Source organism: Bacillus cereus group sp. MG9 (genome assembly GCF_040459995.1).
GTDB lineage: Bacteria > Bacillota > Bacilli > Bacillales > Bacillaceae_G > Bacillus_A > Bacillus_A mycoides.
The window spans coordinates 1,294,821-1,352,491 of sequence record NZ_JARVHC010000001.1; the positions used below are offsets into that span (position 1 = coordinate 1,294,821).

Here is a 57,671-nt window from a genome sequence, read left to right on the forward strand (position 1 = left end):
AAAGCGGCTATCTCTTTACATAGACGAAGGAGATAGCCGTTTTCCTATTATTACGTATGTTACGAGTTATTACGAGTTGGTTTCAATTGCTTCTAATAATAGATCAACAATGTGAATTCCTCTCATTTTATGAGAAAGACCTTCACGTTCAATACCTAGTTTCATTTGTAATAGACATCCAGGGTTTGCAGTAACAATTGTCGCTGCATCTGTTTCATGTACACGGTCCATTTTGTAATCTAGAAATTCCATTGATAACTCCGAATGGACAATATTATAAATACCAGCAGAACCACAGCAACGGTCCGCATCTTTCATTTCGCGGTATGTTGCGCCTTGAATGGCCTCTAGTAACATACGAGGTTCCGAAGATGTTCGCATAACATTACGTAAATGACAAGAGTCTTGATACGTAATGATTTGCGGCGTGAGTCGTAAGTCATTACGTTTATGGAAATCTAGTTCTACTAGTATAGCAGTAATATCTTTAATTTTAGAAACAAATTGCTTTGCGCGTTCAGCCCATTTGGGATCATCTTTTAACAGATAATCATAGTCTACGAGGTAAGCTCCGCAACCACCTGCATTCGTAATAATATAGTCGATGTTTAAATCTTCGAATGCTTCTATATTTCGTTTTGCTAATTCTTTTGCTCCACTCTTTTCACCAGCATGCCCATGTAATGCCCCGCAGCAACTTTGTGTTTTCGGAATAACGATATCACAACCAGCTAACTGAAGAAGTTTCATCGTTGCGTTATTTGTTTCTAAAAACATCGTATCCATTAAACAGCCTGTGAAGAATGCAACTTGTTTCTTCTTTGCCACCTCAGCAGGTAAAAATTCAGGACGATCTTTCATCGCTTTCATTTTAGGGACTTTTGGCAAAACGAGGTCCATCGTTGCAAGTGTTTCAGGGAATAACTTCATAATACCTGTTTTATGTGTTAGCGTTTGTAAACCAGAACGCTGGTAAAATCCGATTAGTCCTGTTAATGTTCGCATTCGGTTTTGATGCGGGAATAGTCCTTCAAAAAAAACTTTACGAACAGCTCTCACGGGCATGGAGAACTTTTTATTTTGATTAATAATATCACGAGCTTCTTCTAATAAATGTCCATAATTCACACCAGATGGACAAACAGGTTCACAAGCGCGGCAGCCAAGGCAAACATTTAATGTATCTTCAACATCTTCATCCGGCTCAATTAAACCATCAACGACGGCTTTCATTAAGGCGATACGTCCGCGTGGGGAATGTGATTCTTTATACCCAGATTGAATGTAAGTAGGGCAAGTTGGTAAACAAAAGCCGCATCGCATACAGTTTAGTAGTTCATCTTCACTTAATCGTTCTTTAAATTCCTTTTGAATGTTTTCTTTATTTAATGTGGTCATCGCTCAACCACCACTCTTTTACGAGAGTCTTTCGCGAACATCTTTCCAGGATTCATAATGTTGTTTGGGTCGAAGGCTTGTTTAATCCCTTGCATAGCAGCGATACCTTCTTTACCTAATTTCATTTCTAAATACGGAGCTTTCATCGCGCCAACACCATGTTCGCCGGTAATCGTACCACCAAGCTCAATCGCTTTCGCAAATATTTCAGCAAAAGCCTGTTCAGCACGGTGCATTTCGTCTTCATTACGGGCATCTGTCATACAAGTCGGATGCAAATTACCATCACCAGCATGACCAAAAGTACAAATAGGAATATTATATTTCTTTGCAATTGCATTAATTGCTTCAACCATTGGAGCGATTTGTGAACGTGGTACAGTTGCATCTTCTAATATTGTTGTCGGTTTTAGTCTTGCAAGTGCTGATAGTGCACTCCGGCGTGCTGTACGAAGCGCATCTGCTTCGGCTTCATCTTTTGCAACGCGAACATCGACCGCATTCATAGCACGGCAAACGTTAGCCATTTTTTCGATATCTCGATTGACAACCTCGGGCGGGCCATCTTGTTCAATTAATAAAATTGCTTTAACGTCAGTTGGTAAACCGATTTGTGCAAACTCTTCTACAACTTCAATTGTTGGTTGGTCTAAAAACTCAAGTGTCGCCGGAATAATTTTATTTGCAATAATAGCAGAAACAGCTCGAGCAGCTTCGTTAATATCTTCATATAGCGCAAGCATCGTTTTCTTCGTTTCAGGCATAGGGACAAGTTTTAATATAGCTTCCGTAACAACACCAAGTGTTCCTTCAGAACCAATAAATAAACGAGTTAAATCATAACCAGCTACATCTTTTGCTAATTTACCACCAGTGCGAATGATATCGCCGTTCGGTAAGACAAGTTCAAGCCCCATTACATAATCACGTGTTACGCCATATTTTAAACCACGTAATCCGCCGGAGTTTTCATTAATGTTACCGCCGATTGTAGAAATTTTCATAGAGCTTGGATCTGGTGGATAAAATAAACCTTTTTCTTCTACTGCTTTAATAATATCAAGTGTAATAACACCAGCTTGTACAGTAATTGTTAAATTCTCTTCGTCAATTTCTAAAATATTGTTCATATGGCGGAAAATAAGGACGATACCACCTTCAAGTGGACACGTTCCAGCGCAAAGATTTGTTCCAGACCCGCGAACGTATACTGGGATTTTATGAGTGTTACACACTTTTAACACGTCTGCTATTTCATTTGTATTACGAGGAGCGATGACTGCATCAGGCATCGCTTGGAAGTTTGGAGTGGCATCATAACTATAAGTTAAACGCCCCATATTGGATGTATCTACATTATCTTCGCCAACAATAGATACGAATGAATCAATAATTTGCTTTTCTAACATTGGAAATCCCCCTCAAACTGTTAACGTATTTCGTCATAATAAAAAACGTTGTAACAGTGCTTTCATTATAATGATAAAAAAGTTGGAGGATTCTTTCTATGTACAATCATCTAAAGATTAATCAATTTTACCGTTATTTTTTGTATGATTATCTAATAAGAGGAGTGCGAAGTATAAAACATTTAAATCTTTGAATTGTTTCGGGTCAAGTCCTGTATGTTCTTCAATCTTTTTTAGCCTGTAATGCAATGTGTTAATGTGTATATGTAATTGCTCAGCTGTCTGCTTATAAGATTGGTTATAATCGATAAATAAACGTAAAGTGTGCATAAGCTCAGGAGATGATACTAAGTTTTCAATGGTACGCTCTAGAAACTGTTCTCGAGTTTCAGTAGAAATATCTTGTAAGCACATTTCTAAACGTAAATCTTCATTAAATACAATTTTTTTCGTTTCAAGTGATACTGAAAGGGCGCGTAATGCTTGTTCGTACGATAAGTTCATATTGCTTGGCGTAACTGTTTGTCCAATCCCGATATATAAAGTAATAGAAAATAAAGTTTCACAGTCTTGTTTTAACCGTTTTAAAAATTGAAAGGTTTGCTCTTTGGATTGGATTGTTGTAAACAAAATAAACCGATCATTTCCCCAGCGAACAAATAAATTTTCTTTTGCTAAAATGTTGCGCATATGTTGCCAAATTTTACGCTGGAGCATCGTATTATCTTGGGCGATTGATAATAAAATAAGTTGTTTCTTCTTATATAAATCAATGCCAAGCGTTTTTGCACGATCGAGAAAACTTGGAGACCAGTCTGTATTTTGAAGCCAATCAAAGACAAATGCTTCATAAGAACGGTGCTCAAGTTCTAGTTGTTCTAAAAAGTAGTTTTCATGAATTAATAATTCGGTCATCTTACGTAATATTTCTCCGTATTGTGAAATATTTTCAGGTTCTCCTGTAATTCCAATCACGCCGATTACTTCGTCATGGAATAGTAAAGGAAGGTTCATCCCAGCTTTTACACCTTGCAGTCGTCGTTCATCGTCTTTTGTAATAATGACAGTTTTCTTTTGTTTCGCACAGCGGAGTGCACCTTCATGAAATTGACCGATTCTTTCCGCATCTGTACTTGCGATAATAACGCCTTGTATATTAATAATAATAATGTTTTCAGTAATTAATCTGCGTACTTCACGTACAATTTTATTCGCTAAATCAGGAAAAAGCATAATTTACACACCTCAAATTCTATTTGTTGTACATTATATATGTAAGTTTATTAATAAAGGAAGATTTCACATTTTCCACACATTTATTTGTTATTTTACAATTATAACGAAATCATCCGAAGATGGAGGGAATCTTTTGAGAAAGTATGTTTTTCTTCTCTGTTTTTTATTTCTATTAGTAGGGTGTCAAGGAAGTTCGTATACACCGATTGCTAAAGATAAAAGTGTTATTATAACAACGAATATAAAGGAAGGTAGTATTAGTTTTATTGATAAAAAAACAAAGAAGCTATTAACAACATGGGAATTAAATGAGCCGATTGCGGGGGGTACGCTACTTCCAAATGGCGAGGAAATACTTGTTTATGGTAAGCAATTAGAATATATGTATGTATATTCACTAGCAGAAGGAAGACAAGTGGACAAATATAAGATTGGAAAAGGAATTGCTAATGTTATCGCATCAGATGATGGAACACAATTATTTGCTGCCGATCAAAATGAACAAAAGGTAAGGTTCTTTACGATAAAAGGAAAAGAGACAGGGAGTGTTTCAGCAGGAAAAGGGCCGATAACGATGGTAGAGCATCATAACCAGTTATCTGTACTCAACTTTTATGATACGAAATTAACGACCATTGATACAAAGAAAAAAGAAGTGATACAGTCCTTTATGATTCCACCAGCATCAACAGGAGCAACGGTTAGCGCTGATGGGAAAGAAATATGGATTGGTGGACATGGTGATGGAAGTCAAGTGAATGAGAAAGTATTAGTGTATTCTTTACAGAGCGGAGAGATGATGCGTTCTTTACATGCTCCGTTTATGCCTGTGAATATAACAAAGGATGATAAGTATGTATATGCGCTAAGTCACGGTTCAAATACGCTTAGAAAGTTTGATGCAAGTACGTATCAAGAGGTAGGATTTGCAGAAGTAGGATCTAATCCATTTGCATTTTTGAAAAGCGGTGCAGAAGGATATGTAGCTAGTTATGATAGCGATGAAGTATGCGTAATGGATATGAAGAATATGAAAATAAAACAAACAATTAAAGTCGGAAAAGGACCGTTTCAACTCATAGAGAGAGAAGGGGAAGGACAATGAGTAAATATAACGTGCTAGTCGTAGATGACGAAAGTGATATGAGGCAACTTGTCGGAATGTACTTAGATAACTTCGGATACGAGTGGGGAGAAGCTGAAAATGGAAAAGAGGCACTTCGAAAATTAGAGACGGATCATTATGATTTCGTTGTACTAGATATTATGATGCCTGAGATGGATGGGCTTTCAGTTTGTAAAGAGATTCGAAAAACGTCGGATGTACCTATTATATTTTTAACAGCAAAAGGTGAAGAGTGGAATAGGGTGAACGGCTTACGTATGGGAGCAGATGATTATATTGTAAAGCCATTTAGTCCTGGGGAACTAATTGCTCGTATGGAAGCTGTTTTAAGACGATATACAAAGCAAGAACAGCAAGAAGAGATTCAATTTGGACCGATTCTTATTAATGAAAAAAGTAGGAGGGTCGAGACGAATGGTGAGACGATTCCTCTTACGGTAAAAGAGTTCGATTTACTATATTTTCTTTGCCAACATAATGGACAAGTATTTAGCCGGGAACAATTGCTTGAAAAGGTGTGGGGATATGATTATGCAGGAAGTACAAGAACGGTAGATACGCATGTGAAAACGATGCGTCTAAAGCTAGGAGAAAGTGGAAACTACATTCAAACCGTTTGGGGTGTAGGTTATAAATTTGAGGTGTAACGTATGTTTACGATGGTACAAAAGCTTTGGCTTACAGTAGTATGTGCAGTATGTGTAACAGTTTCCTTTCTTTATTTTGTATCTTTATACTCATATGAAAAGTTATACGTTGATAATTTAAAAGATTCATTAGTAATGGAAGGGAAACGTCTTGCCACGCAATATGATAAACGTGAAGGAGTATCCACTTTTGAAGAGAAAGTAAGGGCATATGATCAAATATCTAGTTCAGATGTCCTTTTCGTATACAATCCGCGTGATTTAAGTGCATGTTTGCCTTTTGATGTTCACCATCATTCTCTTATAAGTGAAGGGGATAGACAGGCGCTATTAGATGGGAAAACTGTGACAAAGATAGGGTATGAAGAACATTTTGATCGTAATATTATGGGTGTTGTCATCCCTGTTTTAGATAATAAAAAATTAGTTGGTATTGTATACTCTTATATTCCTTTAAAAAGTATAAAAGACTTAATATTTGATATGGGTCTTATTTTAGCGCCGTTAGCACTTGCAATGATTTTAATTACAATATGGATTGGTAGAAAAATTATTATCGCCATCACGAGACCGCTTTCGCAAATGGAACGAGTTGCAAATCATTTGGCTACTGGAGATTTCTCAGAGCGGATTACAATTTCTTCAGAAGATGAAATTGGACGATTGGGAAAAGCCTTTAATAAAATGGCAAGCTCCTTAGAAACAGAAGATGTAAAGCGTAAGGAATTTTTAGCTAATGTTTCGCATGAACTTAGAACACCGCTTAGTTATATTAAAGGATATAGTGAAGCTATTTTAGACGGTGTAGCGAAGGGGCCGCAGCAGGAAAAAGTAACGCAACTTATTCATAAAGAAGCAGGTCGCATGCAGCGCCTCGTTCATGATTTATTAGATCTAGCGCAGCTAGAAGGTGAACACTTTCCCTTAAAGAAACAACCTATCGTTTTTTCACAGCTTATTGAAGATGTACTAAATACGTACGAGTTACAGTTTGTAGAAAAAAACCTTCGTATTTCAACGAATTTAAATCCTGAAATTATCGTAATGATTGATGAGGATCGTATGCAACAAGTACTTCATAATGTATTAGATAATGCGATACGTTATACAAATCAAAACGGGGATATCATAATAACATTAAAGCAAATCGATGATTATTGTGAATTGCACATAAAAGATACAGGAATAGGTATTGATAGAGAGCATTTAGAAAATCTGGGGGAACGCTTTTACCGAGTAGATAAAGCGAGAAGTCGTCAACATGGTGGAACAGGTTTAGGTCTTGCAATTGTAAGGCAAATTGTTCATATACATGACGGTGAGTGGAGAATAGAAAGTGAAAAAGGTAAGGGCACGACAGTTAGTATTAAATTAAAAGCACAAGATGAGGAGAGCATATTCTAACTTTTGGAATATGCTCTTCATATTGAAGGTAAATAGTTACGCGTAAATGTATTAATTAATATCAAACAAATATCAAAAATTTGACTATTTTATGAACAAAACATTTGTACTTCTTACTAATTCGTTCTAAAATAGTTATGGATGCTAAGTTCTTATAAAACGTTACAATTGTTGTTTGGAAGATACTGAGGTGATTTAACTGGAGTACAAATCTATTAAACCGAAAAAAATTTACGAAGAAGTATCTGAAGCTATTTTAACAATGATTAAAAATGGTACGTTAAAACCTGGTGACAAACTATTTCCTGTTCATCAATTAGCTGAGCAGTTTCAAGTTGGCAGATCTGCTGTTCGTGAAGCGCTAAGTGCGCTAAGAGCAATGGGCTTAATTGAAATGAAACAAGGAGAAGGTACATATGTAAGGAATTTCGATCCTTCTTCATTAACAAAATCACTAAATAACAAGTTATTAATGAAGAAAGAGGATATTTTGAATTTATTAGAAGTACGGAAGGTGCTCGAAGTGGGGGCAGTTCGAGCGGCAGCGGCAAAACGTACGGAAGCTAATTTGCAAAATATGAAGCAGTGGTTAGATGAAATGGCAAAGAGCATTGGAGATGAGAAGGCTGGCGAAAAAGCAGACTTTCATTTTCATATGGGAATTGCAGAATCTTCGCATAATAACATCTTGCTTGAGCTCATGAATCATGTTTCAGAGATGATTGCTGAAACGATTGGTGAATCAAGACGCATTATTTTATATGGTGAACAAACAACATCAGAACGACTTTTAGAAGAGCATCAATCTATATATGATGCGGTGTTAAAGCAAGATGTGGAATTAGCGCAGCAAGCGATGCTAGATCATTTAACAAATGTAGAACATATTGTCACAGGTAAAAGCGATATAAATTCGTAATTTAATCTTTTAAAAATCTAATTTTCTGATAAAATAGAGAGAGATTAAGTAAGCGTTTTCTTTAGAAGAGGGAGAGGATAGGCCATGGTTGAGCCTACTTCTTCTAATCTTAGTCATCTGATGACCATATGATTTTTGGCGGAGTTGTAATGAGGGGGAATTATAGTTATGAAAGTTACTTTATTTGTTACTTGTTTAGTCGATATGTTTGAAACAAACGTCGGTAAAGCAACAGTTGAAGTATTGGAGCGTTTAGGTTGTGAAATTGAATTTCCAGAAGCACAAGTTTGTTGTGGTCAGCCTGCTTATAATAGCGGCCATGTAGAAGCAGCAAAAGAAGCGATGAAACATATGATTGAAACTTTCGAAGATGCAGAATATATCGTTACGCCATCTGGATCTTGTGCGACAATGTTTCATGAGTATCCGCATGTTTTTAAAGATGATCCGAAGTGGGCTAAACGTGCACAAAAGGTTGCTGATAAAACATATGAATTTACACAATTTATTGTAGATGTTTTAAAAGTTACAGATGTTGGTGCAAGTTTACCAGGGATAGCTACTATTCATAAATCTTGTCATATGACACGCCTGCTTGGAGTAAAAGAGGCACCAGGAATTTTATTATCAAGCGTAAAAGGATTAATTGTGAGAGAACTGCCGAACGTGCAAAATTGTTGTGGGTTTGGGGGAACGTTTTCAGTTAAGATGACTCCAATTTCTGAGCAAATGGTAGATGAAAAAGTAGATAGTGTAATGGAAACAGGTGCAGATTATTTAATCGGTGCAGATTGTGGGTGTTTGTTAAACATTGGCGGACGTATTGAGCGTTTAGGAAAAGAAGTAAAAGTAATGCATATTGCTGAGGTCTTGAATAGTCGCTCATGAAGGGGGAACATAAGCTATGTCTATGAAAATCAGTGAGAAAAAATTTAATGATCGCGTTGGCGATGGAATTCAAGATTCGTTTATGCGCGGAGCGGTATCTTCTGCACAAACGCGTTTATATACAAATCGATTAAAAGCAGCTGACGAGTTGGGAAACTGGGAAGAGTGGCGTGAACTAGGTGAACAAATTCGTCAACATACGTTAGAAAATCTTGATTATTATTTAATGCAGTTAAGTGAAAATGTATCAAAAAGAGGCGGTCACGTTTACTTTGCGAAAACGAAAGAGGATGCAGCAAAGTATATTCAAGACGTTGCAAAAAAGAAACAAGCGAAGAAAGTTGTAAAATCAAAATCAATGGTAACTGAAGAAATTAGTATGAATCATGCCCTTGAAGAGATTGGTTGTGAAGTGTTAGAGAGTGACTTAGGAGAGTATATCTTGCAAGTAGATAACGATCCACCATCACATATTATTGCGCCTGCACTTCATAAAAACAGAACGCAAATTCGTGATGTATTTAAAGAAAAACTTGGATATGAAAATTCTGATGATCCATACGAAATGACAAAGTTTGTTCGTAAACAACTTCGTGAGAAATTTATGGATGCAGAAATTGGTGTGACAGGTTGTAACTTCGCTGTTGCAAATACTGGCTCTCTTTGTTTAGTGACGAATGAAGGTAATGCCGATCTTGTCATGTCGATTCCGAAAACACAAATTGCAGTAATGGGTATGGAACGTATGGTTCCGACAATGGAAGAATTAGATGTTTTAGTTGGTTTACTATGTCGTAGTGCGGTCGGTCAAAAATTAACAAGTTATGTAACAGTAGCAGGACCAATTCAAGAGGAAGAGGTAGATGGACCAGAAGAGTTTCATTTAGTCGTTGTTGATAATGGCCGCTCTCAAATTCTTGGATCGGAATTCCGTTCAATATTGCAATGTATTCGTTGTGCCGCTTGTGTTAACGTATGTCCCGTATATCGTCACGTTGGTGGACATTCGTATGGATCTATTTATTCAGGACCAATCGGTGCGGTATTAACACCACTTTTAGGTGGGTATGACGATTACAAAGAGCTTCCTTATGCATCTAGTTTATGCGGAGCATGTACAGAAGCTTGTCCAGTAAAAATTCCATTACATGATTTATTATTAAAACATCGTCAAGTCATCGTTGAGCAAGAAGGTCGTGCCCCACTTGCAGAAAAATTAGCAATGAAAATGTTTAGTATGGGTGCTTCTTCAGCAGCTTTATATAAAATGGGATCGAAAATGGCACCGGCAGCAATGAGTCCATTTACATCTGGTAACCGTGTATCAAAAGGTGTTGGACCACTTAAAAACTGGACGGATATTCGTGAATTCCCAGCTCCAAGTAAAGAACGATTCCGTGATTGGTATAAAGATCATAAGAAAGGCGGGGACAAATAATGACAGGATTAATTCAAAACCGTGAGTCCTTTCTAGATAATATCGCAAAAGAACTTGGGCGCGCGCGTAAAACAGAAGGCGTAGAACGTCCAGCATGGAAAAGTAATGTGAATGTAGAAACGTTAAAAGATTATTCACAAGAAGAATTGTTAGAAGTATTTAAAAAGCAATGTACAAACATTCATACAACTGTTGTGGAAACGACAAACGACCGCTTACGTGAAGATATTCAAAAAGTAATTGTTGAAAACGGCGGAGGACCTATTATATTATCAGCAGATGAACGTTTTGATTCCTATGGATTGACTTCTTTATTTAAAGAAGAGCTTCCAAAGCAAAATGTTGAGGTAAATGTATGGGATCCTGAGAAAAAAGAAGAGAATATGCGTATAGCGGAAAAAGCGAATATCGGTATTGCATTTAGTGATTATACTTTAGCTGAATCTGGTACGATTGTTGTACAAAGTCATAAAGGACAAGGGCGTTCTTTACACTTTTTACCGACTGTATACTTTGCTATTATTCCACGTGAAACACTTGTACCGCGTATTACACAAGCAGTTCAACATATGAACTCTCGTGTGGAAAAAGGTGAAGCAGTCGCATCTTGTATTAACTTTATTACAGGACCAAGTAACTCTGCGGATATTGAAATGAATCTTGTTGTCGGAGTACACGGGCCGTTAAAAGCAGTATATTTCATCGTATAAAATAGGGGAAAGCAGGCCGGAAAACGGCCTGCTTTTTTAATAGAATAAAGATAATATGAAGTAGAAGTTCTCTCCTTTTTTTGTTATGTTCTTTTGGAAAGGAGAGGAAGGGATGTTCACTTATTTATATGCATTGTTAATAGGTATGGTGTTTGGTTCTTTTTTTATGGTGATTGCGATGAGAGTTCCAGTAGGGGAATCTATTATTACACCGCGTTCGTACTGTCATTACTGCGAGTATACGTTACAGCCGAAAGAACTTATTCCAATCATTTCATTTTGTATACAAAAAGGGCGTTGTACGAATTGTAAGAGCAAAATCTCAAGTTTGTACATAGTATTTGAATTTGTTACAGGCAGTTTATTTTTTCTTACTGTATATGTAATTGGAATGGAAAGAGAGCTCATCATCATTTTATCGCTTTTTTCGTTACTTCTAATTATTTCAGTTACAGATTTAGTATATATGCTAATACCTAATCGTATTTTAATTTGGTTTGCGCTTTTGCTTATTTTAGAATGTATTTTTGTACCGTTAGTTACTTGGATAGATAGTTTAGCTGGTAGTGGAACTATATTCATTTTGTTATATTGCATGCAAAAGATTTATCCAGATGGTCTTGGCGGAGGTGATGTAAAATTACTTTCGTTACTCGGATGTATAGTCGGAGTGAAAGGGGTTTTTATAACTTTATTTTTAGCATCTTGCTTTAGTCTTTGTTTTTTCGGGATAGGTATAGCGCTAAAACGTATAAACATAAGAACTCCAATTCCGTTCGGACCTTTTATTAGCCTTGGAGCAATATGTTATGTGTTGGTCACATATGCAAAATAGAGAGGAGATAGAAAATGAATGTATATATGGATGATCAAAGAAGTTGCCCATACGGATATGTTTTGGCAACTACAGTAGAATCTGCCTTGCAAATTGTTAGGGATAATGAGGTGAATATTATTTCCCTCGATTATAATATGGGATGGCGACAAAAAAGTGGGTTAGATTTCGTAGAAGCTTTCTGCAACGAAGGTTTATATGTTAATGAAATTCACCTTCATACAAATGATGTCATCGGTATGCATCAGATGAAAAAGAGCATAGAGAGAGGGAAGGAAAACGGGGAAATTAATCCTTATATTGCCTTGAAATATGTAGGGAGCTAAAAACTCCAAATAATAATTATCAAGACCTAATTTTAAAAAATATTATTAAATCAACCCCCTAACATATTAAACATATATAATATGTTAGGGGGCATAAAGAAAAGACACTAAAATGAGCGCTTATTTCTTTTAGCAACCCCAGCTTCCGCTATGGCCATCGTATCTACAACTACCACAATAACGGAAACCTAAAACCATAACCATAAACAGAAAGGGCTATTTAGTCCTCTTTTTCGACTAAAAGCTTTAATTGCTCAGCTAGTTCAACAAGCTTCTCTCCATATTCATATAGCAGATTACTTTCTACAATATTATAATAATTTGCTAAAAATGTTATGTTGTTTAAAAGTTGATTGATACTCCAATATACATTTCCTATCATTAAACTATAAAAAGGCATTTGCTGACTAAATGTTTCAAAATCCATATTTTCAATTATCCTCTGCGGATGAACCCAATTTGAAGGTTCATCATAACACTGGTAATAGGTTATCTCTTGAAATTCAGTACTCAAATCTTTCAAGCTTTTTCCGCTTGCTATCTCATACCACTGCTTAAATTCTGGATTCTTTCCTTTTAAGTGTTCTGATTTAATTTGTTTTATTGCTGTTTTCTTAAGTTGGGACAGTAGTTCAATTTCTTCAGAAGTAGCAATATTTTTTATTTCTTCATTGTTACTTTGGAAAAATCTATTCAACTTATTAGTAGTTTCAAAGTTGTTTTTCTTATTAAAAAACTTAACATATATCTTTTTATCTTCATCTTCAGCATTCGTAAAAGTGTCAAATGCTACTTGTAATTCAAATAATGTCCTTTGTAAAGGTAAAACTCCATCAGTAATATCATTCTCCAATAGATGAAAAATAGTATTTATTCTTAAATTGATATTTCCAACAAGATAAAACATTAATTCATCTACTTCATCTATTTTTTTGTTCCGTGAACAGATCCTTCTCATTCCTTTTAATCTTCTCTGAGTTGCTTCAAAAATTTTTTTATAAGTTGGAAAATTTTTGTTCATATTGATAATGTCTCCCTATTCTTAAGTAAACTTGCTTTTTCTTCTATTATACCTTTATTTATAAAGCAAAAAAGAGAGCCATTTTAGTTCCGGCTCTCTTTTTTGTACAGAGATAATAAAATCGTTTAAAAAAACCAGTCATGCTATTCAACAATCGGGCCATTTAATGGAGCATGAATCTAAAGTAAAATTGAATACTTATGGTAACGCTAGTATGATGTAGTTTACACTAAACTATAAGATGAATCTATTTACTAATAAATAAGGAAATATTGATTCATTTAATAACACATAATAAAATTAAGAATAATGAGAAATAAAATACTACAATTTAATAGGAGAGAGAAATGAAAAGAACAATTACCATTTCAGGTCTTGAACATATAGACCCAATTTCTAAGCAGGATGAACACGATAGCGATACAATCAATATTGAAGATGAAATAATTATTCCTTGGAACAACTCGACCCTTTTTGATGATTTGCCAAAAAACATGGAGTGTACATGATATATGACCATACTAACACTGTTATTTATGTAGGAAAAAGTTGGGGTAAAAAAGGATTTCATGGTCGTTTTCAAGGACATATGGCTGATCGCAGTGGTTACTTCCCTTATTGGCAATATACAGCTAAAAATATAAGACTTTATTATATAAATAATAGGCTAGAAATGTTAACACTTGAACGTTTGAAAATCCAACAACATGAACCACCATTTAATAAAGATGATGTGGGTTCAGACCCGTCAGATGAGCAAAGAAAGAGGATAAAGAAAAAACTTGAAGAACAGCTCGTCGATGGTATAAAAACGGACTATAGAAGGACTATAGCGAGTGACCGGCTTAATGAGGTGGCTGAACTACTTAAAAATCTTCCAGAAAAACCAGTAGGATACCGTCATGGATTAAAAGAACTCATTGGTGATTAACTAACAATATAATTACAAGAATATAAAAAGCAAAACCTAAGAATAGATAGTGTCATTGAGTATGCGATCGATTATAAGAGAATAAGATTGTCTAAAAAGAATTAATTGAATTAGCTTCTTCTTTAAGCCAATGATCATTTGTGAACTAAAAGGCTATGATAGATAAAAAGCTTAATCCAGCAATCATAATTATTATCTTGTTCTTCCGTAATCAGGCGTTATTTTTTGAATATACCTTAGATTTTCAAACCTTTTTATTGTTATATTTTTGAGTACAGTGAAGTAACTTATATCGAAAATTAAACAACTATATTTTAACCCCGTCCTAAATTTAGAACGGGGTTATGCTTGTTTTAGGTTTTAAAATTAAATCACTTTATTGTCTTTATACATTTACTTCCCGTTAATTAATTCTATTAGTACATCCTGTACAGAGATAATAAAGTTGTTTAATTTACAATAAAGTCATTTAAAAATCCTTCTTCTACTAACGAGGCAGGTTAGTGGAAGAAATAGCAAGTGGGTTTAACTAGGAGAAGTGTCTTCTGTTTTTTAAATTAAGGATATCGATAAATTAAGATTTACTTACTTAACATTATACTTATTTTCGGACCGAGGCATCTAATCGGTGAGTATATACAAACCAAGTAATGCTTGCTGTTAATAATGTTGACGAAATTAAAGCTGTAAGAACACTATATGTTTGCCAAATAAGTATCGTTGACCAATCGAAGGCAAAAAACATTATACACTGGGCAATCGTAGCGATTAGGAAAATAATTGTTACGATTGTTCTCTTTTTTGTCATTGGCTGCTGCTCATTCGTTTTCCTTTTTCTTAATCCTAAGAAAAATAACAGAACGGCTAATAGGCAAAGAATAATTGTGGTAGACGACAAAATGATGTCCAAAAGCTGTGTGCCACTTATCTCATATGACTGAGTTAGATTGCCGTTTAATATATTTTTAACTTGTAGTACCAGGTTTATATTGGTATTTGCGCCGTTGCTCAGTAAGCAGATGGCTGTTCTTTCATTTGGCAGTATGGCTACTTTGGTACTAAAATTTGGATTACCCCCAGTGTGTTCTATAAACGTTTGTTCGGCGTTTACCGACCAACCTGCCGCATAATACATATCATTGACAGCCGAAACAGACATATCACCTCTATGTGATTTTTCGATGGCCCTGTGAAATATTTCGGGTATGTCCTGCACGATACCCATCTGTATGCCCATCCAACGCGCCATATCTTTTGTATTAGAAATGATATAGCCGGCAGGTTTATTCCCAGCATAATCCGGAGCGTTAAATGGAGTTGTTATAAAAAAGGAAGAACGGTAGCCCTGTGCTAACTGTCCAGTGGCTTGAGCATCCTCTTTATAAACATACGTCTGGTGAAGACCTAAGGGTAGAAATACCTGTTCCTTCATAAAGTCTTCATAGCTTTGTCGTGATACAATCTCAATAACCAAACCCAATACGTCATAATTAACGGTTCCATAGTTATATTGTTCACCGGGAGAGAACGCCAATTCTGCATCTACCAGCGTTTCCACAGTCTTTTGCAACATATCAGGCGTATTACCTTGTGGAATATTTTGAAGATGTCTAATATTTGTTAGGCCGCTGGTATGGTGAAGAAAGTTATTTAGTGTAAGGTTTTGCATATCAACAGGTTTACCTTGATACTTTAACGTAAACCAAGGTAAATATTTTTGGATAGGGTCAGTCATTGATAGCAGCCCTTGCTCTTCCAATAGCAAAATCCCCATACCAGTAAAAGCTTTACTCACCGAGGCCAACTCATAGAGTGTATTTTCACTTGCAGACAGGCCCTTTTCAAGATCTGCATACCCAGAAGAAAAGTAGAACACTTCACCATCAGCAAGTATTGAGATTGACATTCCAGGCACACCTGACGTACGACAGGCATCATCTAGCAATGCTTGTATTGCCACAGATTTCGAATCTGACAACGCATAACCTTGTATTGCGAATCCTGAGAATAATATAAATATCGTTAATACAAAAACAATAGTCTTTTTCATACACTCTCCTTTTTGAAGAATTATAAGGGTATAAATAACTTATTTTTATAACTATAAACTAAATTCTAATTTATCTTTCTATTCACCTATATAATATCAAATAATTGTGAAGAGTTACACTTAAACTAACGGGGGCGTTAGTTCAATAAGAAGTAAACAACTTTATTATTCATTTTTTAAGCATTACATAAGCAGATGGATATAATTTGAAACAACTTTAAAGAGCCTTGCTGCATATAGAATGTAGTAAGGCTCTTATCTTTTTTAATCAAAATTCAATAACTTTATTATCACTATACACATCCAAATCTTCTTCAATAACTAAGTCTTTAATAAAAGTACGTATCCGTGTACGATAATTGTTATATTTGGTCTGTTCTTTGTTCGTAGCGCTATATCGTTTATTTACCGAATTGTATGCATGAATAGTGTGCCAGAATGGGGTTCTCCTATATTAATTAGTTATATTTTATCTTTTTTCGACAGTATTCGACACATGCGATATTAGATATCTTTTATAATCAATAGAATAGACTACTTAATGAAAGGAGTTAAATATGGATATTCAAAAATTCGAAGCACTATTTGGACAAAAAATGAGATCTAATAAAGAGAAAAGACTATTAGCAATCGAAGAATATCTAGCTTTTAACCATGACATTGACATAGCATTTGAAAATGATACTGAAAAATGTTCAGCATTCATTTTACAGATGATTAGAGAAGAACCAGACATTAGTGATGTCGTCTTAGGCGATATCGCAGACATAATAATGGAAAGATATTCAGCAGGTCAGCCCTACGCAGTGTCAGAATTAGAAACCGGATTAAATTTAGATCAAATCAAAAAATTATTAGAAGAACTTTTATTAAATAAAGACTGTTCATATGAAAATCTTATTTTCTCTGATTGCCATGAAGTAACTCTTGATAGTATTAATGAAACCGTTGAATTCAAATGTAGATATACAGAATTTTATGTTGATCCGAAAACAGGTGAACTAGGACGTGAGATTCAAAGTGGTACGATTCGTGTAATATTTGACCTGAAAAACAAGCTATATATAACATCAATGGTCGGATATAACAAAATAATTAATAAATTAATTGATTTAATTAAACATAATTATCATCCTCAGATAAACATTAAACCATATTATTTACAGCAAAACATAAGATATATTAAAAATGCTGCAACTAGCGATTTTGCTTCATTAACATTACTGGTAATTAACTTGATCTTTAAGAAATTTAATGACATGGGATATATGGTACAAAGTGTGGATTCATTATCATTTAACAATGAAAACGCACCAAGAATTAAAAATGCTAAATTAACCGGTACTGACCTGTTTAAAGACCCAGACGTTGTAGAAAGAATATATAGTGCAGACAAAATAACCAAGTTCACTGTAAATATTATGAAAATGATTGGTGGCAATGCTGTACTCCTTACGGATTTAACTATTGATTTTAGAGGAATGATAAAGTTCATTTTTGATAATCAGAATGAAAGAACCTTTACTGTCTCTCAAGCATGTGTCGATCTTTTTAATGGTATCAACGAATTAATGGATGACGAACATACTATAGAGATAGGTCAAACGTTATTAAAAGAGAATATGCAACGTTTAGCATTTGATACTAGACCACAATTTAATGCATTTATGTATACATTAAAGAATGAGTTAACGGATTTACTTCCAGATAAAGCCGAGAAGGTCAAGAGCTTTTTTCAAAGTACCTATAATGTCTCCGATTAATAATACAAAGGGGAGAAAAATATGTTTTTATCGAGTTCATGTATTATTGTAAAAGCTAATAGTGTGACACCTATTGATGAATTTTTGAGGAATAGTCATTTTACTCAACCCAAAAAAGGGCTAGATGATTATGCTTTTTATTCAATTAACTTTTATAATCCAGAAAAGACAATTGGTGAAATTCATTGGTCCGAATCCTTTCATTACGGTAAAATGAACTTGATAAATTTCATGAGAAAAAATAACACATTTATAATTTTTACCTCATCTGTTCAAAATTATAAAGTCTTGAGTTATATATTAGAGCAATTATTCGGCAGTAATTTAAAAACCGAGATAGTTAAAATTCCATTAAAGTATCAACTCGATGAGCATGAAATTAAGGAAATTGTTAGTATAGAATCTCAGAATACCTTTGGTATAAGTGTCATTTTGAATATTGATGAAAAATATAGTTTGTTAAAAATCTATTCGAATGGATTAATTACTTATAGCATGACTAATGATCGCATTATTATTGAAAAAATTATTGATATTGCATTAAAAATAATTAAGCTACTCAAAGTTGGTGATGAGTTTTAAACATGTGTAAAGTTTGTGAAATACTAAAAAGTCTTGATAGTTATTCAGTAGAATACCTTGGATGGATAACTGCAATTGTTGGAGGAATAATAGCGTTAACAACAATAATTTTCACACATTATAACGAACGCTCAATAGAAAAATCTAATGATATTGTAGAAGAAATTCAATCGATTCTTCAGGATAATAAAGATAATAAACAGGACTTACCATATAGTGAGTTAAGCAATAAGTTTAATAAAATAATACAAGTTCTATCGAATAACCGCGTGTATAATATTACTTTAATCTTTTTTGAAGTTATACTGTATGTTCTAGTAGCACTTTGGTTTTTTGGGTCTTTAGGATATGCTCTAAATGCGAAAACTTGGACCGAAAGAATACTAATTATGGTCGCTTCTTTTATACTCATAGCAGTATTTTTGTTTATACCAAAAATTATTAAGATGTTCAATAAAAATAAGTCATTAATAATAACTAAGAATAATAAATGTAGCTATAATGAATTACTAAACTTTTTTCGATTCAACAATATACTTACAAAAAATGACACTATAAAAAATTTAATTCGTCCTACACTGAGGATATCCATTAACACAAGGGATCAAATTATTCTAGAATATAATCAAAAAGTGTCTATAACAGACTATTCTATAATCTTTAAACTATTAAAGGATAACGAAGTAATATATATTTGTTTACATATTAATAGCGATAAACAATCAATTCAATTCTCCACAGATTCAAATAACGGAATGATATTTAGAGGTTTATTTGATATGATGCGTACTTCAAAAAAAACAAAAAGTAACATCTTCATATCTGACATAATATCCGAAAATAAGGTATTCAAAATAAATAATATACCTAATGATGATGGAGATGTAATTCTTGAGATTGGCAATCAAGAAACGATAACAAATAACTATGTTAACAACCTATTTCAACAAAAAAAGTCTCTAATTAGAACTGTTAATGGTTCACCAAATGGCGAAAAAGACTACGAAATTACCATATTGGAATAAAGCATCCAATGATGAACTGCCTATTCAATTGTCAAACACAAATCTAGCAATTGGATAGGCAGTTTTTTATTAAATATCACTTTAAAGAGAAATTAGAAATAGTGTTTTTGGACGGTTAACAGACAAAGTTGAGTTCCTCATCCATTACATTATTAAATGGAACATTTGGCTGCTTTGTATATTTGGATTAGTCAACATGTGGCAAGTGATTCTCTCACTCGATTATGTAGTCAATTTTATGCAAATACAGCTACACCCATGAGTCCAGAAGGACTTAATCAACGTTTTAACGGATGCGCTGTTTTATATCTGTTTGTATACATCCGCGTACGCAACTTTTAATTGCTCACGCAATTTCTTATTTTCTACTTCCAATTTCTTGATGCGACGTTTTAAAGAATCTATGATGGCATCTTTGCTGTTTTCAGTCAACTCACGTTTGATTTGCTTCAAAGTAGGCGCTTGTGCTTGTTGTTTCCGTAAGGATTCAATTCTTCCGCGTAGCTCCTGATTGTTGTATAACGTTGCTTTTGCTATGCCAGCTTCGCTTGCTACACTATTAAAATTGATAGGATCAGAGGCTCGTATGAGTCTTTGAATAGCTTCATCGACTTTCTTAGCGGTAATGGCCTTTCTTGATGCATGTAGTGCTTTTAACTGTTCTTTTCGGTTATAATTGGCCATTTCTCACACCTGCCTTTCTCTTCATGCGGTCCTGTCTGCCAAAGATAATATTACCCTCACGGATATTGTTTAAAATACCATGGTAACGTTGTAAATTTTCCTTTTGTTTTTTTACCACATCATCCCGACCATATTGTTTTGCCACTTCAATGGATTTGTTTGTGGTTTTTACATGAAGTTCATATTTTTGAACATCGTATTCTGAAAATCCAATTGCCAAGTCCTTGCATGGGCTGCCTCCGTTGCAAGTGAGGCAAGGAGGGGCTTCCATATGTGGGCAATTTCCTTTCAAACGCGCATGGCATGTCCCGTAGGGATTATCCATCGCATTCAACTTATGATCCTGCCAGAGAGCTTGAAGGATGTCTGCTGGGATATCTTCGCCTGCTTTTATCTCCTGCATCTCGCCATTCAAGTCAAAGCTAAATACTCCTTGACTGATGACAGATTCAAATGCTTTTCGCTTCGTGTTGTCCAATAGTTTAGCATACCGTAAAGTCATTTCAGGAGAGGCGTGGGCTAACAATTCCTGTACCGTCAAAATATCCGCACCACCGTTCAGCATTTTTACTGCGTAGGTATGACGGAATTGGTGATTCGTAAAATAAAAGAGATTTCCTTGCTCATCCACAATGTTTTTTTGTTTTGCCAAGATATTTAGTTTATTTCGAATCCAGGACTGAATAAATGGCATTCCCTTACGGGAACCACGATAGCGAACGAAAATAAATCCGTCAGGATTATTGTCTTGATTGCTGTTCTCTTTGGAGTGTTGAATAAGAACCGCTAAGATATTTGCCAATTCGTCGTCAATTGGAATTCGATGCCCGTTTACATAAGTTTTCTCAATATCCGTAACAATGGAATATTTGCCATTTAACTGTTTTAAACAATCAGAGGTAAGCTCTAATACATCCGAAATTCGTAATCCTGTTTTAAAAGCCACCCATACGACAGGAATGACTTCTTTATGTAAATCGTTGATGTATGTGAAAAGTTGTTCCAACACAAAGTCAGGAATGTAATCAATCTGGTCAACTGACTTCTTTTTTAGCTTCGGTTTATCTTCTGGAAAGAGTAGCAATCGCACATCTGTTTCTGGGGCGATATCATATTCATATCGCTGGATATCTGTAAGAATCTTTCCTATAACTACCAAGCCATAGTTTATATATTTTTCAGGATGCGCATTTTTTTGCTTTAAATTGTTCTTAGCGTATTCATGTATCCATAGAATGTATTGCTCTATATGTGAACGATTCAATCTCTTTAAATCTGTCCATGAAGGTTCTAACGAAAATATAAACGATACGAACCTCGAAAAGTATAGTAGATAATTTTGAGCTGTGCCCCAAGAAAATTTATTTTTGCTCAGAATACGTTGTTTGAAGTATTTTTTTATTTGCTCACGCATTTTACCTTGTTCAACTTTGGTGAAATCAATGTAATAATCAGGCTTACTTTTGTTATAAGCAACTCCATATTTATCATGTAATACTCGTACATCCCATCGTTCTTTCTCCCACTCTTCACGGGTATCTGTCAGTACAAAGAAAGATAAATAAATCTTTCGCAAAAAGGTTGCTAGGGGTGATTTAGTAGTGTATTCACGATATGATGATTTACGTGATATTCGCTGTATTGAAGCTCCTTGCTCCTGTAACCAAAACCACCATTCCCGTTCCGTCTTTTCAATGTTCAAATCTAATAGGGAGTGAAGGGAAGAGTATTTCTCGTTGAGAAATCTTGTTAGCTTGCGCATCATTCTTGCTTCTCCGCCAAAAGCACTGCTTAACACCCATGCATCGTTGAACAGCTTCTGATACCATACATATTTTACTTCCAGGTTGACAGTCGGGCTGTTGATTTTAAAACCCACATTCTGACTCCCGCTATTATTAAAAGGCACTGTTATCTTAAACTGTGGAATGACTTCAAAAAAGTTGGCATTCCAAGTGTCATTGACCAAGAAGTAGGGGTCCTTGATATACCGAACTGTAACGGAACCATTATCTTGTACCGTCTTCATAGGGTATCTTGATAACTCATGCTGCAATTTTTCATGAAATCCTAATTGTTCTATGTTGATCTGCTGTTTTTGTTTCATTCTGTCCCGCCATTCTGTTGTTGTATTTGAAATGCACCCTGTGCCTTTTCCCAATCCTTACGGATTTCTTCGTCCGAAGGATGAAGGTACAGGTTCATCGTTGTTTGGATTTGTGAATGCCCCAGGCGTTCCTGTACTTGTTTGATGTCTTTTGTTTCCTGATAGTACATCGTTGCGTGTGTGTGGCGGAACAGATGAGGGTGAACATTAATTCTTGTTTTCTGTCGTAATCGTTTAAACATGGCTTCCACATCGCTGTACGTCATGGGTTTGCCTTTGTTCTCACCACGTAACTTTACAAATACAAAGTTTGTATCGATATTCAGTTCATCAATGACCTCATACAGATAGTCATCGTATAAATCCATGAGGGCTTGTGATACAAAAATCTCTCGTTCGCCTGTTTTTAGTTTCGCTCCGTTTTCCAATTCTCCACGGTCCGTCAAGCGAATACGATGCCCTTTTCCATAATCAAATTGGAAGTCCTCTAGAAATAGGGAAAGTGCTTCTCCAATCCGCAATCCCGTTTCAAATAAAAGCTGAATTAGGAATGTATCCCTTATATTTGTGGTAGCTACTAAGGTTTGCTGTACCTGTTCCTTTGTAAGTATTTGTATCCTCTTGCGTGGTTCTTTGACCTTTAACACATTCCTTATAGATGATTTGTCTTTATTGACATGGTGAAGAAAGCTCTTGTAACGTGTTCGCCCACCTGTAAAAACCTGACGCATTAACTTTTCACCCATATCCTGTGATAACTCTTCATTACGATACAAATAGTCATAGAAGTTTGTGACAGCGGTGACCGTCAGGTTCACTGTTCTCTCTGTTTTCTTTGTTTTCACGGGAACAAGTGATGTTATCCTCTTACTCCCATAAGGATTTTGCAACCATCCCACAAAATCTGCCAAGTCTTCTAATCGTATTTCTCTATAATCCTTCTCTGTCTCTTGTAAATAAGAGAAATACTGTTTTAATGCATAACAGTACGTTTTCTGTGTATTGCTGCTTTTTCCTGTGAAATCTAAATATTTGAGGTACTTCACCACTGGGATTACAGGAATTCCTTTTTCATCTATTAAAATGTATCTTTTGCCCTCTTCTAGTATAATCTCTTGTACACGTATAGTTTTTCACTCCTAAACCTTTTTTCATTTACGATCTGTCTCGCGACCTTGCTATGCCTTCCACTATGAGCTACGTCTTCTACTCTCAAAAACAAACATAGGTTTCTTGAACATTATATACATATTAAACTATATCTATAATATCTAGTTATACATAACAATATGTATAAAAAAAGAGGATCTATGCTCTCATACTGAACATAGTATCCTCTTATAATTATAGTCTGTTTAAGTAAAACTTTGGAGTTTTTAATGTTTCATATGTGCTTGTAAAGGAATAATTTCCTCCGTTTGAGCTCCAACTAATTGAGTTTTCTCTTGTTCAACAACAGGTGCTTTCTTTGTTAAGTAATGATATACCATACCGACAAATACGGATCCGCCAATAATGTTACCGATTGTAACTGGAATTAAGTTATGAATAGCGCCCGCAAAAGAAATTGTCTCAGGATGTGGTGATACTAAAGATAAAGCAAACAGTGATAAGTTTGCAATGCTATGCTCATAACCAGATAAAAAGAAAGTGAAAACGAGCATCATCATCATTAATATTTTTGCTGTGTCACCTTTCACTTGAGAAGGTAAGAAGCAGGCAAGACATACGAGCCAGTTACATAAAATCGCTTTAAAGAATAATTGCATTGTAGGTGTATTCATCTTTCCTTCAACAACTTTATTCATTAAATGACTGTGATCAATTGCTTCGAAAATTCCAGTTGCGTAAAATAGTAAGGCAAAGAATAAAGCGCCAGCTAAGTTACCTGCATAACAAGCAACCCAGTTGCGAAGTGTATCAGAAATCGTTGTTTCTTTTCTTAAAGTTGCCACTGTGAAGTACATTGTATTGCCAGTAAATAATTCAGCGCCGCCATATATAATAAGTACGAGAGCAATTCCGAAAAACATGGAGGAAGCTAAATATGTTGCTGGTGAATCTGCAATATGAAAAAAGTTACCTAATTTAAAACATAGTACAATAATAAAACCGATATAAATGCCCGCAAGTGCAGCACGAATGAAATATTGCATTGGATTTATATCTAGCATTTGTTTTTTGCTCTTAGCCAGTTTTACAACGTAATCTAATCCTTGTTCTAGCATGAGTAATACGCTCCTTTAATACATCGTCTATAAATACTCCTTATATGAATAAGGTACATGGATTTGTTCATAGTTTCAATAAGTTTGTGCAATATTTCACAAAAAGGACATACATCTAGAAAGGAAGCGCTTACAAAAGGTAGTATAATGGAATTTTTTCTGAAAATAGAGAGGGGAATTGAAACGAGAAAAAAGAAAGAGCGCTGTAATTACAGCGCTTTTTCGTCTAAATTCTTTTCTACTTTTACTTCTACTTCTTTCGAGAAGAACCAACCGCAAACTGCGATTCCAACTAATACAATCCAGAATGTAAGCTTCCACGGAGTGGATTCTGGGAATGAATGCGGAAGGACATTTAAAGCAGGGTGTGCTAGCGTATAAACTGTTAATTTCACACCAACCCAACCTACAATTAAAAATGCTGCAGTTTCAAGTCCTGGTTTACGTTTTAATATTTGTACGAAAGCAGTTGCTGCAAATCGCATTATAACTAATCCGATAAGTCCACCTGTAAAGATAACGATAAATTGACCTGTATCAAGACTACCAATCGTACCTAATCCTGTTTTCGGTAAAGTCACTGCTAATGCAACAGCAGCTAAAATTGAATCAACTGCGAAGGCGATATCAGCAACTTCGACTTTAAATACAGTCCACCAAAAGTTCTCTTGTTTTTTCTTTGCTTCTTTTTCTTCTGTTTCTTCATGTGTATTCTTTTTAACATACGTTTTAAATAAGTGATTCCCCGCGATAAACATAAGATAAATCGCACCAATTGCTTGCACTTGCCATACATCTACTAGGAACGAAATCATAAATAGTGATCCGAAGCGGAAAACGAACGCTCCTGCTAATCCATAAAATAGTGCTTTCTTTCGTTTTTCTTCTGGTAAATGTTTTACCATAATTGCGAGAACGAGAGCGTTATCAGCCGCTAAAATCCCCTCTAGTGCAATTAGGATGAGTAATACCCAACCATACTCCAATAATAATGATACATCCATGTACATTCTCCTCTCATTTCTATAAAGACTAAACAAGTGAAGAAGTTCCCCACTGTTTAGTTTCCCCATACTCCTGCGTATCAACGGTGAAAGGAATTTGAAAACAAAAAAGACCTCTGCCGTTGATAGGCAAAGGTCTTGCTAGACATATGTAATGAAAATGCCAACAAAGCCGGAAGAACTAAGTTCTACGTAATGACGACTTTGTTTCCAAGAAATAGTTCTTGGACGCTACTCCCCTTTGGAGATATGCTATTGTACTCTCATTATATGGATAATTTATACGGTTGTCAACCTGTTAAAATATCTTCGTTTGGATATTTTATTTTTCTTTGTTTTTTACGTGCAAATGAAAAGGCTAATGTTAAAGGCCCCATCTTTCCAAAAAACATCATAAAGATAATAATTGTTTTGCCGATGATTGTTAAGTGTGGCGTCAAATTCATGCTAAGGCCGACAGTTCCAAATGCTGAAAATACTTCAAAAGCACTCATTAATAAAGGAACCTTCTCAGTGATGCTTAAAATTAAAATGGAAAGAAAAATAAAAGAAATTGAAATAATAGTAATCGTTAATGATTTGACAATGAGCGTATCTTTAATGGATTTTTTAAACACGACAATATCATCTTGTTCTTGCAAAAATTTAAATACGCCGAAAAACATAATCAAAAAAGTCGTTAACTTAATCCCACCACCAGTTGAAGCACTGCCAGCACCAATAAACATAAGAAGCATCATTAATAAAAGTGAAGGTTTTGATAATGCAGAGATATCAACAGTATTAAAACCGGCAGTACGTGTTGAAACCGCTTGAAAATAAGCAGCCATACCTTCTTCAAATGGTGTAAAACCTCTCATGGAAATTGAATTATGGAACTCAAATATAAAGATAAAAGCTGTAGCAATAATATTGACGATTAGAGTAGAAGAGAGCATAAGCTTTGAGTGCAAAGTAAGGTTTTTAAAGTTTTTCTTTCTTTTTATATCTATGATAACCGTAAAACCAATCCCACCTAAAATGATGAGGGAAGAAATAACGAGATTGACGAGAATGCTATGGGAGTGCGACATTAAATTATCGCTCCACACAGAAAACCCAGCATTGTTAAAGGCTGAGATAGAATGAAAAAAGCTGTAATATATACCTTTGGCAACCCCATATTTTGGTACCCATTCAAAAGAGAGAAGTAAAGTAGCGATACATTCTACAGTAAAAGAGAATAAAAATAATGCTTTTGCAAGACGAATGATTCCGCCGACATTTGTTTGGTTTAATGCTTGTTGTAATAAAATCCGGTTTTGAAGGCCGATTTTTCTGCCGAGCATAATTGCGATTAAAACAGCAAAGCTCATAATGCCAAGCCCACCAACTTGTATAAGTGTTAAAATGACACATTGGCCAAATAAGGTAAATACTTTACCAGTGTCCACAACACCAAGCCCTGTAACCGTACAAGCAGAAACCGTTGTAAATAAGGCATCGAGCCATGAAATGGACGTTGTTGTAGCAATTGGCAATTTCAATAGGCATGTACCGATAATCGATAGCATAATAAAAGATACAGTAAGAACACGGGGAGGACTCATGCTAATGTTAATCCGTTTCATTTCACATATCGTTCCTTTCGATTTGCTCTTACTAGTATGTGAAGAAGCACTATTATGTATGTTAAAAAAGAAAGAGGCAGAGAATATCTGCCTCTAAGCCATAGGTTATATAGTTATCCGCGTAATTGTTGTTGAGCTAAAGCAACAAGACGTTTCGTTACTTCACCGCCAACTGATCCGTTAGAACGAGATGCTGTATTAGATCCTAAGCTTACACCGAATTCTTGTGCGATTTCATATTTGAATTGTTCAAGTGCTTGCTCTGCACCCGGAACTAGTAATTTGTTTGTTTTCACCATGTTGATACACATCCTTAAAGAGTAATCCAGTTTAGCTAAGTGCTATCTGGTAATGTTATTTTATGTGTAAACGACGTACTCATACACGGAAGTAAACGGTGTGATTAGAAGTTCTTGGATAGAAAAAAAAGTAGCAAATTTGCTACTCTTTTTTCAGTATTGTCGCTGTACCTTCTACGACAATATCATCAGATTGATTATATATGTTTGTTTGCAATGTGATAATTTTTTTATCGTCCCGTTTTTTAATAACTTCTGCCACAACGCGAAGTGTATCACCGATTTTGACAGGAGCACGGAATGAAACGTTTTGTGATAAATAAATCGTATTTTTGCCAGGAAGTTTCGTTCCAAGAATGGTAGAAATAAAACTTGAAACGAGCATGCCATGGGCAATACGTTCTTTGAACATTGTCGTTTTTGCAAAAGAGTCTAGAATGTGAATAGGATTTACATCTCCAGTCAATTTTGCAAAATTGATAACGTCCTCATCCGTAATTTTTTTTGTCAGTGATGCTTGATCACCGACTTGAATCTCATCGTAACGAAGCTCCGGAACAGTTTGTGCTTCTTGAAATGGATTCATTTTGTCCTCCTTCTTTTCCATATCGAAAAATGTAAGCCATCTTGATGTAGTAGGAGGAAGAAAGAGTTTTGTTTGTGCTGCAGTTAGTTGCCACATTTTTCTTACTTGATGGAAGTAAATAGATTTTTTGAGTTTTCCTCGAACTGCTTTGCGAGTTCTAGTTGTTTGGACTTGAACTCTCCCAAAAAAACTTCTAACTGTTTTTGAACCTCTTCACGTTGCGACTGTTGTTGTTCGATAAAGTGTTTTGTTGTTTCTTCAAATTGGCCGCTAGTTTGAGTAAGAATAGACAAAGATGTTTTCGTAGGCGAAACAGTAAGTTGGTGCATTTGATTAGAAAGCTCATTCCACTTTTCTTGCCACTCGTTAATTTGATCATTTAAGGAGTTTCCAGTTAATTGCTTCACATAGTCTGTATATTGGTTATTGAACTGAGTAGTGAATTGGTGTAGTTCTTTTTCTAGTTCATCTACTCCTGATGTTAATTTATGCAAAGCGTCTTGTTGTTGTTTTAACGTTTCTAAAGTAAGTTGCTCTAATTGTTTCCCAGCTGAAGAGAAGAGGGAAAGAGATTGAGACCAGTTTTTCCAAAATGCATCGACTAATTCGTATGGCTTAGTTTCCATTGTTTGACCTCCAAATGTTTTTTTGCATATTGTGAACGCAGATTACTCTGCTGTACCACCAGGTGAAGATGAAGAATCCTTTTCATCCTTTTCTGGAGAAGTAGAAAATGGAAAGAATGCATTGGTGTATAACGTGAAAAACGTCCGCAACATATTTTGATAATGTTCAAAAGAAGTCGCACATGTTGTTAAATATTGCTCTCCATATTCTGTTAAAGAATAAATTCGTTTCGCTGGCCCGCCTTCGCTTGTATCCCAAGTAGAAGAAATAAGATTTTCTTTTTCTAATTTGCGTAGTGTCCTATACACATTACCTTGGTCAACAGAAGAAAAGCCGATGTCCATTAGCATTTGAATAAGTTTGTAACCATGAAGACTCCAGTCTTTTAGACAGAGAAGTAAGAAAGGAACTAAGAAGTTTTTTGGCATGGAGTTTGGTTGTTTCGCTTGGTTTTTTTCCAAACTTTCTGGGTGTTCTGGTTCATTATGTAGCATGATTGTGCATCACCTCATGAATCAGTTAGATGGAATTTTTTGCTTATAAGTGCAATTTACACCTATCTGTTTTTAATGTCAATACATTTGTTAGAAAATAAAGAAAAATAAAATATATACTTGAAGTTTTATTCGGAATATTAGAAAATAGTGAATAGGTTGAATTGTTTCAAAAACGAAAAAGGGAGTGTAGTCGAAGTGATTGATCAAAAATTCGATCCATTGCAAGCATGGAAAAATGCTTATGAACAAACCGAAACATTTTGGGGAAAAGCGCTCAATGAAACAATTAAAACAGAAGAATATTCTGCTTGGATGGGCAGCGTTCTAGATTTGAATTTGTTTTATCAAAAAGCATTAAATGATACGACAAAAAATTATTTAGAACAGGTGAATGTGCCGACGAGAGAGGATATCGCTAGAGTAGCTACGCTTGTTATTAACTTAGAAAATAAAGTTGATAACATCGAGGAAATTCTAGAAGAGAAAGTGGATTCATTAGGACAAGCTCCTACATTAAAGCGTGATGTTACGAAAGTAAAACAAGATATGCGCACGTTAGAAACGAAAGTTGATCAAATTTTAGAATTGCTAGAAAAGCAAAATGCAGTACTAGCTAAACTACAAGTACCTGTAAAAGAAGAAGTAAAGCCTGTAAATAAGCCAGAAAATAAAAAATGATAATGGCGTTTGTTTATAACGTGTAAAAGAGAGAGGGAGAATCTCTTTTCATGTATAAACAACGAAACATAATTAATATATGGACTCAATTAGTATGAGTACCAAAATGATTCATAACAATCGTTCACAAATTCATTTAAGGGGGAAAAGAAATGGTTCAATTAAATGGCAAAGTAGCAATCGTAACAGGTGGGGCAAAAGGAATTGGAAAAGCAATTACAGTAGCATTAGCACAAGAGGGAGCAAAAGTAGTTATTAACTATAACAGCAGTAAAGAAGCAGCTGAAAACTTAGTAAATGAATTAGGAAAAGAAGGACATGACGTTTATGCAGTTCAAGCGGATGTTTCTAAAGTAGAAGATGCAAACAGACTTGTAGAAGAAGCTGTGAATCATTTTGGTCAAGTTGATATTCTTGTTAATAATGCTGGTATTACAAGAGATCGTACATTCAAGAAGTTAAATCGTGAAGATTGGGAGCGCGTAATTGACGTGAACTTAAGCAGTGTATTTAATACGACAAGCGCGGTACTTCCATACATATCGGAAGCAGAAGAAGGAAGAATCATTAGTATTTCTTCTATTATTGGCCAAGCTGGTGGATTTGGACAAACAAACTACTCAGCAGCAAAAGCAGGTATGCTAGGATTTACAAAATCATTAGCGTTAGAACTTGCAAGAACAAATGTAACTGTAAACGCAATTTGCCCAGGATTTATTGATACTGAAATGGTAGCAGAAGTACCAGAAGAAGTGCGTCAAAAAATCGTTGCGAAAATCCCGAAAAAACGTTTTGGTCAAGCTGATGAAATTGCAAAAGGTGTAGTATATCTATGCCGTGACGGTGCGTATATCACAGGTCAGCAATTAAACATTAACGGCGGATTATACATGTAATGAAGTAAGAAAAAAGTGCATATCCATAGCAGGAATGCACTTCTTTTTTTAGAAAGAAATTGACCAAAAAGGAGATAGGAAAAATGACTACATTCGTAACGGAATGGGAAAAGCAATTGGAGTTGTACCCAGAAGAATATCGTAAAGCATATCGCCGTGTGAAAAGAGCGAGCGAAGTTTTATTACGCGAACCAGAACCACAAGTTGGTTTAACACCGAAAGAGGTTATTTGGACGAAGAATAAAACGAAGCTGTATCGTTACATTCCAAAACAAGAAAAAACACAGAGAGTTCCAATCTTATTAATATACGCTCTTATTAATAAACCGTATATTATGGATTTAACTCCAGGAAATAGTTTAGTGGAATATTTAGTAGATCGTGGTTTTGATGTGTATATGCTTGATTGGGGCACATTCGGTTTAGAAGATAGTCATTTGAAGTTTGATGATTTCGTGTTCGATTATATTGCAAAAGCAGTGAAAAAAGTAATGAGAACTGCAAAATCGGACGAGATTTCTTTACTTGGTTATTGCATGGGTGGAACGTTAACATCTATTTATGCAGCGCTTCATCCGGACATGCCAATTCGTAACTTGATTTTTATGACAAGTCCTTTTGATTTCTCTGAAACAGGATTATACGGTCCTTTATTAGATGAGAAATATTTCAATTTAGATAAAGCGGTTGATACATTCGGAAATATTCCGCCAGAAATGATTGATTTCGGAAATAAGATGTTAAAACCAATTACAAACTTTGTCGGTCCATATGTTGCTTTAGTCGATCGTTCAGAAAATGAGCGCTTCGTCGAAAGTTGGAAATTAGTTCAAAAGTGGGTAGGCGATGGTATTCCGTTCCCAGGTGAATCGTATAGACAATGGATTCGTGATTTTTATCAAAATAATAAATTAGTGAAGGGTGAACTCGTTATTCGCGGACAAAAGGTAGACCTTGCAAATATTAAGGCGAATGTCTTAAATATTTCTGCGAAACGTGATCACATTGCTCTGCCATGTCAAGTAGAAGCTTTACTTGATCATATTTCTAGCACAGATAAACAGTATGTATGTTTACCGACAGGACATATGTCTATTGTGTATGGTGGAACGGCTGTAAAGCAAACATATCCGACGGTTGGAAATTGGCTTGAAGAGCGTTCTAATTAAAGAGAAGAAATCCAACTAGCTTATGTTAGTTGGATTTTTTTATGGAAAATGACGAAACATAGGAAGGAGAAAATTACATGGTAGGAGTATAATATATGAAGCTTATGACTGGTAAGTTGTTTTGGAGTGCTGGAGTTTCTGTACCTTGTTATCCAACGTTAGAAAATGATATGATATGTGATGTACTAGTAATTGGAAGTGGAGAAGCAGGTGCTCATATAGCGTATTCGTTAGCTAAAATTGGAATGCGTGTTATGCTCATTGAAAAAAGAGCAATTGCATGTGGTAGCACAGCTGCAAATACAGGATTATTACAATTTGTTCATGATAAATCGTTGACCTCTCTTATTCATACATTTGGTGAAGAGAAAGGGGTACGAGCATATAGACTTTGTTATGAAGCGCTGCAAACAATGGAAAAGGTTGTGCCAACTCTCGATATTGATCCCCATTTTATTCCGCGAAATAGTTTGTATTATGCAAGTAGAGATGAGGATATTTCATTTTTACAAGAAGAATATAATACGTTACGCCATTATGGATTTCCGGTTGAATATTTTACAGAGTCTGATATTAAGAAACGTTATTCATTTACAAAACAAGCAGCGTTATATACAAGCGGTGATGCAGAAGTGAATCCGTATTTATTAGCGCATAGTCTTTTGCATAAAGCGAAACAAATGGGCGCTACTATATATGAACATACAGAGGCATTACATATTAAACAAATCCAAAATGATTTAATTTGTTACACGAAAACAGGAAATAAAATTGTAGCAAAGAATATTATTATGGCGACAGGTTATGAAGCAATTTTTGGAAAGAAAGAAAAAAATACAACAGTAGAAACGTCTTATGCCGTTGTGACAAATAAGATAGATTATTTTGAAGGCTGGCATGAGCAATCGTTAATTTGGGAAACAGCACGTCCGTATTTGTATAGTCGAACGTATCAAAACCGCATTGTTATAGGCGGATTAGATGAGGCGCTGAAAATTCAAAAAATCGGCGATACGAAATTATTGCATAAGCGTGATCTTCTTATTAACATTGTAAAAGAAATGTTCCCGCAGTATAAAAATATACGGGCAGAGTACTATTGGGCAGCAGCATTTGGTGGCAGTCATGACGGTCTTCCTATTTTAAAAGAAGATAAAAAAATACATAATTTATATTACGCACTGCCGTATGGGGGAAATGGAACTGTATACGGAATGGTATTTGCGAAACTATTTCAGCAGTTATTTACAAATGAAGAAAGTGATGATTTTTCTTTATTTAATCGATAGAAAAAAGGTAGCGAAGTGATGGAATGAGAGATATAAAAAAGTTTTTACAAAAGTTACGTCCCGTACAACTTATCGTTGTATTTTATTTACTAGCAGTAGTCGTATCGGTAATTTTGCTTAGTTTACCATTTGTTACGAAGCCTGAAGTGAAATGGACATTTATCGATGCACTATTTACATCTGTTAGTGCGGTAAGTGTTACGGGACTGTCTGTTGTTACGATTTCAGATACGTTTACAACGGCAGGAATTATTGTTTTAGCCCTTATTTTACAATTAGGCGGATTAGGAATTATGGCGCTTGGTACATTCGTCTGGATTATAACGGGGAAAAAGATTGGTTTGCAAAGAAGAAGATTAATTATGGCAGACCATAACCAAGGGAATTTATCGGGCCTTGTAGAATTGATGCGTTCTATTTTAATTGTAATTATTTCGATAGAACTCATTGGAGCAATACTGTTAGGTACAAGGTTCTTACTATATTTCCCGACTTGGCAAGAAGCTTATTTTCACGGTTTCTTTGCCGCTGTGAGCGCAACAACGAACGGAGGATTTGATTTAACAGGACAATCACTTATTCCGTACAAAAAAGATTATATTGTTCAAATGATTCATATGTTGCTTATTATTTTAGGAGCTATCGGTTTCCCAGTGTTAATGGAAGTAAAACAATTCCTTAGTAAAAGGCGACAACAACTATTTCGCTTTTCGTTATTTACAAAATTGACGACAACGACATTTTTTGTACTCGTTATTGTTGGAACAATTATGATTTTTCTATTAGAACGAAATCATTTTTTAGTAGGAAAGTCATGGCATGAAACTGTATTTTATACATTATTCCAATCTGTGACGACGCGAAGTGGAGGACTCGCTACAATGGACATACGTGAATTATCACAACCAACGCTTTTATTTATGAGTATATTAATGTTCATTGGGGCATCTCCAAGTTCAGTTGGGGGCGGAATACGTACAACAACATTTGCAGTTAGTATATTATCGTTATATACATTTGCAAGAGGCGGGAGAACAGTCCGAGTTTTCAAACGTCAGCTACATGAAGAGGACGTGTTGAAAGCGTCTGTCGTTATGACGATGGGGATTTTATTATGTGCCTCAGCGCTATTCATTTTATCTATTACGGAAAATGTACCGCTTATGAGCTTAATCGTTGAAGTTTGTTCTGCTTTCGGAACGACGGGACTATCAACAGGTGTTACTCCTGATTTAACAACTGTTGGTAAACTTGTACTTATTGTACTTATGTTTATCGGACGCGTCGGTATTTTGACATTTATTTTAGCTAGTGGTGGAAGAGAGCAACCAGCTCGCTATAAGTACCCGAAAGAGCGAATTATTATTGGATAGTATGAAACCATTCTACCTGCGTTAGGTAGAATGGTTTTTTTAGTCGTTAATTCCGAATTGGGGATGCATAAAAGCATCATTTTTATTATCAACTTCGTTTTTAAGTAATTCTTGATTTTCTTCTGCAATCCATCCGATATCATTTGTAGGATGGATCCATTCTTCCCCAGCCATAATGGCAGGATCTACCTCATCACTCCAATTATTAAGAGGACTTTTAGTGGAATCGTATTTACTGTCTCCAATTACAACATCATATTGATTTATAAAAGGTTGTTGCATCTTTTTGCCTGTGCCTTTAAAAGAAGGAAAGTTCATTTGATGAGGGAGCGTCTCGTCTAAAATTGGCGATTGTATCGTTTCTTTTTCTTTCAAAGTAATCGCTCCTTTTTGTAATGGCTTGTTCGTATGTAGTATTTCCATCTATAAGCTCTTATGTACTTGTTAACACTTCCCAGTAATAATTACTGTAAGTTGTTTCAAACTAGAATAGAAAGTTATTTCGTGAGAGCAGGTGAATATGTTGGTAAAAAGAAAAGTAAAACAAAATGCAGCAATTAATAATAATAAAACTCCGAAAGAAAGCTTACCAGATGCAGAATTTGCATTAGAGTATGAAGGAGAAAATAGTGCGAAGTATGCAAATCGTAATTCAAAAAAAGGTAAACAAAAGTGAGGCGTTTTTTACAAACGCCTCATTTTTTTGTGGGATTATAAAGGTTTTTTAAATTATTTGTAAATTTCACGTTTGATATTAGCAGAAAAATGCGAAAAAACATAGAAGTAGCAACGTATTACACAAAAACAAACAACAAACAAAAGATTAATGTTGGTTTAATACTGCTTTTACACTAGTTGTTTATATTAGAGTTGTACATAAGATTTGTAAAAGGAGAGAGAGACAGTGAAAAAAACAATCTTTAAAGCTGTAGCAACTGGAATGGTATTTTCGTTATTAATGGGGTGTGGTGCAAAGAAAGAAGAAAGTGCTGGAGCAAAAGTAAAAGATGATAAATTATCTGGATCATTAACTGTTTACACAGCGATTGAAGAAGAGCTTGTACCGATTTATCTTGATTCTTTTAAACAGAAGTACCCAGACGTGAAGTTGAACATTGTTCGTGATTCAACAGGAGTTATTACAGCGAAATTGCTAGCTGAAGGAAAAAATACACAAGCAGATGTTGTATGGGGAACTGCAGCGTCTAGTCTATTAGCTTTAGAGAAAAAAGATATGTTAAAAGGATACTCTCCAAAAGGAGCAGATCGTGTCCTTTCGCAATTTAAAGACGATAAGAAACCAGAAAAATGGGTAGGAAATACTGCATTTATGACGGGGATTGCTGTAAATAAAGAAGAATTGAAGAAGAAAAATTTACCGATGCCAGAATCATATGAAGATTTAACGAAACCAGAATATAAAGGAACGCTAGTTATGCCGCATCCGGCTTCTTCTGGAACAGGATTTTTAACAGTTTCTGCATGGCTACAAATTATGGGAGAAGATAAGGGCTGGGATTACATGAAGAAACTTCATGATAATATGGCAACTTATACTCATTCAGGTTCAAAACCAGCGAAATTAGCAGGCGCAGGTGAATATCCAGTTGGTGTATCAATGGTTTATAGTGCTTTGAAAGAGAAACAAAAAGGTGCACCAGTTGAAGTTGTACTGCCGAAAGAAGGATTAGGCTGGGAAGTAGAAGCGAACGCACTTATTAAGAAAGATAATGCTAAAAATGATAAATTAGCGCAAGCATTTTTAGATTGGGCAATTACAGATGATGTAATGAAGTTATACTTCGAGAAAAATGGATTTGCGACAATTAAAAATGATTATAAACTTCCAGATGGATTCCCTAAAGATGTGACAGAAAAGTTATATAAAAAGAATGACTTTAAATGGGCAGCAGAAAATCGTGACAAAATTTTAGAAAAATGGGAAAAAGAGTTTGGCCAAAAAGCAGAACCGAAAAAGTAAGTGAGTGGGAGAGAGAAAAATGAGCGAATATTTATCAATTCAACACATCCAAAAACAGTTTGATGCATTTACAGCGTTAAAGGATATTTCTTTTACTGTGAAAAAAAATGAGTTTGTTTGTTTATTAGGCCCAAGTGGTTGTGGGAAAACGACATTGCTCCGAATTTTAGCGGGGCTAGAAGAGGCAACAACAGGTAGTATTACTGTGAATGGAAAAGATATTACAGCATTACCACCTGGAAAGAGGAACTTCGGAATGGTTTTTCAATCGTATGCATTATTTCCGAATTTAACTGCACTTGAAAACATTGAATACGGCTTAAAAACAAAAAAATATGGAAAAGCAGAAGTAAAAGAAAAAGCGCTATCGGCGTTAGAACTTGTTGATTTGCTGAATGTAAAAGATAAATATCCTGCTCAAATGTCTGGTGGACAACAGCAGCGAGTAGCACTTGCACGTGCGCTCGCTCTGTCTCCCGATATTTTGTTACTTGATGAGCCGTTATCTGCTTTAGATGCAAAAGTGCGTGAAAAGTTGCGCAGAGAAATGCGTGATTTGCAAGAAAAAGTGGGAGTAACAACTATTATGGTAACGCATGATCAAGAAGAGGCATTAACGATGGCTGATAAAATTGTTGTAATGAATCATGCGGAAATTATGCAGATTGGAACACCAGAGGAGATTTATCAAAGACCAGCCAATCCGTTTGTGGCAGATTTTATTGGTTCTATTAATTTCTTTTCGAAAAATAACGAAGAACATGCGATTCGTCCTGAACATGTAACAGTTGTACAAAATAATGGTATTAAAACAGTTGTAGAAAGCATGGAATTTCGAGGTTCTGTATACCGGACGGAAGTGCGGGTCATAGAAGAGAAAACACATCTTTATAATGAGAAAATTGTAGTGGATATATTGGCATCAGAAGTAGAGGAAACTGCTATTAGAAAAGGAAAGCCAATTCAAATCTCTTTCTCAGAAAATCATATGTTGTCATATGGAAAGAAGGTCATTGTATAGATGGAGATGTTAGAAAACTTTAAGGCAGAAAGTACAAAAAAAAAGATTAAGAGACGTATCGGTAAAGAAGAGTGGATACAAAGACTATTAATTATTGGTATGCTTCTTTCATTTTTTATCATGCTTGTATTGCCTTTATTACAACTGTTTACACAAGCCTTTTATGATAAAGATGGAGCTTTTGTTGGTGTTGCGAATTTCAGTAAATATTTCACAACACCAACGCTAGTTCAATCACTACAAAATACGATATGGATTTCGGGCGCTACAACAATTATTTCGGTTACACTCGCTTTCGCTTACGCATATGTGATCGCTCGTACAAATGTTTTTGGAAAGCGCGTATTTCAATACATAGCATTATTACCATTATTCGCACCAACGATGATGCACGGTATTGCGCTTACATATTTATTTGGTAATCAAGGGTTAATAACAAAAGGAATGTTTGGTTTATTTGAAGGAATACAAATACCGTTATACGGACCAGTAGGAATTGTAATGGCTGAAGTTATGTATACATTTCCGCAGGCATTCCTTATTTTATTAATTGCTCTCCAAGGTTCTGATTATCGTTTATATGAAGCTTCTAATATGTTGGGTGCAAGTAAAGTGAAACAGTTTCTTACGGTTACTTTACCTAGTGTGAAATACGGATTAATTAGTGCGATGTTCGTTGTATTTACACTTAGTTTCACTGATTTTGGGGCACCTAAAATTGTTGGAGGACAATATAACGTACTTGCTACTGACGTATATAAGCAAGTAATTGGACAGCAAAATATGTCCATGGGCGCAACTGTCGGAATGATTTTATTGATCCCAGCTATTTTCGCATTTGCAGTTGATCGTATTACGCAAAGAAAACAGGCGAATCTCTTATCTTCAAAAGCAGTACCTTACAGAATAATAAATAATAAGAAAAGAGATGTTATTTCATTCGTATATTGTAGCGTAGTCACGTTTATGATCATTCTTTTATTTGTGGCAGTTGGTATTGCTGCAAGTGTGAAAGTATGGCCATATAATATGAGTTTTACACTTGAGCATTTTAATTTTTCAAGTTTGACAGGAGACGGAATTGAAGCATTTAAAAATAGTGTAATTGTCTCAGCTATTACGGCAGTTATCGGGGCGATTTTAACATTTGTGTTCGCTTATGCGATTGAAAAAATAGAACAGCTACAGTTTTTCAGAAAAGTAGGCTACTTGTTCTCTATTATACCGTTAGCGATTCCTGGATTAGTACTTGGATTAGGATATGTCTTTTTCTTTAGTCAACCAACAATTCAAATTCTAGGACTTTCAGTAACAAATCCGTTTCATTCCTTATATGGCACAATTGTTGTTTTAGTATTAGTAAATATCATTCATTTTTACTCTGTAACGTTTGTTACCGCAACGACTGCTTTAAAGAAACTGGACCGAGAGTTTGAACTTGTTTCACAGTCGATGAGCGTACCGTTTTATAAAACTTTCTTTAGAGTAACAGTACCGATGTGTTTACCCGCTATTTTAGAAATGGTTATGTACTATTTCGTAAATTCAATGGTGACTGTATCGGCAGTAGTGTTCTTATATGCGGCTGATTTTAAACTAGCTGCTGTATCAATTGTAAATATGGATGATGCAGGAAATGTAGCACCAGCAGCTGCAATGAGTGTACTTATTGTTGTTACAAATATTGTAGTGAGGGTTGTATATGAATGGGGAACGAAAGCACTTCGTAACCGAACGTCACAATGGCAAAAAAGATAAGTAAGAAGGGTGATGGATAGAATGAAAATTGAAGCAGTCATTTTTGATTGGGCAGGTACGACAGTTGATTACGGATGTTTTGCACCATTAGAAGTATTCATGAAGATTTTTCATAAACGCGGTGTTGAAATTACAGCAGAAGAAGCTCGTAAACCAATGGGGTTATTGAAGATTGATCATGTTAGGGTATTAACGGAAATGCCCCGTATTTCGAATGAGTGGAAGCGTGTCTTCGGACAATTACCAACAGAAGAAGATATTCATGAGATGTATGAAGAGTTTGAAGAAATTCTCTTTGCTATTTTACCGTACTATGCCACGCCAATTGATGGGGTAAAAGAAGTGGTTTCTTCACTACGTGAAAGAGGTATTAAAATTGGATCAACAACTGGTTATACGAGAGAAATGATGGACATTGTTGCAAAAGAAGCAGAAATACAAGGGTATAAACCTGATTTTCTTGTGACGCCAAATGATGTTCCAGCAGGTCGTCCATATCCGTGGATGTGTTATAAAAATGCGATGGAACTCTGTGTATACCCAATGAATCATATGATAAAAATTGGAGACACCGTGTCAGATATGAAAGAGGGCAGAAATGCTGGAATGTGGACAGTTGGCGTAATCCTCGGTAGTAGTGAGCTCGGTGTAACGGAAGAGGAAGTTGAGAATATGGATCCGTTAGAGCTTCGTGAAAAAATAGAAGTAGTTCGTAATCGTTTCATTGAAAATGGGGCTCATTTTACAATTGAAACGATGCAGGAGCTCGAAAACGTAATTGAACATATCGAGAAACAAGAACTTATTATTTCATAAAGGGGGGCACACGATCATGAATGAAAATCACTATTTATTATTAACACCAGGACCATTAACGACAACAAAAACTGTAAAAGAAGTTATGTTATACGATTGGTGTACGTGGGATGTTGAATATAACACTATGGTGCAAGATGTAAGAAATAGGCTTGTATCGTTAGCGACAAAGGAAGAAGAAAAGTACACAACAGTTTTAATGCAGGGAAGCGGTACGTTTGCGGTTGAAGCAGTAATTGGTTCTGTTATTCCTAGAAACGGAAAGCTGCTAGTTTGTACAAATGGTGCGTATGGTAAGCGGATTGTACAAATGGCAGAGATGTTACATATAGATGTGGTGGTCAGTCAAACAGAAGAGTGGGAGCCTACTAATATTGTAGAAGTAGAACAGTTATTACAACAAGATAAAGAGATTACGCATATTGTAGTTGTTCATTGTGAAACAACTACAGGTATTATTAATCCAATTGTAGACGTATGTAAATTGGGAAAAAAATATGGAAAAGTTACACTGGTTGACGCAATGAGTAGTTTCGGTGGTATTGAAATAGATATCGCTGAGTTGCAAATTGACTTTCTAATTAGTAGTGCGAATAAATGTATTCAAGGTGTTCCCGGATTCGGTTTTGTCATCGCAAATCGTGATGAACTATTGAAATGTAAAGGGCAAGCTCGTTCTTTATCATTAGATTTATATGATCAGTGGGAAACGATGGAAGAGCAAAATGGGAAATGGCGCTTTACTTCACCTACACATGTTGTACATGCTTTTTATCAGGCATTGCTTGAATTAGAAGAAGAAGGCGGGGTAAGAGCCCGTTACAATCGATATTATAGCAATCAAAAACTACTAGTGCACAAAATGAAAGAAATGGGCTTTAAGCCATTAGTAGATGAAAAATATCAATCTCCTATTATTACATCTTTCATTTATCCAGAAGCAGGATTTGAATTTTTGCAGCTATATAATGAATTAAAGCGATATGGATTTGTTATTTATCCAGGTAAAATTTCGAAAGTAGATACGTTCCGCATTGGAAATATCGGTGATGTACATGAAGACGATATTAATCGCTTAGTTGATAGTATTGCTAAAGGGGTTGTTATAGGGTGAAAGTATTTTGCTTAGGTGGAGCAGGTAAAATTTGTCGTGAAGCAATTTTAGATTTAGTTCAATTTTCATCTTTTGAGACGATTACGGTAGCCGATTTTAATGAAGAGGAAGGCCGAAAAGTAGTAGAGTGGTTAAATGATCCTCGTGTTGATTTTGTGAAAGTCGATGTGACAAATCATGAGGATACGGTCGCAAAAATGAAGGGCTATAACATTGTAATGGATGGTACGACGATAAAGTTAAATGGATTGTCTACTCGCTGTATCGCAGATGCCGGTTGTCACGGTGTGAACTTAAATGGATTTGGTGAAGAAAATGAATCCCACTCTAAATTTGTTCAACATGGAACAACATGTTTACCTGGGTTTGGTATGACACCAGGTGTAACGCAAATGATGGCCATGTATGCAGCAAATCAGTTAGATACTGTAGAGTCAGTTCGAGTAAGTCATGGCTCGTATCGTCCAATTGCTTTTTCTGCATCAATTACAGAGACAACGACATATGAATATGATCCACATTTGCCGACACGTACAGTGTATGAGGAAGGTGAATTTAAGCAAGTACCTCCGTTTGCGCGCCCGAGAGAAATTGAATTACCAGCACCTTACGGAAAAACAATGCAGTATATAATCCCGCATTCAGAAACGATTACGTTAGCGAAGGCACTGGAAGATAAAGGTGTACAGCTTATTGAAACAAGAGGAACTTGGCCAGAGCAAAATATGCAGCTCGTTCGTGCTTTATATGATTATGGTATATTGCGTAATGATCAAATTGAAATAAACGGTAAAGAAATTGGTATTATGGATTGTATTTCGAAGTATCTATTAAAATCGAAAGAAGGACAAGCAACAGAGCTTTATGGTTATGCACTTCATGTAGAAGTAGTAGGTATGAAAAATAATCAAGAACAAAGGCATGTGTTATACCATACGCATCCGCTATCTGACGGTTCTGTAGTAGGTTGGGAGAAATTAAGGGCCTATACAAGAAATGTTGGTATCCCATTTGGAATCGCTACAGAGTTAATTGCAAAAGGAGTAGTTAATAAAGTCGGTGTTATTACTCCTGAAGAAGCTTTCGAAAATCCACAAATTATTTTTGACGAACTAGAAAAGCGCGGTATTTATATTCATGAAGAGATTTTCACTGAAAAAGAAAATTATAACTTTGTATAAGTAAGACAGTTTATGAGGTAGATATAAATGGGGTGAGGCTATGTCTGTAGTAGGTGAAGAGAGAAAGAGGACAATTCTTGAGAAGGTAGAGTTTAAAGGAAAAGTAAAAGTTTCAGAATTAGCGAGAGAGTTCGCAGTATCAACAGAGACGATTCGTCGGTATTTAGAAGAATTAGATCGTGAAAAAAAATTGAAGAAAGTGTACGGTGGAGCCGTTCAACTTCCGGGAGCTGGGATAGAGGCACCGATGTTAGAACGAGAGATGCTGCATATAGAAGAGAAGAAAAGAATTGGGTATAAAGCAGCAACGTTTGTGGAAGATGGAGATGTTATTGCGATTGATGATGGAAGTACACCACTTCAAATGGTGCCATATCTTGTTCATCGTAAAAATTTAACGATTGTAACAAGTTCATTTCCAGTAGCAACACAATTAATTTCTTCTATTAATAAAAAGATGTTTCACGGTGAAGTTTTATTTATAGGCGGGAAAGTATCTCCAAAACATTCACGTGTGTCGGGGTCTATTTCACAGCAAGTAATTCATCAATTTCATTTTCATAAAGCATTCGTTTCGATTGATGGGTTGTTGCAAGGTTTTGGGGTTTCTAGCTTTGAATTAGAAAAGGCGAAACTGTCAGAAGCGATGATGAAATTAGCTGAGAAAACGTATATTTTATGCGATCATACAAAGGTAGGCGTAAAAGGGAACTACCGAATAGCAGGATTTTCTCGTATTCAACATATTATTTGTGATAAGAAAATGCCCTATAGTTTTGAAGAAGAAGTCAAAAAGCATAATATTCAATGGACAGTTTGCTAAATGAATTGAATACGTTAAAACTCCCACCTAATTTTTAGGTGGGAGTTTTACTATCAGCAAGTAAAAAAATAAAAGCTTTGTATTTATGCAAAAAGTGGACACATTTTCTCATCTCGTTCATATAATTTACCAATACAAAAAAAGTTGGTCGAAGGAAAGAAGGGAAAGTATGTCGGAACGGATATATAATAAACTTGTATTGTATGCAAATATTTTGCAAAAAATTGGTGTTATTAATGAAAAAGAAAAAAGTGAAATCCTTCATACGATAGGCAAAAAAGCCCTTTGAGTAAAGGGTTTTTTATTTTTTATCTATGGAAATATAAACTTAATGTAATATTCTTATTGACAATGATAATGAGATTCATTATCATTTATTATGTTAGCAATTGATAGTAATTATCAATTGAAATATATATAAGATAAGGGGATATTATTTTGAAAAAAAGTTATATTAAAGCTCTAGTAGTAGCAACAACATTAGCTATTCCATTTGCTGCGTATTCTACTCCAGCGTTAGCAGCAATAAAAATTGAAGCAAACCAGTCGGTAGCAGCAGCCAGTGATCGCACGTATGATACTGAGATTAAAATATATAAGGATCAAAAAGATGAGCCATCTATGGTTTCTCAGTACATAAAAAATCCTAAAGTAGCAATTGAAGATGGGAAAAAAATCGTTACTGTAACAATACAAGATAGCGATTATTTTCAATATCTTAGAATAGAAGATAGAAATCAACCTGGTGTATTTCATGATGTGAAAGTTCTGTCAGAAGATAAAAGAAAAAATGGAACGAAAGTAGTCCAATTTGAAATTGGCGAATTTGAGCAGAAGCACAATATGCAAATGCATATATTTATTCCGGCTATTGGATATGATCACAAATATCAAGTTCAATTTGAAATTAAAGATCCAACTGTAGGTGAAAAAGAAACAGAGAAACCAGATGATAACTCTAATTCAGGCAATACGGAAACAGATAATCCAGTTGATAATCAAAATATGATAACAGATAACAAATTAAGAGAACTTGTTAATAAAAAAGTATTTAATAGAAAAGATTTAAATACACCAATTACGAAAGCAGAGTTATTACAAGTAAAGGACTTGTTTTTAAACACGAATGAGATTCTGGATTATAGTGCATTAAAATATATGCCAAATTTAAAATCTTTAACAGTTGCGAATGCGAAGATAACAGATCCGTCGTTCTTTGCGAATTTAAAGCAATTAAATCATTTAGCTTTGCGAGGTAATGAATTTTCAGATGTAACACCACTTGTTAAGATGGAAAATTTAGAATCTCTTGATTTGAGTAATAATAAAATTACAAACGTTGCACCACTAATTGAAATGAAAAATGTAAAAAGTTTATATCTATCAGGCAACCAAATAGAAGATGTAACAGCATTAGCGAAAATGGAACAACTAGATTACTTGAATTTAGCAAATAATAAAATTACGGATGTTGCTCCATTAAGCGCATTGAAAAATGTAACATACTTAACTTTAGCAGGTAATCAAATTGAAGATATTAAACCGTTATATTCATTACCTTTAAAGGACTTAGTATTAACGCGTAATAAGGTTAAAGATTTATCGGGTATTGATCAAATGAATCAATTAAATAAATTATTTATCGGTAAAAATCAAATTGAAGATGTGACACCACTTGCTAAAATGACTCAGCTTACAGAATTAGATTTACCTAATAATGAGTTAAAGGATATTACTCCATTATCAAATCTAGTAAACTTACAAAAACTTGATTTAGAAGCAAATTATATTTCAGACTTATCGCCAGTTAGTAAGTTGAATAAGTTAGTATATTTAAGTTTTGTTGCAAATGAAATCCGCGATGTGAGACCAGTTGTGGAACTAAGTAAGACAGCTTACATTAATGTTCAAAATCAAAAAGTCTTTTTAGCGGACACAGAAGTAAATAAAGAAGTGAAAGTACCTGTATACGAAAAAGATGGTAAAATCTCTACAAAAATTCGTTTGAAGAGTGAAGGTGGTATGTATAGTAACGATGTAGTTAAGTGGAGTACACCAGGTGAGAAAGTATATGAATTTGGTGTGAAAGATCCATTTGCGGATACAGGAATCTTCTTCACAGGGTCTGTTATTCAAAATGTTGTAAATGAAAAAGTAGCGGAAGAAGTAATTGAATTTAAAGATGTGCCAAAGGGTCATTGGTCAGAAGAAGCAATTAACTATTTAGCGAAAGAAAAGTTATTTATAGGCTATGGAAATGGGCAATTTGGATTTGGTGACAACATTACTCGCGGGCAAGTAGCACTTCTAATACAAAGGTATTTAAAATTAGACACTGATTTAGAACAAAAAACGATGTTTACAGATACGAAAGGAAATATGTATGAAAAGGCTATTGATGCAGTGGTACAAGCTGGAATTATGACAGGATACGGTAATGATAAGTTCCGTCCAGATGGAGTATTAACTCGTTATGAAATGGCAGTGGTATTACAAAGAGTATTCCAGTTAAAGGAAAATGAAAATAGTGTAGAGAGCTTTAAAGATGTGCCATCTGGTCATTGGGCGGAAGGATATGTGAAAGCTTTAGTGGATAATAAAGTATCAAAAGGTGACGGCAAAGGTAATTTTTCAGGTGATGATTTCGTAACACGTGAACAATACGCACAATTTTTATATAATGCAATAATTAAATAACAAATGAGAAAAATACGTTATTCTTTAATAAGAAGAATAACGTATTTTTTATATGTACAAAATCAAATGCTAAATAGACAGGAGTGTTTACATGTGATAGGCCTATTTTTCCGATAGGTGCTGAAACCATATTGACAAAAAGGCATTCTCGTGTGATAATTCAATTAAATTTTTAGAATAATCAAAAAACATTCCTTTTATATAGATAGGATTTGAATATTATATTAATATTACGCCGGGGGTGACGAAATGTTATTTTTTCTGAAAAAATGGAACGAATTAAAAGATGTGAAAGCAGAATTGGCACTTCGCGATTGGTTTTATGGTACGAAAATTAGTTTATCGATGTGTACGTCAAAAGAGCCATTAACATTTTTAGTGAATGTAGAGGGAAGAGATAAAGGGGTATTTTCTGAAGAAGATTTTATTGTCGTAAATTGCATGTGTGAGCCAGTATTTGAAAACGAAGAAAAACCAGCTATAGAGTCATTTATGCATGCGGATATTTATAAAAAAAGTAGTGCAGAATGCATTTTACAAGTACAGACTGTAGATAGTCATTTAATGTCAGAGCTATATGGGAAAGAAGGAGAAGTAACATTCGAAAAACGTAGTGTGGAACGTGTTTTTGGAAAAGACGGTATTACAGAAATGACAATTCCAATTGTAGAAGATGAAAAGAAATTCGCTAATTTATTAGAAAATAATGTTCCGAATTTTATTGAAGGTGGAGGAGTAGTCCTTGTTCATAATTACGGAATGATCGTGTGGGGGAAAACTCCAGAAGAAGCGAAAAAATGGTTGGAAGGTATAGAGTATTTAATGAACTATCACGTAAAGCTTTTAATGATAAAAGGGGCAAAAAGTTCTGTTATATAAAGATGTATTCACAGAGATTATCATCCCTTAAAAATGAAAGCGTTTTAAAAAGAAATTTTACTCATAAAATATAGGTCTCCTTATTATATATAGATTACATGTTGACATGTAAGGAGGAACATATTTTGCGAGTTAAATATCATTTTCTGCCAAAACAGCAGGTGACATTTTGCAAAACGAATGATTCTGGTGAAAAGGCGCTACAAATTATGAATGAAACGGGATTTCGCGCAATTCCTGTATTAGCAGAAAATGAGAAGGAATTCACGGGGATTATTTATAAAGTAGATCTTTTAGAAAAGAAGTGTAATAGCAGATTAGAGGATGTAAGTACAGAAGATGTACTGGAAAATCCAAATTCGTTTATTTTTGAAAAGGATTCTTTTTTTAGAGCTTTTTACGTTATTCGTCGTCTCCCGTTTTTAGCGGTTTTAAATGAGTATAATGAATTTGTCGGCATTTTAACACACTCTAATGTATTTGATGTTATTGAGGATTCGTTCGGTATGCGGACGGGTGGTTATATATTAACAATTGCAACACAAGATTGTAAGGGAACAATTAAAGAGCTTGGGACATTATTAAAAGCATATAATATCGGTGGACTGTTTACGCTTGATAACGGTGATCAATATATTCGCCGTGTTATCGTAAATATATCGGATGAGTTAAATGAAAAAAAATTAAAGCAATTAATTGAAAAGATAGAGAAAAAGGGATTTAGGGTGAGTCATGTAGATTATATTTAAGTTGAAAAGGAAAGGTACCTATCTGCTATGTGTAGATAGGTATCTTTTTTAGTACGAGAAATGAATTTTATTTTGAAACAGAAGGTGGAGATAATGCTAAATCAGATAAAAAAATAAAGTCTGCATGCTCACGAATTTTAGGAATAGAAGTTTCGATAATACGTGATGTAATTTCACCTGGAGCCCCAACGTGTCCGATAGCTACCATAATGGGTTTGTCTTGGATTTTTTTTATGAGTAATTGTGCTTGTTTTGAAATGTGACTTACCGTATATACATCATCAAAAAATAATTGGTTTTCAATAATAGGAACGCCTAATTCTTTACCGATTTTTGGGACAACACTATTAGGGTTTGTTTTACTATCTAAATAAAATAAACCGTGCTTTTTACAGGCAGAAAGTATAAGACGTACAATCCTTTCATCAGCAGTTACTTTTGATCCCATATGATTGTTCATTCCTATTGCATGAGGTATTTCTTGAATTGCTTGTTCGAGTCGGTTGTTTATTTCTTCATCGCTTAAATCTGTTGTAATCGCTTTTGGTCCAAGCCACTCTTTTTTTCCTCTAATTGGTTCCATTGGCATATGTATAATAACTTCATGCCCTTTTTTATGGGCAGCTATTGCATCTTGTTTAGTAGAAGGAAGAAATGGCATAACAGCAACAGTGAGTGGAATAGGAAGTGATAACATCTTATCTGTGCCTTTCATATTATTGCCGAAATCATCGATGACAATAGCAACTTTATTCGTATGAGCGTTTGCTTGAATAGGAAAGAGGAAGAATGGTATGAACAGGGTGAAGATGAGAACTGTAATAGTATATTTGCGCATATAAATATTTCCTTTCTATTTTATCCCGCTATTTGCGGACAGTAAGACTCCCACCTCAAAATTTGGCTGGAGTAAAGAAGTTAGGTGGAAAATCCACTGCCCGTAAACGCCCGATTGGTGAAGGCTAATAATTAGTGGGGGATGGACAAAACCCCCACTGATTAAAGTTCACTTTATCAATCATCATTATGTTTTGCGTTTTTACATAAATTAAACAAAAAATGTCGAAGAAAAGTACATTGAAAATAGAGAATCCACTGTTTACTGAGTATTTACAAAAAAGAAGATGAAAAAAATGTCTATTATTGCGAATGTATTTACAAAGATAGAATAATTTGTAATAATTCTCAAAGTGAGGGTAAAGATTTGTAAATTACAGGGGAAAAATGTTAAATTTTCTGATTCTTCAATTTTAAATAGAATTAAGTGTTTAAAGGGCTAAAGTAGATGAGGCGTTGAGAGTATGGAAGAAAAATAAGGGGGATATGGATGTTTACTGTAAAAAGGAAGTACACATTAGAAAAGCTTTCGCATGATATTCATATGAAACGTGAAGAAATGATTCATTTAGGATTAACAAGTGGGTTAAATAGTATGGAGACAATTCAAGTTAGTCAAGAATTGGACAAGCTTATCGTACAGTATCAGCGTTACAAAGAAAAACAAACACCGAAATGGTTTTCAATTATAAAGGTTCCTATTTTTCAAATTGAGTATGAAGGGAAATCAAACAATTTTTGGAGAATGTTTGTAGCTGGTTTTATGAAATAAGTATAATTACCCTTTTAGGATAAGGATAATTATACTATGTGTAATGGAATCTCTATATGAACTGTCGTTCCTTTGTTTTCTTTACTATCAATAAATATATGCCCATTGTACATCTCTACAATTCGTTTACATATAACAAGCCCAAGACCTGTTCCAGTATCTTTATTAGTAAAGAACGGATGAAAGAGGTGTTTTTGAATATGTTTAGGAATCCCTTTTCCAGTATCAATAATTTGCAAGTGTGCGTGTTTTTCGTTGTTTGTTACTACAATGGTTAATGAATCACCAGAAGCCATGGCTTCAATTGCATTTTTTGTAATGTTTAAAACCACTTGTTTCATATGGTCTTTTGAGCAACGTATATGAACAGGGTGGTCTGGCAAATGTAAATGAAATACAATGTTATGTAGATTCGATTCAGATTGGATAATTAATGCTACCTCATTAAGAATCGTTCTTACATCATATGTTTGTTCAATGATGGCAGTTGGTTTTCCAAGAATAAGAAATTCGCTTACAATTTCATTAATCCGCTCTATTTCTTGCTCGATGACGGAAAAGTAGAACTGATCCTGTTCATCTTTATATTTCTCTTTTAACAGAGCAACGAGTCCTTTAATTCCAGTAAGAGGGTTACGGATTTCATGAGCTGTACTAGCTGCAAAAGTTCCAACCAATTCAATTTTTTGTAGTTCATTTTGTTGTCTTTCTAGTTTTGTTTGACGTTTTAATAACATATATTGAGCAAGTAAAAATAAAATAGACATTAAAAATAAAGTAGCTATACACTCTATTGAAACTAACTGGTATAAAGTTTGTTGATGAATAGGTAACGGAGAAACAGAGACTTTCCAATTTAATCTTTGGAGTGGGGTAGTAAGCATGTTAGAATGCCCATCGCTTGTTTCGTTATTATCATCGGTTAGAAAAACTACATCATGTTTATCAGTCACTTCGAAATGATATTGTGGTTTAATAGCATTTAAAGAGGCTGAAATGTAGTCAAAGCGTAAACTTGCTAATAATAAGCCTGAGAGTTCCTTTTGTCTATTAAATATTGGAGACGCAATCATAATAGCTTGATGTCCAAGAACGCGATCTGTAATAACTGATGATACAGTTGTTTTCTTAGATTGCAACGCATCTTGGATGTATTGGCGGTCAGAAACGTCAATAGGCGGCGAATCGCCTTGGGATGCGAGTGTAATCATCCCATCTGTCGTAGCGTAATATAGACCGGAAAAACGTTCATCATTTCCATCGGTATCATGTACAATCTGTTTAATCCCATTGATGTTTCCAGTTTCGGTCCCTACGACTTTTGCGAGCATTTCTAAGGCAGATATAGCTTCACCAAGGTGATGGTCTAAATAGTCTCTATATAAAAAGAGAACAGTGTGAGCAGATAGTTTGTTTGCCTGTTTCATTTGATAAGTGTGATATGAAAAAAATGTGGCACCAATCCCTATCGTTGGCAGTATAACAAGCAGTATGTAAAAAACTATGCTTTGTAATTTGACTTTCAAATTTGGTACTCCTTCTTTTTTTATTATCATTATATATAAACTATGTTAAAATTGTCATGTTTTTATTCAAGAATCATTTGCATTACATTAGGGAAAGGAAAAGGAATGAGTGAATATTCATTCGGAAGTTGTAATGAAGTGCTACGTTGCTTTTCTTTTTGTTGTGGAGAATTTAAGTGAAGGGTTGAAATGGTATGACATCAAATAATGAGCGAGAAGACATTTCTCAATCTTTAAAAGTATTTATTGCATTATCCCGTGTACATCGTTCTGTTATGGATACTACAAATAAATCCATACAAAGTAACGGATTAAATCCAACTGAGTTTGCTGTATTAGAATTACTATATCATAAAGGAGGCCAACCACTTCAGCAAATCGGTGAGCGTATTTTAATAGCTAGTGGCAGCATTACATACGTTGTAGATAAGCTAGAGAAAAAAGGGCTTGTAAAACGAATTCCATGTCCAAATGATAGGCGTGTTATTTATGCACAATTAACGGAGTCTGGAGAGAGCTTTATTGCTTCTATTTTTCCAGGTCATGAGCAAGTTATATATCAGTCTTTTGAAATGTTAACGAAGGATGAGAAGGATGAATTACTCGAGCTATTGAAAAAAATTGGAAAGTATGAAAAATGATGATATGTTCCAAAGGAGCTTTGGATAAAGAAATCCAAGGCTTTTTTGTGTGCATGTATTTATGACATCATCTACCGCATTTTGCTGAAGAATAAGAGGAGATTTGTAAGTAAGAATTGAATTATAATAATGATGCATATAATGGAGAGGGGGCTCGTTCATGTCATTTAAAGACTATGAATATAAACGGCCAAATATTGAAGAATTAAAAGGGAAATTTACTGTTGCTTTAGAGAAGTTTAATAACGCAAAAACTGTAGAAGAACAAAAACAAGTTATCAATTCAATTAACGAAATTCGTAATGACTTTGGTACAATGGGGAACCTTTGTTACATTCGTCATTCTGTTGATACGACAGATGCCTTTTATAAGGATGAGCAGGATTTCTTTGATGAATTCTCTCCAGTTGTACAAGGGTATGGTACAAAGTATTATAATGCGTTAATTCATTCTCCATTCCGCGAAGAATTAGAAGCGTATTATGGAAAGCAATTATTTGCTCTAGCTGAATGTGATTTAAAAACATATTCAGATGAAGTAGTGAAAGATTTACAATTAGAGAATAAATTGTCTTCGCAATATACACAGTTATTAGCATCTGCAAAGATTGACTTTGCAGGAGAAGAAAGAACGTTATCGCAACTTATTCCGTTTATGCAAGGAAAAGAAAGAAGTGAACGCAAAGCAGCAAGTGAAGCATACTACGGATTTTTAGCTGAGAACGAGGAAGAGTTAGATCGTATTTATGATGAGCTTGTTAAAGTGAGAACGAAAATCGCAAAAACACTTGGTTTTAAAAACTTTGTTGAATTAGGATATGCAAGAATGTATCGTACAGATTATAATGCTGAAATGGTAGCGAACTATCGTCAGCAAGTATTAGATTATATCGTTCCAGTTGCAACCGAGTTAAGAAATAGACAAAAAGCACGCATTGGTGTAGAAAAGCTCGCTTATTATGATGAAAACTTTGAGTTTGCTACAGGTAATCCAACTCCAAAAGGCGATGCCGATTGGATTATTAATCACGGGAAAACGATGTATAAAGAATTATCAGCTGAAACAGATGAGTTTTTTAATTTCATGCTCGATAATGATTTATTAGATTTAGTTGCGAAAAAAGGAAAAGCTGGTGGTGGATATTGTACATATATCGAGAATTATAAAGCGCCATTCATCTTCTCAAACTTTAATGGAACGTCTGGGGACATTGATGTATTAACACATGAAGCTGGTCATGCTTTCCAAGTATATGAAAGTCGTAAGTATGAAATTCCAGAATATAATTGGCCAACATATGAAGCATGTGAAATCCATTCAATGAGTATGGAATTCTTTACATGGCCATGGATGAAGTTATTCTTTGAAGAAGATGCGGATAAATATTATTTCTCACACTTAAGTTCAGCACTTCTATTTTTACCGTACGGTGTATCTGTAGATGAATATCAACATTATGTATATGAAAATCCAGAAGCATCGCCAGCAGAACGTAAGTCAGCATGGCGTAACATAGAGAAGAAGTATTTACCACATCGTGATTATGAAGATAATGATTATTTAGAGCGTGGTGGTTTCTGGCAACGTCAAGGTCATATTTATAGCTCACCTTTCTATTATATTGACTACACGTTAGCTCAAATTTGTGCACTGCAATTTTGGAAACGTGCAAGAGATAATAGACAAGAGGCTTGGGAAGATTATGTGAATCTTTGTCAACAAGGTGGAAGTAAATCATTCTTAGAATTAGTAGAAGTTGCAAATTTAACATCACCATTCGCTGAAGGGTGTGTAAAAAGTGTAATTACAGAAATTGAAGCGTGGTTACGTGCTGTTGACGACACAAAATTGTAAAAAACATGCACTTTTTTCCTATGTTTAACATCGACATAATAGAAAAATGATGAGATAATAAAAGAAAATTCAGAATTATTTTAGGGGTGTTTCTAATGGGGAGCGCCCCTTTTCACCAACAAAAGGGGGGAAAGCACTATGCTTCAATCTAATATGGATGTTAGTTTAGAAACTTTAGTCCACTCATTACAGTCTACACGAAGCACGCTGTTATCAGAAATTGAAATGTTAAATGATACGGAGGTGAATGTAAAGCCACGCCGTGATAAATGGAGTATTATTCAAATTTTGCATCATTTGCATTTAGTTGAACAGTCTGTCACATCTGCCCTTGTATATGCTTTGCAAAAAAAAGAAAGAAAACTTGCTCCATTTAAAGACCTCCAACTTACGCTTGATCGCACACATAAAAGGGAAGCTCCTCAACAAATGAAACCAACAGAAACATTAATGAAAAAACTGCAAGGAATTCAATTACTAGAACATTCACGACAAGAATTATTACATGCCCTTCATAGTGTAATAGATGAAAAAGAATTATTTGAAAATGGATTAAAACATCCTATTTTTAATGATTTGAATTTATATCAATGGGTTCAATTTCTAGATTTACACGAACAAAGACATCTTACACAGCTAAAAGAAGCGAAACATGCAATTTTACAGCGTTAAAATGAAAGAAGTGGGGAACCGCTTCTTTTCTTTTTTACTCATGCATAGTTTTCTTTCTCATTTTGGAATACTACATGGAGAAAAGAAGGAGTTGAAAAGCATGTCAAAGAAAAAGAGAGAAGAAGAGCGCGCCTGGAAAGCTCGGAAAGAAAATCAAAAGCCGCATGGGAAAGTGAAAGCTTTTGCAGAATTAGTTGAAGGAACAGAAAAAACGTGATGAAGTTCATCACGTTTTTTGTATGAGTGGGAAAGTTAATAAGAAAGTTGTACCTGTACCTTTTTCGCTCATAATATCAATCTTTCCATCCATTGCTTGAATGACGCTGAAGACGACCATCATTCCGAGTCCGGTACCTTTTTCTTTCGTTGAGTAGAAAGGTGATCCAAGGCGTTTTATTTGTTCTTGATCCATACCAACTCCTGTATCTTTTATATATAATTGTATATGTTTATGGTCTGGAACTAATGTAAGAATAAGGTCGCCACCTGTAGGCATAGCCTCAATACAATTTTTAAAAATATTTAATAAACATTGGTTCAGTTTTTGCTTTTCGCCAGCGATAAAGAAAGATGTACTTTGTTTTATATAATTTATACGAACATTTGCTAAATTGGCGAGAGGTGTGATCAAAGACAACGCATGAAGTAATTCTTCCTCTACTTGTAATTTTTGTTCTTTTTCAATACTCGGTTTTGCAAAAGTTAAGTAGTCTGTAAGAACGTGATTTGCTTGTTCGATACCATTAATGGCTATGTCGATATATAATTTTCGTTCTTTCTCAGAACATGTATCTGACTGTAAAAGTTGTAAAAAACCTTTCGTTGCAGTTAAAGGATTACGAATTTCATGAGAGATAGAAGCTGCCATTTCGCCGATTAAATGAAATTTCTCAGCGTTCATAAGTTCATTTTGGAGACGAACTTGCATTTGTAATATGTGTAGTAAATATAAAATAAGGATCGTGCCAATCATCGTACATAGTTCGTACACAATGATATGTGGTATATAATCTGCCTCATTTGTAACACTTGCAAGGAAAAATGGTATCCAACTAAATCCATAAGTAAGACTGTAAAAAATAGCAAGTGTTATTTTTATATGATTAGAACTTCGATTAAAAAATTTGTATGTTAATAGTAGAACAATAAATAGGAGAATAGAAGCGATAAAGGATGGAAACGCACCTATTCCTCCCAATAAAAAGCGATAAATGTTTAATACAGCTAAAATAGAACCACCAGCAATAGGCCCTCCCGTTAACGTGCCGACAATTAATACGATATGTCGCATGTCGAACTGAAAACCATTATTTGTTTTTGCTGCGAAAGTGATACATAGTATGGTAGCGAGGCAACACAATACAATAAATATGGCTGAATTTAATTTAGGAGATCGTTTCCCTTTCTGATTCCAAAATAAATGATATACGAGCATTGTAACGAGAATAGATAATATATTTAAAAAGAGGTAAATAATAAAGAGTTCCAGTGGGATGCCTCCTCTCTTCTAACATTAAATTAATCATACTATAAAATGAAATAAATGAAATGCGAAATAGCGGAAAAAATCAGAAATTTTTTCTGGTAGTATACAATATGTTACAATAATCTTTGTCAATGAAAGAAGAAATTCCGTGCACTGCATGGGAGAGGTTCGCGAACTCCCTCTATAAAAAACTATGGAAACAACAATATCATTAGGTATTGTTTTGTTTTTTTATTGTGACAGTTCAAGAACGTTCTTTCTTCTTATTCGTAGTAGAGAAGGAGAATGAGTGAAATGAAAAAAGAAAAAGCAGTTGTTGTTTTTAGTGGTGGACAAGATAGTACAACATGTTTATTTTGGGCGATACAGCAGTTTGAAGAAGTGGAAGCTGTAACATTTAACTACAATCAACGTCATAAATTGGAAATTGATTGTGCAGCGGAAATTGCGAAAGAGCTAGGAATTAAACATACGATACTAGATATGAGCCTATTAAATCAACTTGCTCCAAATGCGTTAACGAGAACGGATATGGAGATTACACATGAAGAAGGTGAATTGCCATCAACATTTGTAGATGGACGAAATTTACTATTTTTATCATTTGCGGCTGTATTAGCAAAACAAGTTGGAGCACGTCATATTGTAACGGGTGTATGTGAAACTGATTTCAGTGGTTATCCAGATTGTCGTGACGTGTTTGTGAAATCATTAAACGTTACATTAAATTTATCTATGGATTATCCGTTTGTTATTCATACACCACTTATGTGGATTGATAAAGCAGAGACATGGAAATTATCTGATGAACTTGGAGCATTTGAGTTTGTTAGAGAAAAAACATTAACATGTTATAACGGAATCATTGGTGATGGTTGCGGTGAATGTCCAGCATGTCAACTTCGTAAAGCGGGATTAGATACGTATCTACAAGAACGCGAAGGAGCGAGCAACTAATGGATAACTTTTTTGGATTTCGCATCGTAGAAAATTTGCAAAAAATGGACAAGGATATTCAGCGTGAACAACTCAAATATCATAATAAAAGAGTAATGGTCAGCAAGGAATTTACATTTGACGCAGCGCACCATTTACACTGCTATGAAGGGAAATGTAAAAATTTACATGGACACACATATAAAGTCGTATTTGGAATTAGCGGATATGTAAATGAAATAGGCCTTGCAATTGACTTTGGAGATATAAAAGAGATTTGGAAAAATGAAATAGAAATTTATTTAGATCATCGTTATTTAAACGAAACATTGCCAGAAATGAATACGACTGCTGAAAATATGGTCGTTTGGATTTATGAAAAGATGGCAGAAGCATTAACGAAAGATAATCGTGCGAACGAATATAAGGGAGCTCGTGTTGAATTTGTTCGTCTTTTTGAGACGCCGACTAGTTATGCGGAAGTAAGACGGGAGTGGATGCTCGATGAGTAAAATCCCCGTCTTAGAAATATTTGGTCCAACCATTCAAGGAGAAGGGATGGTTGTAGGACAAAAGACAATGTTTATCCGTACAGCGGGCTGTGATTATAGCTGTGCTTGGTGTGATTCTGCTTTTACATGGGATGGATCGGCCAAAGATCAAATTAAACAAATGACACCGGAAGACATTTGGAATGAGCTTGTAGAAATTGGTGGAGAAAATTTTTCTCATGTTACGATTTCGGGTGGAAATCCTGTTTTGCTGAAAAATATGCAATTTCTTCTTTCTATATTAAAGGAGAATGGAATGCGAACAGCGGTAGAAACGCAAGGGAGTAAATGGCAAGATTGGTTGCTTCAAATTGATGAGGTAACGATTTCTCCAAAACCACCAAGTTCAACTATGAAAACAGATTTTCAGATGTTAGATTCTGTTATTCATAAACTAGCAGGGAAAGATTTTAGTTTAAAAGTAGTAGTATTCGATGATCAAGATTTTGAATATGCAGTTAAGATGCACCAGCGTTATCCGAATGTACCATTTTTCTTACAAGTAGGGAATGATGATACGAAAACAGTGGATGATGCGGTGCTTATAAAAAAACTATTAGAAAAATATGAGTGGCTTATTGAAAAAGCTGTGAATTGTAAAGAAATGAATGATGCGAAAGT

At 34.9% G+C, this 57,671-nt stretch carries 57 protein-coding genes, 1 pseudogene and 2 riboswitches (1 of these 60 only partly in view); of the genes and pseudogenes, 39 read left to right on the forward strand and 19 right to left on the reverse strand.

Annotation, left to right across the window (positions count from 1 at the left end):
• Window positions 1-69: 69 nt before the first annotated feature.
• The 3 genes from QCI77_RS06600 to QCI77_RS06610 all read right to left on the reverse strand — a co-directional run bounded on the left by QCI77_RS06600 (window position 70) and on the right by QCI77_RS06610 (window position 4,040).
• Entirely contained in the window at window positions 70-1,398 is a 1,329-nt protein-coding gene (locus QCI77_RS06600) for a (Fe-S)-binding protein (protein ID WP_353824684.1), read from the reverse strand.
• Complete coding sequence (gene glcD, locus QCI77_RS06605) at window positions 1,395-2,807, reverse strand: glycolate oxidase subunit GlcD (RefSeq protein ID WP_061688806.1); 1,413 nt, start codon at window positions 2,805-2,807, stop codon at window positions 1,395-1,397. Before glcD ends, QCI77_RS06600 begins: the two co-directional genes overlap by 4 nt.
• Before the next feature lie 117 nt (window positions 2,808-2,924).
• On the reverse strand, window positions 2,925-4,040 hold the full coding sequence (locus QCI77_RS06610; RefSeq protein ID WP_353824685.1) for a CdaR family transcriptional regulator: 1,116 nt from the start codon (window positions 4,038-4,040) through the stop codon (window positions 2,925-2,927).
• A gap of 136 nt (window positions 4,041-4,176) precedes the next feature.
• Between QCI77_RS06610 and QCI77_RS06615 the strand changes: the two genes are divergently transcribed.
• The 9 genes from QCI77_RS06615 to QCI77_RS06655 all read left to right on the forward strand — a co-directional run bounded on the left by QCI77_RS06615 (window position 4,177) and on the right by QCI77_RS06655 (window position 12,336).
• On the forward strand, window positions 4,177-5,148 hold the full coding sequence (locus QCI77_RS06615; RefSeq protein ID WP_353824686.1) for a YncE family protein: 972 nt from the start codon (window positions 4,177-4,179) through the stop codon (window positions 5,146-5,148).
• Window positions 5,145-5,816 carry a response regulator transcription factor gene (locus tag QCI77_RS06620; RefSeq protein WP_002126137.1) on the forward strand — a complete coding sequence of 224 codons (672 nt, stop codon included), beginning with the start codon at window positions 5,145-5,147 and terminating at the stop codon, window positions 5,814-5,816. The genes QCI77_RS06615 and QCI77_RS06620 overlap by 4 nt, the downstream gene beginning before the upstream one ends.
• A 3-nt stretch (window positions 5,817-5,819) precedes the next feature.
• Window positions 5,820-7,220: a sensor histidine kinase gene (locus QCI77_RS06625; RefSeq protein WP_353824687.1), complete on the forward strand. Its 1,401-nt coding sequence runs from the start codon at window positions 5,820-5,822 to the stop codon at window positions 7,218-7,220.
• 229 nt (window positions 7,221-7,449) lie between these two features.
• Window positions 7,450-8,139 (forward strand): FadR/GntR family transcriptional regulator, encoded by a 690-nt coding sequence (locus tag QCI77_RS06630; RefSeq protein ID WP_353825759.1) that lies wholly within the window; start codon window positions 7,450-7,452, stop codon window positions 8,137-8,139.
• Between the two features lie 168 nt (window positions 8,140-8,307).
• A complete protein-coding gene (locus QCI77_RS06635; RefSeq protein WP_002011587.1) occupies window positions 8,308-9,027 on the forward strand; it encodes a (Fe-S)-binding protein in 720 nt (239 codons plus the stop codon).
• A 16-nt stretch (window positions 9,028-9,043) separates the two neighbouring features.
• Window positions 9,044-10,465, forward strand: a complete 1,422-nt coding sequence (locus QCI77_RS06640; RefSeq protein WP_002011586.1) for a LutB/LldF family L-lactate oxidation iron-sulfur protein — start codon at window positions 9,044-9,046, stop codon at window positions 10,463-10,465.
• Window positions 10,465-11,175: a LutC/YkgG family protein gene (locus QCI77_RS06645; RefSeq protein ID WP_002126142.1), complete on the forward strand. Its 711-nt coding sequence runs from the start codon at window positions 10,465-10,467 to the stop codon at window positions 11,173-11,175. Before QCI77_RS06640 ends, QCI77_RS06645 begins: the two co-directional genes overlap by 1 nt.
• A 112-nt stretch (window positions 11,176-11,287) precedes the next feature.
• A complete protein-coding gene (locus QCI77_RS06650) occupies window positions 11,288-12,010 on the forward strand; it encodes a prepilin peptidase (protein WP_113770128.1) in 723 nt (240 codons plus the stop codon).
• 14 nt (window positions 12,011-12,024) lie between these two features.
• A complete protein-coding gene (locus QCI77_RS06655; protein ID WP_002064363.1) occupies window positions 12,025-12,336 on the forward strand; it encodes a cyclic-phosphate processing receiver domain-containing protein in 312 nt (103 codons plus the stop codon).
• 220 nt (window positions 12,337-12,556) lie between these two features.
• On the opposite strand, the gene QCI77_RS06660 is transcribed toward QCI77_RS06655, so the two are convergent.
• The gene (locus QCI77_RS06660) at window positions 12,557-13,357 is read right to left on the reverse strand and encodes a DUF5677 domain-containing protein (protein WP_353824688.1); all 801 of its coding nucleotides are present in this window, start codon (window positions 13,355-13,357) and stop codon (window positions 12,557-12,559) included.
• Window positions 13,358-13,704: 347 nt separating this feature from the next.
• On the opposite strand from QCI77_RS06660, the gene QCI77_RS06665 reads away from it, so the two are divergent.
• Both QCI77_RS06665 and QCI77_RS06670 read left to right on the forward strand, forming a co-directional pair.
• A complete protein-coding gene (locus tag QCI77_RS06665) occupies window positions 13,705-13,866 on the forward strand; it encodes a hypothetical protein (protein ID WP_353824689.1) in 162 nt (53 codons plus the stop codon).
• Window positions 13,863-14,288, forward strand: a complete 426-nt coding sequence (locus tag QCI77_RS06670; RefSeq protein ID WP_353824690.1) for a hypothetical protein — start codon at window positions 13,863-13,865, stop codon at window positions 14,286-14,288. The genes QCI77_RS06665 and QCI77_RS06670 overlap by 4 nt, the downstream gene beginning before the upstream one ends.
• A 601-nt stretch (window positions 14,289-14,889) precedes the next feature.
• Here QCI77_RS06670 and QCI77_RS06675 read toward each other — a convergent pair.
• Window positions 14,890-16,338 carry a serine hydrolase domain-containing protein gene (locus tag QCI77_RS06675; RefSeq protein ID WP_088609847.1) on the reverse strand — a complete coding sequence of 483 codons (1,449 nt, stop codon included), beginning with the start codon at window positions 16,336-16,338 and terminating at the stop codon, window positions 14,890-14,892.
• Window positions 16,339-16,895: 557 nt separating this feature from the next.
• Here QCI77_RS06675 and QCI77_RS06680 point away from each other — a divergent pair.
• The 4 genes and pseudogenes from QCI77_RS06680 to QCI77_RS06695 all read left to right on the forward strand — a co-directional run.
• On the forward strand, window positions 16,896-18,101 hold the full coding sequence (locus tag QCI77_RS06680; protein ID WP_353824691.1) for a hypothetical protein: 1,206 nt from the start codon (window positions 16,896-16,898) through the stop codon (window positions 18,099-18,101).
• Between the two features lie 21 nt (window positions 18,102-18,122).
• On the forward strand, window positions 18,123-18,683 hold the full coding sequence (locus QCI77_RS06685; RefSeq protein ID WP_353824692.1) for a hypothetical protein: 561 nt from the start codon (window positions 18,123-18,125) through the stop codon (window positions 18,681-18,683).
• A 2-nt stretch (window positions 18,684-18,685) separates the two neighbouring features.
• The gene (locus tag QCI77_RS06690; RefSeq protein ID WP_353824693.1) at window positions 18,686-19,708 is read left to right on the forward strand and encodes a hypothetical protein; all 1,023 of its coding nucleotides are present in this window, start codon (window positions 18,686-18,688) and stop codon (window positions 19,706-19,708) included.
• 165 nt (window positions 19,709-19,873) lie between these two features.
• Window positions 19,874-20,020, forward strand: a pseudogene (locus tag QCI77_RS06695) (IS4 family transposase); the annotation flags it as partial.
• Here the strand turns inward: QCI77_RS06695 and QCI77_RS06700 are convergent.
• The 10 genes from QCI77_RS06700 to phaQ form a co-directional block, all read right to left on the reverse strand.
• Window positions 20,012-20,392: a DUF6262 family protein gene (locus QCI77_RS06700; RefSeq protein WP_353824694.1), complete on the reverse strand. Its 381-nt coding sequence runs from the start codon at window positions 20,390-20,392 to the stop codon at window positions 20,012-20,014. The pseudogene QCI77_RS06695 and the gene QCI77_RS06700 overlap by 9 nt on opposite strands.
• Window positions 20,379-22,499 carry a tyrosine-type recombinase/integrase gene (locus QCI77_RS06705; RefSeq protein ID WP_353824695.1) on the reverse strand — a complete coding sequence of 707 codons (2,121 nt, stop codon included), beginning with the start codon at window positions 22,497-22,499 and terminating at the stop codon, window positions 20,379-20,381. The genes QCI77_RS06700 and QCI77_RS06705 overlap by 14 nt, the downstream gene beginning before the upstream one ends.
• Window positions 22,496-23,626: a tyrosine-type recombinase/integrase gene (locus QCI77_RS06710; protein ID WP_353825760.1), complete on the reverse strand. Its 1,131-nt coding sequence runs from the start codon at window positions 23,624-23,626 to the stop codon at window positions 22,496-22,498. Before QCI77_RS06710 ends, QCI77_RS06705 begins: the two co-directional genes overlap by 4 nt.
• 249 nt (window positions 23,627-23,875) lie before the next feature.
• Window positions 23,876-24,727 carry a formate/nitrite transporter family protein gene (locus tag QCI77_RS06715; protein ID WP_002011581.1) on the reverse strand — a complete coding sequence of 284 codons (852 nt, stop codon included), beginning with the start codon at window positions 24,725-24,727 and terminating at the stop codon, window positions 23,876-23,878.
• Window positions 24,728-24,936: 209 nt separating this feature from the next.
• Window positions 24,937-25,731: a TerC family protein gene (locus tag QCI77_RS06720; protein ID WP_002011580.1), complete on the reverse strand. Its 795-nt coding sequence runs from the start codon at window positions 25,729-25,731 to the stop codon at window positions 24,937-24,939.
• A gap of 79 nt (window positions 25,732-25,810) precedes the next feature.
• A riboswitch (yybP-ykoY riboswitch) is annotated at window positions 25,811-25,983 on the reverse strand.
• A 38-nt stretch (window positions 25,984-26,021) separates the two neighbouring features.
• Window positions 26,022-27,341: a TrkH family potassium uptake protein gene (locus tag QCI77_RS06725; RefSeq protein WP_113770127.1), complete on the reverse strand. Its 1,320-nt coding sequence runs from the start codon at window positions 27,339-27,341 to the stop codon at window positions 26,022-26,024.
• A 113-nt stretch (window positions 27,342-27,454) separates the two neighbouring features.
• Window positions 27,455-27,640, reverse strand: a complete 186-nt coding sequence (locus tag QCI77_RS06730) for an alpha/beta-type small acid-soluble spore protein (protein WP_000241212.1) — start codon at window positions 27,638-27,640, stop codon at window positions 27,455-27,457.
• Between the two features lie 142 nt (window positions 27,641-27,782).
• Window positions 27,783-28,226 carry a MaoC family dehydratase gene (locus QCI77_RS06735; protein WP_001067911.1) on the reverse strand — a complete coding sequence of 148 codons (444 nt, stop codon included), beginning with the start codon at window positions 28,224-28,226 and terminating at the stop codon, window positions 27,783-27,785.
• Between the two features lie 101 nt (window positions 28,227-28,327).
• Window positions 28,328-28,852: a polyhydroxyalkanoic acid inclusion protein PhaP gene (gene phaP, locus QCI77_RS06740; protein ID WP_113770126.1), complete on the reverse strand. Its 525-nt coding sequence runs from the start codon at window positions 28,850-28,852 to the stop codon at window positions 28,328-28,330.
• Window positions 28,853-28,894: 42 nt separating this feature from the next.
• On the reverse strand, window positions 28,895-29,347 hold the full coding sequence (gene phaQ / locus QCI77_RS06745; protein ID WP_000903018.1) for a poly-beta-hydroxybutyrate-responsive repressor: 453 nt from the start codon (window positions 29,345-29,347) through the stop codon (window positions 28,895-28,897).
• A gap of 198 nt (window positions 29,348-29,545) precedes the next feature.
• Between phaQ and phaR the strand changes: the two genes are divergently transcribed.
• From phaR to QCI77_RS06770, 5 genes are all read left to right on the forward strand, one after another.
• On the forward strand, window positions 29,546-30,028 hold the full coding sequence (gene phaR / locus QCI77_RS06750) for a polyhydroxyalkanoic acid synthase subunit PhaR (protein WP_000566956.1): 483 nt from the start codon (window positions 29,546-29,548) through the stop codon (window positions 30,026-30,028).
• A gap of 152 nt (window positions 30,029-30,180) precedes the next feature.
• Entirely contained in the window at window positions 30,181-30,924 is a 744-nt protein-coding gene (locus QCI77_RS06755) for an acetoacetyl-CoA reductase (protein WP_002030515.1), read from the forward strand.
• Window positions 30,925-31,007: 83 nt separating this feature from the next.
• Window positions 31,008-32,093, forward strand: a complete 1,086-nt coding sequence (phaC, locus tag QCI77_RS06760) for a class III poly(R)-hydroxyalkanoic acid synthase subunit PhaC (RefSeq protein ID WP_000206840.1) — start codon at window positions 31,008-31,010, stop codon at window positions 32,091-32,093.
• Window positions 32,094-32,188: 95 nt separating this feature from the next.
• Window positions 32,189-33,382, forward strand: coding sequence for an NAD(P)/FAD-dependent oxidoreductase (locus tag QCI77_RS06765; protein ID WP_113770125.1), 1,194 nt, complete (start codon window positions 32,189-32,191; stop codon window positions 33,380-33,382).
• Window positions 33,383-33,405: 23 nt separating this feature from the next.
• The gene (locus tag QCI77_RS06770; protein ID WP_002011570.1) at window positions 33,406-34,755 is read left to right on the forward strand and encodes a TrkH family potassium uptake protein; all 1,350 of its coding nucleotides are present in this window, start codon (window positions 33,406-33,408) and stop codon (window positions 34,753-34,755) included.
• A gap of 39 nt (window positions 34,756-34,794) precedes the next feature.
• Here the strand turns inward: QCI77_RS06770 and QCI77_RS06775 are convergent, their stop codons facing one another.
• Window positions 34,795-35,178, reverse strand: a complete 384-nt coding sequence (locus tag QCI77_RS06775) for a DUF3905 domain-containing protein (protein WP_113770124.1) — start codon at window positions 35,176-35,178, stop codon at window positions 34,795-34,797.
• A 97-nt stretch (window positions 35,179-35,275) separates the two neighbouring features.
• Between QCI77_RS06775 and QCI77_RS06780 the strand changes: the two genes are divergently transcribed.
• The 11 genes from QCI77_RS06780 (at window position 35,276) to cbpA (ending at window position 47,774) form a co-directional block, all read left to right on the forward strand.
• Window positions 35,276-35,431 (forward strand): hypothetical protein, encoded by a 156-nt coding sequence (locus tag QCI77_RS06780; RefSeq protein ID WP_002011566.1) that lies wholly within the window; start codon window positions 35,276-35,278, stop codon window positions 35,429-35,431.
• Between the two features lie 228 nt (window positions 35,432-35,659).
• Complete coding sequence (locus tag QCI77_RS06785) at window positions 35,660-36,736, forward strand: putative 2-aminoethylphosphonate ABC transporter substrate-binding protein (RefSeq protein ID WP_002030507.1); 1,077 nt, start codon at window positions 35,660-35,662, stop codon at window positions 36,734-36,736.
• A gap of 19 nt (window positions 36,737-36,755) precedes the next feature.
• A complete protein-coding gene (locus tag QCI77_RS06790; protein WP_113770123.1) occupies window positions 36,756-37,757 on the forward strand; it encodes a putative 2-aminoethylphosphonate ABC transporter ATP-binding protein in 1,002 nt (333 codons plus the stop codon).
• Window positions 37,758-39,515, forward strand: coding sequence for a putative 2-aminoethylphosphonate ABC transporter permease subunit (locus tag QCI77_RS06795; RefSeq protein WP_113770122.1), 1,758 nt, complete (start codon window positions 37,758-37,760; stop codon window positions 39,513-39,515). It abuts the gene before it with no gap.
• 21 nt (window positions 39,516-39,536) lie between these two features.
• On the forward strand, window positions 39,537-40,331 hold the full coding sequence (phnX, locus tag QCI77_RS06800; RefSeq protein ID WP_113770121.1) for a phosphonoacetaldehyde hydrolase: 795 nt from the start codon (window positions 39,537-39,539) through the stop codon (window positions 40,329-40,331).
• Between the two features lie 16 nt (window positions 40,332-40,347).
• Entirely contained in the window at window positions 40,348-41,445 is a 1,098-nt protein-coding gene (gene phnW, locus QCI77_RS06805) for a 2-aminoethylphosphonate--pyruvate transaminase (protein ID WP_113770120.1), read from the forward strand.
• A complete protein-coding gene (locus QCI77_RS06810; protein ID WP_002126167.1) occupies window positions 41,442-42,626 on the forward strand; it encodes a saccharopine dehydrogenase family protein in 1,185 nt (394 codons plus the stop codon). Before phnW ends, QCI77_RS06810 begins: the two co-directional genes overlap by 4 nt.
• Window positions 42,627-42,666: 40 nt before the next feature.
• Window positions 42,667-43,449, forward strand: coding sequence for a DeoR/GlpR family DNA-binding transcription regulator (locus tag QCI77_RS06815; RefSeq protein ID WP_002030497.1), 783 nt, complete (start codon window positions 42,667-42,669; stop codon window positions 43,447-43,449).
• A gap of 438 nt (window positions 43,450-43,887) precedes the next feature.
• A complete protein-coding gene (locus tag QCI77_RS06820; RefSeq protein WP_353824696.1) occupies window positions 43,888-46,146 on the forward strand; it encodes an NEAT domain-containing leucine-rich repeat protein in 2,259 nt (752 codons plus the stop codon).
• A gap of 249 nt (window positions 46,147-46,395) precedes the next feature.
• Window positions 46,396-47,025 (forward strand): class II aldolase/adducin family protein, encoded by a 630-nt coding sequence (locus QCI77_RS06825; RefSeq protein ID WP_002011549.1) that lies wholly within the window; start codon window positions 46,396-46,398, stop codon window positions 47,023-47,025.
• 125 nt (window positions 47,026-47,150) lie between these two features.
• The gene (cbpA, locus tag QCI77_RS06830) at window positions 47,151-47,774 is read left to right on the forward strand and encodes a cyclic di-AMP binding protein CbpA (RefSeq protein ID WP_002140932.1); all 624 of its coding nucleotides are present in this window, start codon (window positions 47,151-47,153) and stop codon (window positions 47,772-47,774) included.
• Window positions 47,775-47,841: 67 nt separating this feature from the next.
• Here cbpA and QCI77_RS06835 read toward each other — a convergent pair whose 3' ends face one another.
• Entirely contained in the window at window positions 47,842-48,612 is a 771-nt protein-coding gene (locus tag QCI77_RS06835) for a divergent polysaccharide deacetylase family protein (protein ID WP_002011545.1), read from the reverse strand.
• Between the two features lie 489 nt (window positions 48,613-49,101).
• Between QCI77_RS06835 and QCI77_RS06840 the strand changes: the two genes are divergently transcribed.
• Window positions 49,102-49,383 carry an aspartyl-phosphate phosphatase Spo0E family protein gene (locus QCI77_RS06840; RefSeq protein WP_002030543.1) on the forward strand — a complete coding sequence of 94 codons (282 nt, stop codon included), beginning with the start codon at window positions 49,102-49,104 and terminating at the stop codon, window positions 49,381-49,383.
• Window positions 49,384-49,412: 29 nt separating this feature from the next.
• On the opposite strand, the gene QCI77_RS06845 is transcribed toward QCI77_RS06840, so the two are convergent.
• A complete protein-coding gene (locus QCI77_RS06845) occupies window positions 49,413-50,909 on the reverse strand; it encodes a DUF3149 domain-containing protein (RefSeq protein WP_113770118.1) in 1,497 nt (498 codons plus the stop codon).
• A gap of 194 nt (window positions 50,910-51,103) precedes the next feature.
• On the opposite strand from QCI77_RS06845, the gene QCI77_RS06850 reads away from it, so the two are divergent.
• The 4 genes from QCI77_RS06850 to QCI77_RS06865 all read left to right on the forward strand — a co-directional run bounded on the left by QCI77_RS06850 (window position 51,104) and on the right by QCI77_RS06865 (window position 54,294).
• A complete protein-coding gene (locus QCI77_RS06850) occupies window positions 51,104-51,550 on the forward strand; it encodes a MarR family winged helix-turn-helix transcriptional regulator (RefSeq protein WP_002011538.1) in 447 nt (148 codons plus the stop codon).
• 160 nt (window positions 51,551-51,710) lie between these two features.
• Window positions 51,711-53,405, forward strand: a complete 1,695-nt coding sequence (locus QCI77_RS06855; RefSeq protein ID WP_113770117.1) for a M3 family oligoendopeptidase — start codon at window positions 51,711-51,713, stop codon at window positions 53,403-53,405.
• Window positions 53,406-53,543: 138 nt separating this feature from the next.
• On the forward strand, window positions 53,544-54,077 hold the full coding sequence (locus QCI77_RS06860; RefSeq protein WP_002030551.1) for a DinB family protein: 534 nt from the start codon (window positions 53,544-53,546) through the stop codon (window positions 54,075-54,077).
• Window positions 54,078-54,177: 100 nt separating this feature from the next.
• Window positions 54,178-54,294, forward strand: coding sequence for a DUF6254 family protein (locus tag QCI77_RS06865; protein WP_000038354.1), 117 nt, complete (start codon window positions 54,178-54,180; stop codon window positions 54,292-54,294).
• 9 nt (window positions 54,295-54,303) lie between these two features.
• Here QCI77_RS06865 and QCI77_RS06870 read toward each other — a convergent pair whose 3' ends face one another.
• Window positions 54,304-55,512, reverse strand: coding sequence for an ATP-binding protein (locus tag QCI77_RS06870; RefSeq protein ID WP_353824697.1), 1,209 nt, complete (start codon window positions 55,510-55,512; stop codon window positions 54,304-54,306).
• A gap of 208 nt (window positions 55,513-55,720) precedes the next feature.
• Window positions 55,721-55,764, forward strand: a riboswitch (PreQ1 riboswitch).
• Between the two features lie 93 nt (window positions 55,765-55,857).
• Between QCI77_RS06870 and queC the strand changes: the two genes are divergently transcribed.
• The 3 genes in view from queC to queE are tightly spaced (each overlapping or abutting the next) and all read left to right on the forward strand, a layout consistent with a single transcriptional unit that may run on beyond the window.
• Window positions 55,858-56,520 carry a 7-cyano-7-deazaguanine synthase QueC gene (queC, locus tag QCI77_RS06875; RefSeq protein ID WP_002086813.1) on the forward strand — a complete coding sequence of 221 codons (663 nt, stop codon included), beginning with the start codon at window positions 55,858-55,860 and terminating at the stop codon, window positions 56,518-56,520.
• Window positions 56,520-57,011 (forward strand): 6-carboxytetrahydropterin synthase QueD, encoded by a 492-nt coding sequence (gene queD / locus QCI77_RS06880; protein WP_002011526.1) that lies wholly within the window; start codon window positions 56,520-56,522, stop codon window positions 57,009-57,011. Before queC ends, queD begins: the two co-directional genes overlap by 1 nt.
• On the forward strand, window positions 57,004-57,671 hold the 5' portion of the coding sequence (gene queE, locus QCI77_RS06885) for a 7-carboxy-7-deazaguanine synthase QueE (RefSeq protein WP_113770115.1). Its footprint extends 49 nt past the window's final position; the window shows 668 of its 717 coding nt (coding positions 1-668); its start codon is at window positions 57,004-57,006; its stop codon lies beyond the right edge, outside the window. Before queD ends, queE begins: the two co-directional genes overlap by 8 nt.

Excerpts from the sequence above, each read along its gene's own strand:
- QCI77_RS06680 (WP_353824691.1), top strand. The coding sequence starts at position 16,896 with ATGGATATTCAAAAATTCGAAGCACTATTTGGACAAAAAATGAGATCT.
- QCI77_RS06650 (WP_113770128.1), top strand. The coding sequence starts at position 11,288 with ATGTTCACTTATTTATATGCATTGTTAATAGGTATGGTGTTTGGTTCT.
- QCI77_RS06600 (WP_353824684.1), bottom strand. The coding sequence starts at position 1,398 with ATGACCACATTAAATAAAGAAAACATTCAAAAGGAATTTAAAGAACGA.
- QCI77_RS06815 (WP_002030497.1), top strand. The coding sequence starts at position 42,667 with ATGTCTGTAGTAGGTGAAGAGAGAAAGAGGACAATTCTTGAGAAGGTA.
- QCI77_RS06765 (WP_113770125.1), top strand. The coding sequence starts at position 32,189 with ATGAAGCTTATGACTGGTAAGTTGTTTTGGAGTGCTGGAGTTTCTGTA.
- QCI77_RS06625 (WP_353824687.1), top strand. The coding sequence starts at position 5,820 with ATGTTTACGATGGTACAAAAGCTTTGGCTTACAGTAGTATGTGCAGTA.
- phnW (WP_113770120.1), top strand. The coding sequence starts at position 40,348 with ATGAATGAAAATCACTATTTATTATTAACACCAGGACCATTAACGACA.
- QCI77_RS06775 (WP_113770124.1), bottom strand. The coding sequence starts at position 35,178 with ATGGAAATACTACATACGAACAAGCCATTACAAAAAGGAGCGATTACT.
- queC (WP_002086813.1), top strand. The coding sequence starts at position 55,858 with ATGAAAAAAGAAAAAGCAGTTGTTGTTTTTAGTGGTGGACAAGATAGT.
- glcD (WP_061688806.1), bottom strand. The coding sequence starts at position 2,807 with ATGTTAGAAAAGCAAATTATTGATTCATTCGTATCTATTGTTGGCGAA.
- QCI77_RS06685 (WP_353824692.1), top strand. The coding sequence starts at position 18,123 with ATGTTTTTATCGAGTTCATGTATTATTGTAAAAGCTAATAGTGTGACA.
- QCI77_RS06660 (WP_353824688.1), bottom strand. The coding sequence starts at position 13,357 with ATGAACAAAAATTTTCCAACTTATAAAAAAATTTTTGAAGCAACTCAG.
- QCI77_RS06825 (WP_002011549.1), top strand. The coding sequence starts at position 46,396 with ATGTTATTTTTTCTGAAAAAATGGAACGAATTAAAAGATGTGAAAGCA.
- phaC (WP_000206840.1), top strand. The coding sequence starts at position 31,008 with ATGACTACATTCGTAACGGAATGGGAAAAGCAATTGGAGTTGTACCCA.
- QCI77_RS06665 (WP_353824689.1), top strand. The coding sequence starts at position 13,705 with ATGAAAAGAACAATTACCATTTCAGGTCTTGAACATATAGACCCAATT.
- QCI77_RS06645 (WP_002126142.1), top strand. The coding sequence starts at position 10,465 with ATGACAGGATTAATTCAAAACCGTGAGTCCTTTCTAGATAATATCGCA.
- QCI77_RS06675 (WP_088609847.1), bottom strand. The coding sequence starts at position 16,338 with ATGAAAAAGACTATTGTTTTTGTATTAACGATATTTATATTATTCTCA.
- QCI77_RS06620 (WP_002126137.1), top strand. The coding sequence starts at position 5,145 with ATGAGTAAATATAACGTGCTAGTCGTAGATGACGAAAGTGATATGAGG.
- queD (WP_002011526.1), top strand. The coding sequence starts at position 56,520 with ATGGATAACTTTTTTGGATTTCGCATCGTAGAAAATTTGCAAAAAATG.
- QCI77_RS06755 (WP_002030515.1), top strand. The coding sequence starts at position 30,181 with ATGGTTCAATTAAATGGCAAAGTAGCAATCGTAACAGGTGGGGCAAAA.
- QCI77_RS06670 (WP_353824690.1), top strand. The coding sequence starts at position 13,863 with ATGATATATGACCATACTAACACTGTTATTTATGTAGGAAAAAGTTGG.
- QCI77_RS06690 (WP_353824693.1), top strand. The coding sequence starts at position 18,686 with ATGTGTAAAGTTTGTGAAATACTAAAAAGTCTTGATAGTTATTCAGTA.
- QCI77_RS06840 (WP_002030543.1), top strand. The coding sequence starts at position 49,102 with ATGTTTACTGTAAAAAGGAAGTACACATTAGAAAAGCTTTCGCATGAT.
- QCI77_RS06610 (WP_353824685.1), bottom strand. The coding sequence starts at position 4,040 with ATGCTTTTTCCTGATTTAGCGAATAAAATTGTACGTGAAGTACGCAGA.
- phaP (WP_113770126.1), bottom strand. The coding sequence starts at position 28,852 with ATGGAAACTAAGCCATACGAATTAGTCGATGCATTTTGGAAAAACTGG.
- QCI77_RS06790 (WP_113770123.1), top strand. The coding sequence starts at position 36,756 with ATGAGCGAATATTTATCAATTCAACACATCCAAAAACAGTTTGATGCA.
- QCI77_RS06780 (WP_002011566.1), top strand. The coding sequence starts at position 35,276 with ATGTTGGTAAAAAGAAAAGTAAAACAAAATGCAGCAATTAATAATAAT.
- QCI77_RS06655 (WP_002064363.1), top strand. The coding sequence starts at position 12,025 with ATGAATGTATATATGGATGATCAAAGAAGTTGCCCATACGGATATGTT.
- QCI77_RS06640 (WP_002011586.1), top strand. The coding sequence starts at position 9,044 with ATGTCTATGAAAATCAGTGAGAAAAAATTTAATGATCGCGTTGGCGAT.
- QCI77_RS06730 (WP_000241212.1), bottom strand. The coding sequence starts at position 27,640 with ATGGTGAAAACAAACAAATTACTAGTTCCGGGTGCAGAGCAAGCACTT.
- QCI77_RS06720 (WP_002011580.1), bottom strand. The coding sequence starts at position 25,731 with ATGGATGTATCATTATTATTGGAGTATGGTTGGGTATTACTCATCCTA.
- QCI77_RS06850 (WP_002011538.1), top strand. The coding sequence starts at position 51,104 with ATGACATCAAATAATGAGCGAGAAGACATTTCTCAATCTTTAAAAGTA.
- phaQ (WP_000903018.1), bottom strand. The coding sequence starts at position 29,347 with ATGCTACATAATGAACCAGAACACCCAGAAAGTTTGGAAAAAAACCAA.
- QCI77_RS06855 (WP_113770117.1), top strand. The coding sequence starts at position 51,711 with ATGTCATTTAAAGACTATGAATATAAACGGCCAAATATTGAAGAATTA.
- QCI77_RS06865 (WP_000038354.1), top strand. The coding sequence starts at position 54,178 with ATGTCAAAGAAAAAGAGAGAAGAAGAGCGCGCCTGGAAAGCTCGGAAA.
- phnX (WP_113770121.1), top strand. The coding sequence starts at position 39,537 with ATGAAAATTGAAGCAGTCATTTTTGATTGGGCAGGTACGACAGTTGAT.
- QCI77_RS06715 (WP_002011581.1), bottom strand. The coding sequence starts at position 24,727 with ATGCTAGAACAAGGATTAGATTACGTTGTAAAACTGGCTAAGAGCAAA.
- QCI77_RS06725 (WP_113770127.1), bottom strand. The coding sequence starts at position 27,341 with ATGAAACGGATTAACATTAGCATGAGTCCTCCCCGTGTTCTTACTGTA.
- QCI77_RS06705 (WP_353824695.1), bottom strand. The coding sequence starts at position 22,499 with ATGAAACAAAAACAGCAGATCAACATAGAACAATTAGGATTTCATGAA.
- QCI77_RS06835 (WP_002011545.1), bottom strand. The coding sequence starts at position 48,612 with ATGCGCAAATATACTATTACAGTTCTCATCTTCACCCTGTTCATACCA.
- QCI77_RS06860 (WP_002030551.1), top strand. The coding sequence starts at position 53,544 with ATGCTTCAATCTAATATGGATGTTAGTTTAGAAACTTTAGTCCACTCA.
- QCI77_RS06795 (WP_113770122.1), top strand. The coding sequence starts at position 37,758 with ATGGAGATGTTAGAAAACTTTAAGGCAGAAAGTACAAAAAAAAAGATT.
- QCI77_RS06770 (WP_002011570.1), top strand. The coding sequence starts at position 33,406 with ATGAGAGATATAAAAAAGTTTTTACAAAAGTTACGTCCCGTACAACTT.
- QCI77_RS06870 (WP_353824697.1), bottom strand. The coding sequence starts at position 55,512 with ATGCTCGTATATCATTTATTTTGGAATCAGAAAGGGAAACGATCTCCT.
- QCI77_RS06700 (WP_353824694.1), bottom strand. The coding sequence starts at position 20,392 with ATGGCCAATTATAACCGAAAAGAACAGTTAAAAGCACTACATGCATCA.
- QCI77_RS06735 (WP_001067911.1), bottom strand. The coding sequence starts at position 28,226 with ATGAATCCATTTCAAGAAGCACAAACTGTTCCGGAGCTTCGTTACGAT.
- QCI77_RS06635 (WP_002011587.1), top strand. The coding sequence starts at position 8,308 with ATGAAAGTTACTTTATTTGTTACTTGTTTAGTCGATATGTTTGAAACA.